The following is a 57,248-nucleotide window of genomic DNA, read 5'->3' as shown; positions in this document are numbered from 1 at the left end:
CGACACCTATTCTTATTTGTTAACCTAGACGAAGTACATCAACATACTTTACTACAGTCAGTACCTTAGGCTTATCTTTGGTTATCAACAACCACTCGCCGCTTAATACGGCGTTATCTGTATCACTGGAGTAAATTTATGAACTGTCATCTTGTCATGTTTTGTAGTTCAATTAATGTTTAATTGTCCTATATCAATACTTTGAAGGTGAGATGGATGATATTGATACTTTGGTATTCATAAAAAATGTATTAGGAATGAAATGAGTGAATTTGAAAAGATGTGCTTAGGTATTGAATATGATGCTGATAGTCCAGAGTTTGATCTGTTGAGAAATACTGCGTTTGATTTACTGCAAAAAATTAATCAACGCCAGTTTAAAGCGGCTAAACCCTATGTTGCTGAGTTACTGAATCATATAGGTGAGAATAGTGTTGTATGTTCTCCTTTCTTATGTGAATACGGAAAAACCATTTCAATAGGTAATGATACGTTTATCAATATGGGCGTTACTATGCTAGATAATGCCCCTATAACAATAGGTAATAACGTATTAATTGGCCCAAGCACACAGTTTTATACCCCAACACACCCACTTGATTACCAGCGACGCAGAAAATGGGAAGTGCAGTGCTTACCAATTGTTGTACAAGATGATGTTTGGATTGGCGGCAATGTTGTTATTTGTCAGGGGGTTACTATTGGCGCTCGTTCCATTATTGCTGCGGGTTCAGTGGTTACTAAAGATGTAGCACCTGATACTCTTGTTGGTGGTATGCCAGCTAAATTGATTAAAATGCTCAACACGACGGAGAGCAGTTAACGAATCTATAGCAATAACTCAACAGGGATGTTGGTTTATCTTAAGTCTATTGTGATCAAATAAAGATGAACCGGAAATGTTTATACCGGTTAATCTTCACCCGCACCTCGCTAAAAAACCGCCGCAAATACAGACTGCATCAATAATAAACTAAGTTTCCTGCAGTTAAACAGCCATTGGCCGTAATGAGCGTTATAATCACCGCTTAACGATTATCCCTAAGCGGGTTAAACACAGAGCGGGTAGCAAAGTTGAAAATTGAAGAGAACCAGTGGCACATTTGTTCAAATTGTCAGGGACGTGGAAAAGTCAGTAAGCGTCTGCGCAAGAAAGTAAGACTCAGCTATCAGCGTGAGTTGGAACAATTTGAAAAGAATAACAGCGAAGGTATTGCGCCTGTTCGCCCTAAGCCACACCTTGACGCATGTTCTAACTGCAAAGGTTCTGGTCTGATCCGTTCTGCTATTCAACCTGTTACTGAAAACGGCCCTGATACAAAAAATTATCCACACGTTGCCATCATTGGTGGTGGTATCGGTGGTGTAGCGCTGGCAGTTGCTTGTTTACACCGTGGTATTCCTTTTACCCTGTATGAACGTGATAGCGGCTTTGAAGCCCGATCTCAAGGTTATGGACTGACATTACAACAAGCGAGCCGAGCGATTGAAGGCTTGGGTGTTGTCTCGTTAGAAGATGGCATCGTTTCAACCCGACATGTGGTGCATACCACCGACGGTAAAGTGATTGGCGAATGGGGTATTCGAAAATGGGTACCGTCAGACGAAAGAAAGTTACCAAAACGTACCAACGTGCACATCGCCAGACAGTCTTTACGTTCAGCGCTACTCGAGCAATTAGGTGGACATGACGGTGTGCAATGGGGACATCAGCTGGTCGATTTTAAACAATCTGCGGCTGAAGGTGTTGATTTAAGTTTTCAAGTTGATGGTGAGATAAAGCACGCCCATGCTGATCTTATCGTTGGTGCGGATGGTATTCGTAGTTCGGTGCGAAAATTGTTGATAGGTGATGAAGCTTCGCCACTCAATTATTTAGGCTGTATCGCTATTCTAGGCATTTGTCCTTTGTCGGCGATCCAAAGCTTAGTGGGTGACGAGGCGCTTGATCGTACTCTTGATCGCAGTCTGCTCGATTCCGCAACAGTATTCCAAACGGCTAACGGCCATGAACGTATCTATATCATGCCTTATGACGCGGACTCGGTCATGTGGCAGCTTAGTTTCCCAATGCCAGAAGACGACGCTAAGGCGTTAAGTGCGCTAGGTCCTAAAGCATTGAAAGAAGATGCGATCCGTCGTTGTCAGTGGCATGCTCCTATTCCAGAGATATTAACAGCGACACCGGAATCATTGGTTTCTGGTTATCCAGTGTATGACCGCGCACTGCTTAAATCAGAATTGTTGGCGAAAGGCACTAACGTGACACTGATAGGCGATGCTGCTCACCCGATGAGTCCATTCAAAGGCCAGGGCGCGAATCAAGCCTTGTTGGATGCGCTGTCGCTAGCGAGAGAAATTACCAAAGAATGCAGACCCTTATCGAAATGGCGAGAAGCAGGCGTGCGGGTAAGTGTGTTAAATACCTTTGAAGCTGAAATGTTAGAACGTAGCGCTAAAAAAGTGAAAGAATCAGCGGATGCTGCTGAATTTTTGCATACCGATATCGTGCTGCATGAAGGCAATGAACCAAGAGGACGCTGTCTAGAGCGAAAAGCGACAACTGAAGACGAATAATAAATAGGAAATGAAAAGTAATATACCAGACGTTTACTCAATTGATTTCGTATACTGAAGTAGATGTCAAACAGTCGGCATCTATTTCGAGTATTCCGCTTAAGCGAGTGTGATGACTAAAAGGGATGTTTATGTCTGCATATATAATCTACAACTACGAGATCACTGATAGACCTAGAATTGAAGAACTATCACGACGTTCTAAACTCAGTGACGCTAATTCTAACTACAATCCGAAATTGGTCGCAGCAACCTGTGTTGAAACCGTTGAGGGTAAGACTTTGCCGTACCTTGTTATGTACGAGTTTGAAAATCTCGATATTGCTACCAAGTGGTATTACGATGATGATAACAGTGACATCGCAGTGCTGCGAAAGGACATTACCAACGGCTGGGTGTCGATAATCCCAGGCTATACTGCGGAGTCGTAGCCATGAATCAATTAACAGAAACATCGATAGGATGCCCTTACTGTGGTGAGGCAATTGACGTGCTTATTGATCCTGCAGATTTGGGACAACAGTATATTGAAGATTGCCAAGTATGTTGTAAGCCCATTAACTTCTTCGTTTCAGAAAGTGCTGGTGGCGAACTTACCGTGGCTGTTTACAGTGATGATGAAGCGTTTTAACTAGATCTGTGGAGAGAGGATTGTGAATAGTGAATTGTGGCTCGTAAATCGTAAATCGTAAATAGAAAAGGTGCCTTGTGACAGACACCCATTTCTTAATGCTTGTATCTAAAGGTATTACTGTCATCCAAAATTTCTATTCTGACCGGAACCACGCCTTTACTGGTATTGCCGATTTGCTCAAATGCTTTTTGAGAAAGGTCGATTATTCTGCCGCTCACAAACGGCCCTCTATCGTTAATCTTCACATCGACAGACTTATTGTTAGCCGTATTAACAACCCTCACGACGGTACCAAATGGTAAGGTTTTATGCGCGGCTGTATATGCTCTCATATTGTATGTTTCACCACTGGCGGTTAGCTTGCCGTGGAATCTTTTACCGTACCAAGAAGCTTGTCCCACAAGATCATGAGATTTTGAATACGCAATTGTTTTAGGTGATCCCGTTGCGAGTGTAGATGAACAACCTGTCAGCATGGCAAGGACGCAAATGGTGAATATAAGACTTAATTTCTTCATGTTATTTTAATACCGCTTTTAAATAATGTTTCATAGGGTTTATGTGTCTCTTAATCTATTTAAGAATTCATCGCGGGTGAGACAGCAATATTTTAGTTTTGTTCGTGGTTAAATCATAAAGCAGCGTGTCTTTCATATCGCTAGTGAGAGGGAATTCGTTATATTTGGTTTAATTACTTGCTGTAATTTTGTGTAAAGGCATAATACTTATCAAGTAACGCAGAGCATCAATTAATATTAGGAAGTGCACGTGATTAACAAGACTCCCCAGGTTAATAGCCAGCAAGATAATAATAATGATCGTTTAGAGCTTGTTATTAATGCTACTGGTGCGAGCATATGGGATTGGCAGGTTATAACCGGGGAATTAACATTAGATAAACGTTGGGCTGAAATCGTTGGGTATACCGTTGATGAACTGCAACCGACCCAATTTAGCACTTGGTCTAATAACCTTCACCCTGATGACTTTAAAAAAGCTGAATCTCTACTAGCACAACATTTTAATGGTGAACTCGATTTTTATGAAGTTGAAACTCGGATAAGGCATAAATTGGGACACTATGTGTGGTTGTTGGCTTCTGGGACATTAGTCGAAAGGGATGCTAAAGGTAAGCCAAAGCGTATGATCGGTACCCACTTAGACATTACTGAACGAAAAAATAATGAAGAGCGGATGCTTGTGACTACTCAGTTGTTAAACGAATCACAGCAAGTGGGGCACTTAGGCGGATGGGAATTAGATTTAAAAACAGGTGATTTGTTTTGGACTGATGAAACCTACCGCATACATGATACTTCACCAGAAGAATTTAATCCTTCGGTAGATGCTGGCGTTAATTATTTTTTACCGGAATCTAAAGAAATTATTTCAATGGCTTTGGATGAGGCTATCAATAATGGCACAGGTTATGACCTAGAGTTAGAAACATATACGACCAAGGGCAGGCAAATAGACATAAGAACAACATGTACAGTGACACAAGAAGACGGTATATCAGTTCGCCTCGCGGGTATTTTTCAAGATATTAGTGTTAATAAAGCTGATAAGAGAAAGCTTGAAAAAAGTAATGCTGATTTAGCCAAAGCGAACTCGGCTTTGAAACTATCAGCGCATTACGACTCATTAACCGGATTACCTAATCGGATTCTATTGGCTGACAGAATTGAAAAGGCCGTTGCAAGGAGCTTAAGTAATAATAAACTTGTGGCTATCGCGTTAATTGATCTCGATGGATTTAAAGCCGTTAATGATAGTTATGGACACAATGTTGGTGATGAATTATTAAAAAAAGTTTCAAGCCAATTAACGCATGTACTGCGAAAGGGAGATACCTTATCCCGTATTGGCGGCGATGAATTTGTAGCGGTGATTCGCGATTTTTCTGACCCTTGTGAAAGCGATGCTATTGTATCCCGCATGCTTGAATCGGTTTCTACTACACTTATGGTTGAAGGCAAATTATTGAAGGTTTCAGCCAGTATAGGTGTTACATTTTATCCGCTAGATAGTGCCAGCCCAGATCAGTTACTAAGGCATGCGGATCAGGCTATGTATATCGCCAAGCAAAAAGGTAAAAATCGCCGCCATATTTTTGATATTGAAGAAGATGTGGCACTTAAACATCATAATGAGAAGTTGGATCGAGTCGCTAATGCGTTGCACAATGATGAGTTTTTACTTTATTATCAGCCTAAAGTAGACCTTTTAACTCATGAACTACTTGGTGTTGAAGCACTTATTCGTTGGAATCATCCTGAAAAGGGTGTGCTTGCTCCGGCTCTGTTTTTACCGGCTGTAGAGCATGATATATTAGCTATTGAAATAGGAAAATGGGTCATTAATACGGCTTTGCAACAATTACAACATTGGTTGTCTTTGGGCTATGACATTCCAATCAGTGTCAATATCAGTCCGTTACAATTAGAGCATGCTGAGTTTGTTAATGATTTGAAAGATATACTTGCTCAGTATCCGAGTCTTAAACCGGGTCGTCTTGAGTTTGAAATTTTAGAAAACAGTGCACTTAAAGATATAAAGTCTGTTTCAAAAGTGATGAAAGACTGCAATCAATTAGGTATACATTTTTCAATTGATGATTTTGGGACTGGTTATTCATCATTAACGTATTTAAAACGTTTACCGGCTGAGTTTTTAAAAATAGATCAATCATTCGTTAGAGACATGCTAATTGATTCGGATGATAAAGCGATTATTCAAGGTATCATTGAGTTAGCAAAAGTGTTTGATCTTAAAGTGATAGCAGAAGGAGTTGAAACGCCTCAACATGGAGAATTATTATTATCGTTGGGTTGTTATATCGCACAAGGATATGGCATTGCAAAGCCTAAACCTGCACAAGATATATTAACTTGGCTAGTAGAATGGAAACAAACCCCCTGCTTAGTTGATGGCAGTGTTTAAGTTCGCTATTTTATCTCTATAATAACCAGCCGACGTGTCACTGAACGTAACACGCCGAATAGAAAACTGAAAACCACTACGATCAGATTTTAAGCGCATCCTTGGCTAGGCTACTGTGGACAATACTGATCCACACTTTTTCATTCAAGAAGCCTTTACCCCAAACTTTCCATTGTTCATTCAAGCCTTTTTCCTGCATAGCTTCAAGGCTCATGTCTTGCTTCATCATCATTTCAACTTCGTTGCTGGTACCGACTAACATGTCTCTAAACGCGATCAACTCTTCTTTGTTCGATATAGCACCATGGCCTGGTACGACTATGGTATCGTCAGCAATTTGATCTAAAATATCATGAATGTTTTTCACCACACCACTCACACTGCCGTTGGTACCCACATCAACAAAAGGGAACATGCCGCTGAAGTAATGGTCGCCCATATGGACGATATTGGCTTTCTCAAAAAAGATAACGCTGTCGCCGTCGGTATGGCCGTTCGGTAGATGTAGCGCTTTAATGGTTTCATCGTTGAAGCGTAATGTGAGTGAATGATCAAAGGTAATATCGGGTAATGCATCGGCAGGATAAGGCTTCGACACCATGTTGAACAGTTTCACTTCTTGATGGCTGTTGAGACGTTGGTAGACATTGTCATGGGCAATGATATCTGCGTTTTTCCCTAACGCTTTATTACCTTGGGTGTGGTCGCCATGCCAATGGGTATTAAGCACATACTTTAATTCACTTTTATAGCCCGTTAAGGTTGCTTGCAACGCCGGTGTCATTTCACTGTAATCACTGTCGACAATTAGCAGACCGTCCTTACCCGTAGACAATAGGATATTACCGCCTTTACCTTGCAGAAATTGAAATCCAGGCTTGAGCTCGGTGACTTTAAAGCTTTTCTTGTCTGGGTGATGATTATCGGTTTCATGATCGTCGGCAGCAAACACGAGATTAGTGAGGCAATACAATGTAGCCATGACAAATATGGAAAATAGTTTGTTCATAATCGAATTCCTTCCTAGAGTCTGAGAGTAAACAGGTGTTTATACGGTACTCAATGAGTCTAGCAGAGTTCTGTTTATTCGAATTTTATCAGCATAGTGAGGGTGTTGTGACAAGGGGAATAGGATAGTATTCATTAATAGCTATACTAATATGGAACTGGATAAATCCAAGGGTGTTTGGATCTCCAAGTCATAACAAGGAGTTTGGGTTGAATCTATCGAAGAAAAATCTCGAGGACGCGGTCAAAGAAAATATTTTATCACGGGAGCAGTCTGAGCAGTTAATCGCCTTCATCAATAACCAGCCGAATACTGGGCCCAAATTTGATTTCACGCATGTCCTTTATTATGTGGGTGGTTTGATTGCCATCGGTGCGATGACGCTTTTTATGAATTTAGGCTGGGAATCATTTGGTGGCGTCGGTATTGTTTTCATCTCGCTATTTTATGCAGTGATTGGACTCAAACTCACGAATACATTTCAAGCTAAAGGCTATGCGATACCCGCTGGGATCTGTGGCACGTTTGTTATTGCGTTGACTCCATTGGCCGTTTATGGACTACAACATGCATTAGGGATTTGGCCCGATGACACTGTATATCGAGATTATCATCGCTATATCAAATGGCATTGGTTGTACATGGAACTGGGTACCTTAGCCGTTGGTGCAATTTTGGTGTGGAAATATAAGTATCCATTTTTAATGATGCCAATTGCCGTGACGCTCTGGTATTTAACCATGGATCTGACGTCGATGATCTCTGGCGGTGATTTTGATTGGACGCTTAGAAAACTGGTGTCTATGTACAGTGGACTACTCATGATCGCGTTAGCGTTTTGGATTGATATTCGCTCGCGAAACAAAGCGGATTATGCATTTTGGATATATTTATTTGGTGTCATCGCCTTTTGGGGTGGCATGTCGTTGCAACATTCTGATAGCGAGTTATCTAAATTTATCTACTTTACTATTAATCTATTCATGATCGCGGTTGGGGTATTACTGGTACGCCGAGTGTTTGTTATTTTCGGTGCGCTAGGCTGCACGGGTTATATTGGCTATCTGGCGGCAGATATATTTAAAGACAGTTGGTTATTTCCAATCACGTTAACCGTGCTAGGGTTATTGATTATTTATCTCGGTATCCTTTGGCAAAAACATGAACAAAATATTACCATTAAAGCGCGAAACATATTACCAACACCACTCCGTGAGCTATTAGACTCTAAATAACTGATAAGCAACTGATAAATAATTATAAGTAAGTTATAAATAATCTCGACGTAAGTTGAAAGATACACGGAGTAAGCTGAAAATAGCATCGGAGTAAGGTCAAAAGCAGCGGGAAATCAAAGCGCGCAGCTATTACAAATGTTAACATACGCGCTAAATTTACAGGTATTGCCATCTTCGAATGAAGTTGAGATAGAGAGCTATAATGGATTCGGAATACGAACAAATAAAATTATTATTACAAAACAATAATAAACAAGATCTCGCTCGCCTGCGTAAACAGATCCCGACATTTGAATGTACGCCGGGTTGCCACGATTGCTGTGGACCGGTAACGACATCTGCAGAAGAAATGTCGCGCCTGCCATATAAGACAGATGCTGAGCATGAAGCTGCATTAGATGAATACAACTGCGTACATCTTGGCCCTAAAGGTTGTACTGTCTACGAAGAACGACCGTTGATCTGTCGACTGTTTGGCACCACACCGAAAATGCCTTGTCCAAACGATCGCCGACCAGATGTAATGATCGACGTTAAAGTAGAAGGCCAGATCCATCACTACATCAAGAACACACGACAAGTGTTGGTGTAGGTAATACTTATCTTGTTTTTACGCCAGAGATCTTGCTAGGGTTTTATTGAAGTAGATCAAAGCTCTCAACTGACGTTGGCTTTATGATTGCGCGATATAATTTATGCAAAATCGTCTGTGCATAAAATCAAGGAAGAATTAATGTCCAATTCAGCGTACGCAGAAAACGATGATCGACGTGAGCAGATCAATAAATCACAAACACTGCTTAATTCAAGCAAGTTATTTTGTGCCAAACACAGCATCATTGAAGACGTCGTTTCAACAAGTCATCATTCCAATGACTTTATTCAAACACGTAACCAATATATCGTTGAGCGCCTTAAGTTAGTCTGCTTATTTTTTGCTATCAGCGTACCCATATCATCTGTACTCGATTTTATTGTCTTTGAAAGTGCGCAAGCTAAATTATTACTCATTAATCGATTAATACTTTCAGGTGCTCTCACTGCGCTCTACCAATTAATACGTCGCTCTCATACCGTGAATATGGTGCGCTTGGTGTTAACACTGTCCTTTTTATCCCCAATGTTATTTTATGTGGTTATGGAATTGTCGTTGACGCAAACTATGGCCTACAGAGACATACCATTGTCTTTTGCCCTGATGCCGTATTTAGCGATTGTTATGCTCGGTCTGTTCCCGTTAACTATTTTGGGTGGTGTTACGATTTTAACAGTCATTTCATTGCCATTAGCCGTACTTGAGTATATTCAATATGCAGGTGACTATATCGTTGTCATCGACAAAATATGGTTGCTAGTGTTGTTTGGGGGGGTCTGTTTATGGTTGCAATCAGGACAGATGGTGATGCTGATGAAGTTGTATCGCGAATCTACCATCGATACGCTAACAGGGTTGATGAATCGCCGTGTATTAATGCGCCAAGTAAAACGAATAGCAAAAAATAGCAAGTATACACAAGGTTCATTTAGCGTAATGATGTTTGATTTAGACCATTTTAAACGTGTGAATGATACTTACGGCCACATGGTTGGCGATAAGGTCTTGGTCACAGTATCTTCATTGCTAAAGCGAGAATTGAGAAACTCTGACGTAATCGCCCGTTTTGGTGGCGAAGAGTTTTTGGTGGTAATGCCGCATCTCGCATTAGCACCTGCCACTCAAGTTGCGATACGTGTTGCCGAGGCTATTCGTAAAGCATCGGTGATGACAGATGAACAACAAAAAATCACATTTACCACCAGTATTGGGGTAACACAATTCATTGTTGATGAACCGATATCGCAATTATTTAAACGTGTAGATGATTTGCTTTATTATGCGAAAGAGCAGGGCAGAGATAGAATTGAGAATGGTCTTAACGTTGGTTAATAGCTTTCTTTTTTGCGCAGGGTTAAGCTGCTTACAAGCGTTTACCTTATTGTGTTTCGCTGGTAAAATAGGGCGCATTAAAACGTTATTTACAGGGAGATAAAATGGAATTTATTCTTGAAGACATAACGCACAACAAACTCGACTTAATCCACATATCTTTTCAGGTAATTAACAAGGAATGGGGAGTCGGGTGCTGATAATGAAATAGAGGTAATGGGTGTTGAAGTTAGAACAAAGAAGTCAGTTAAATAGCGAATATGATGAGCAAGGTTATTTTGTCATTAGAAATTATTTTAGTGCCGCTGAGATCTCAGCACTAAGAGAAGTGGTATTGAAATTTCATGAAGCGTGGAAAGAAGACAACATACAATTCTATCGTTCAGAAGCGTTTAATTCTTCGGTCATTACCGGTATCGACTACTTAGAGTGCGACGACCGACTGACGCTATTTAATTTTATCAGTTCAAAGAAAATGATGGATGCTGTCGAATCAGTTATTCCGGCTAATGCTGCATTTATGAATACCCAATTATTTTTCAATCCTGTTAATCCTAAACAAAAAGATTTTTGGCATCGTGATTGCCAATACGATTATGAAGTGGAACAGCAGAAAATAGCCGTTCAAGAGACGCAAGTGGTCCATCTTCGCGTGCCATTGTTTGATGAACGTGGCATGGAACTCGTCCCTGGTACGCATAAGCGCTGGGATAACGAAGAAGAATTTTATGTGCGACAAGAAATAAACGGCAAAGAGAGTAGTGATAGCCTTTCAGCTGGTAAAATCATCAACTTAGCTGCTGGCGACTTACTGGTTTTTTCAGCGGATATGATCCACCGTGGCCTCTATGGCATGGACCGATTAGCGTTAGATATTTTAGTGTTTGATCCAGATGGTGACTTTGCCGACTATGTCGATGACGAGTGTTTACCCAGTATTGAAATGTTAGATAAAATTGCAGATCCAAGATTATTTAAGAGCACGCTCGACTTAAAGGCCCAGTGTTGCGTTTGAACTGGTAAAATAGAGAAGAACTATAGCGCAGTATAATAGGAAAAATAACAGGGAGAAGAAATGGAATTTATTCTTGAAAAAGCGACGCGTGAAGATCTAGATGCGATCCTTGAATTAGGGACATCAGTCAACGAAGAACACGTTGTGCCACTCCTTAATGCCGAAGGTCAGCAAGCCATTAGAATTGCGTTTAAATCTGATATCGATAAGGTCAAAGATCCCGATATTTACTCCGTGATTAAAGCGAGTGTTGGTCAAGACATAGTCGGGTACATAGGTTGGCGTGAAGAAAACTACCTTGGTCATCTTTATGTCAAAACTGACTATCATGGCTTTGGTGTCGCGAAACAACTCGTTGAAGCAATGACAAAGATGAGTGGCGCAAAGTTGATTCGAGTCAAAGCATCGATTTATGCACTTGGCTTTTATCAGAAAGTCGGGTTTAAGGCTACGTCGGAAGAGCTGAGTATAAATAGTATTCGTTATGTGCCCATGGAGCTCAAGGTAGAACACGCGCCTTACAAAAAGACCATTGGCCTTACAAGAACTAACTGATTAATAGCCGCTTAATAGGTTGTTCTGATCTTTAAGTGGCGACAAGCTGTCATCTTCATACAATTTACATTCTATCATCCACAGATAAACTTACATTTTAATACTAACCTTCAATCATAATTCATTTATAATCATTTTTTATAAGGGGTTAGACCCCGTCAAACATCAATAAACGACCGATTTCAAAGGAATGTCATGTTTAGCCCGACTTTTTTAAAACATAAAAACAAGCTTAAAAGCCCGATTAAAGTCACTTTAGGCGCTATTTTGTGTAGCAGTATGATGGTGAGTAACGCCATTGCCTGGTCTGAGCACAGCCTTATTTCATATCCAATATTAAATACCATGCCAGAAGTGGCAGAACAAGCACCGATTAAGGTCGAGACCTTAGCTGAATTCGTCACTGCAGAAGCACAAGGGTTAGCAACATTATTAGCTACTAATGAAGACTGGTTACGTCAAAACTTCCCGCATTATAAACCGCGTCCGGATGCAATCGCGTTTGACGCTGCCGATAAAGACCTACAAACAAGTTTCATTCATGCCATTCGTATCAATCCGAATGCGCGCGTTAACCCGTACATTCAGTTATTACCTGGGCAAGACAAGCAAGGTCGTCGTCAGCTCGATTCGTCTGAAGTCGCCGTCTTTACCAACTTAGATCATTACAACACCATGACCTTTGTCGAAGTGAAAAGTGGCGAACTGGTCACGCCAATCGAAGTGTTAGTATCTGCCAATGACGATCCCGATAACGGCCTTGATATTGGTCTGTTTACAGACAGTAATACCGAAGTGGGTAAGCTCTATGGGTTTGGCAAACAAGCCTTTGGTAATCCCGCGTTGGAATACGGCTCGCAAGCCCCGTTTCATATGGGCTTTTATCATGAGTCGAGTATCTTATTCACATTAGCGCCGTTTTTGCGTGAGACTTTCCCCGATTATCGTGTGCATATGTACAAAGCCTTGTCTGAATATGCCTTTAGTACTGGCCATGATTATTGGGGCTGGCGCTTTATGGGGTGGGGCATGCATTATATCGGTGACATAGCGCAATCATATCACTCAACTTTGCAACCTGGTGTGAGTACTGTATCGAGTATCTGGACCAATGCCAAAGATATGATGGGTTACCCACAAGCTAAGATTGATGCCATTCAATTGCTTTCTAACCGTCACTTAGTATTGGAAGAATTCCAAGAAATTATTACTAAAAAAGCCTATGAAGATAACGACTTTAGCAGTGCTTTGTTTACAGCGTTAACGCAAGAGACTGCTGTTGTTGAATATAGCGATAATACTTTTGTTGAAGTGTTTGCAAAAAATTCATATGACAAATCAGACAAGCTTGCTGATTATCTAGAACGTTGGGTACCACAGCAGCTAGTCAGCGATCCAAGCTTTGAAGTCGATGGCAGCAAAGAAATAAAAATGATTGTGCAGTTGATTCGTGAGCAGCATGGTGAAGAGGGCATTACTAAGATGAGCAACTTACTGGCCGAGTTTATGTTAGATCACAACGCGAATACGCGCAGTTATGTGCGCGCAATTTTAAGTCATAAACCGTAATTTAATTCACTTATATTATTGATTTAAAGTGAATGATGGTCTCTATTTAGTAGGTAGTTGACTAATTTTAATCGGAGTATTTGATGCTAAGATGCATACAACATCCTAAGCTGTTGTTCTCACTGGCGTTAATGTGGATTGTACTTACGTTGCCCGCATGTAGTTTGCAGGAGATAAGTAGGCAGTCAGACGCATTGGCTTCCACAGGGAGTATTACTGGTGAAGTGGTTGTACAAGGTGAGGCCAATGCCCCTATTTACGTGCAATTATATCGACGTGAAAACGGTGTCACAAAACTGATTGATAAGAATACTGTACAACCTAACGGACAATACTTATTTGCTGTACAGCCTGGGACTTACAGTGTTGCGACTTTTATTGATGGTGGCGATAACGATATTGGTGGTGCTATTTCCGATAATAGCTCTGTTAAAAACGATGGTGAATATGTCGCCGGTGACTGGGCCACTTACTACGGCGAAGGTCAAGGTGAACCTGCCTTAGTCGTCATTGCTGCAGATGAAAACGTTGAAGTGCCACGATTGGTGATTAAAGGACCGATAACTTTACGGCCTAACATTGATGTGATGAAACAGTTAGGCAAAAACATCGAAAATATAGGCCGAGTTGTGTCCCTAGACGATGCCATGTTTAGTCGTGATTTCGCATCTATGGGATTATGGCGACCATTTGACTTTGTTGAACAAGTCGGCGGTGGTTTATTGATGTTGCAAGAGTATGACAAGGATAAAATACCATTGTTGTTCGTTCATGGTATGGGCGGGACGAGTGCTGAGTTTGCCGAGATCGTCAGCAACATAGACCAACAAAAATACCAGCCTTGGGTACTTTATTACCCCAGTGGTGTAAATTTAGATTTAGTCAGTGATTATATGTTAGAAGCGCTGCAGCAGTTGTCACACCAATACCAGTTTAAACAATTGGGTATCATAGCCCATAGTATGGGTGGTTTGATGATTCGCTCTTATGTGATGAAGCAGCAATCTGCTACGCCGTACGATTTGCAATTTGTAGTCACGATTAATAGCCCGTTATATGGCATGGAAAGTGCTGCGAACGGGGTCAAAAATTCACCCGTTGTGATCCAATCTTGGATCGATGTTGCCCGAGGTAGTGCGTACATAAAACGTGTTCATCGTTGGGCTTGGCCAGATTCAATACCGTACCATTTGATGTTCTCTTACTTGCCTGGTGAAGATGGTGATGGGGTCGTGCCACTGAATAGCCAGTTGTCTGCGTCACTACAACGGGAAGCAACGCAAATACATGGTTTTGAAGCACAGCACGCTGGTATTCTTAAAGAAGCGGTTTTTCTCGACAAGCTTAATGAAATTCTTAACGCCTTTTAGCTGGTGGGCTATCATGACCGCGGCTATTTAGCGACAAGTACATAGCATTGGCAGTAAGTACATAGGCATTGGCAGTAAGTACAAACACATGAACAGCAAGCACAAAAGCATTAACAGCCGTGCTTGCTGTTGTTTTGGTTAAATTGTTGCTGGTGTTAGTAGCTCACGTTTAAGTACTTTGCCTACTGGACTTTTCGGCAGGTCGTCACGAAACTCAATATCACGTGGCACTTTGTACGCGGTTAGATAACGGCGGCAGTGAGTTTGTACCTCTTTACTGGTCAGCGCTTTATTGCTGCTACAGATGAAGGCTTTAACTTGTTCGCCTGTTACGGGATGTGGCAGACCCACTACCGCTGCTTCTTCAATATCGGGATGTAATCGCAGTACTTCTTCAATTTCGACCGAGTAAACATTAAAGCCAGACACTAAAATCATGTCTTTTTTACGGTCGACAATAAAGAAGCAACCATCTTGGTCCATACGGGCCATATCACCGGTCGAGAACCAACCATCGGCATCAATCGATTCCGCAGTAGCTTGTGCTTGTTTCCAATAGCCAGACATCACTTGTGGACCGCGTACTTGTAATTCGCCAACAACGTTTACGCCTAATGCTTGGTGGTCATCATTAACAACACGCATTTCTGTTGATGGTAACGGCACGCCAATACCCGCAGTATATTCTTGTTGTGTGTGAATGCCACTGCAAACCACCGGTGAACATTCTGTTAATCCATAACCTTCAACCACTGGCATGCCGGTGACCGCTTGCCATTCTTTGGCGACATCTTCTTGGGTGGACATACCGCCAGCGATTGTGAAGCGGGCATTACTGAAATCTAATGCACGGAATTTTTCATTCTTTAACATACCGCTGAACAAGGTGTTTAAGCCGAAGAAAATAGTGAAAGGGTAGCCCTTCAACTCTTTAATAAAGCCGTCCATATCTCTTGGATTGGTAATTAATAAATTACGACCACCGATCATCATAATAAACATCAAGCTTACTGAGTTAGCAAAGATATGATAAAGCGGTAACGGGGTAACAACATGGTCTTTGGATAACAGTGTGCGTGGTGAGAACTGGCCGTACACTTGCAATACGTTCGCGACAATATTGCGATGGGTTAACATGGCGCCTTTGGCGATACCTGTTGTGCCACCCGTATATTGTAGGTACGCAATGTCTTCCGGTTTACAGGCTGGGCGGTTATAAACTAACTTACGTCCGGCAGATAATACCTTGCGCATTGAAATTGCATTTTCAATGTGAAAAGCAGGGATCATTTTTTTCACGTATTTGACTGCAAAGTTAACCATGGTGCGTTTAGGCTGCTGTAGTTGATCGCCTATGTTGGTCATGATGACGTGTTCAATACTGGTTTGTGGTAATACTTTTTCGAGGTTGGCACCAAAGTTACTAATGGCGACAATCATCTTAGCGCCGGAATCGGTCAGTTGATGCTGTAATTCGCGTTGGGTATAAAGCGGGTTAACATTAACGGCAATCAGCCCAGCGCGGAGTATGCCAAATAGCGCAATAGGATACTGTAATAAATTGGGCATCATGATAGCGCAACGATCACCTGGCTGCATGTTCAGTTCGTGTTGTAAATAGGCCGCAAAATCCCGACTTTGTTGTTCAAGTTGGCGAAAGGTAAGTGTGGCACCCATGTTTAAAAAGGCGATTGAGTCAGCGTGTTTTTCGCAGCTTTGTTCGACGATATCTAAAATGCTGTCATATTGTGATAAATCAATGAACTCTGGTACATCGCTAGGGTAGTTTTTTAACCAGGTTTTTTCCATGTTAATATTCTCTGTAGGGTGTTATGTAGTATATTATCTTATAACTGGTGGATTAAATAGTTGATAATAATCATGGTGTCGCACTTTATTGCCTGTCTATTTTTGTATACACTTGCCGTAATTAAACAGCAATAATGTTGTTTATGCTTATTATTACGTAGTCACACGGATCGGACGTTACTAGGTACTTCTCATTTGATTCAAGATCGTGCTAGCCAAATGGCCCTTTTTCATACTTTAGTGCAAACTGGTAGCTTTACCGCTGCAGCGCATACCCTCAGTGTGTCGGTTTCTCATGTAAGTAAACAACTCAAATGCTTAGAAGCTGATTTAAACGTCAAGCTGGTACAGCGTTCTACTCGCAGTTTTACCTTAACCGATGCTGGCCAACAGTTTGCTCTTTATTGCGCCGAAGTCGTGAGCAGTGTGCAAGATGCCGATGTGATGATGGCTAATCTGCAAGACGACGTGGCCGGTATACTGCGCTTAGGTGTATCGCAGTCATTTGGCACCATCCATATTATTCCCGCTATCGAACAGTTTCGTAAACTGCACCCCGACCTACATGTTGAAGTGAGTTTGTTCGATTATAAAGCCAACATGATTGATGATGGGTTAGATCTGTGGCTTACCAACATTGAAGATATTCCCGAAGGTTATGTGGCGCAGCATTTGGCAGATACCCGTTTTGTGGTTGCCGCATCACCAGATTATTTGATGCATCACACCGCGCCTTTGCATCCCAACGAGCTTGAAAACCATAATTGCCTTATCTATCGCAGCCGTGAACGTAATTATGGCTTGTGGTCGTTTAAGCAAGGTACTGAATCGTTATACATTAACGTTGATGGAAATTACCGTGTCGATTTAGCTGAAGCGATCCGCGACGCTGCGATATCAGGGTGGGGCATTGCTTACTTAGCGACATATTTGTTAACCGATGAGTTTAGAACCGGAAAATTGATTCAGTTATTGCCCCAATGGCAGGCGAGTCAGGTGATGCGGTTTTATGCTGTCTATCCCAGCCGTAAGCATTTACCGAAAAAAATTAGCGCTGCGATTGCCTTTTTTAAAGAATATATTGGTCAACCTTCATACTGGGATCAGCAATTAAAGTCGCAAATTAAAATCTAATTACAACAACTTATGTCCTGATGCGGAAATATCTTTTCCATATGGAAATAATACGCTAAAGATCATTATGGAATCGTTATAAAACAATAAACTAGCTATCGCTACACCACTGTTGAATTTAATTGTAACAAGCAGGTAACTTACTGGACTTGCTGTAAAAATGGCGCGGACTACAATACGCGTCTTCATAATTTTAATCATTAAACAGGTTTGTTCCATGATATCTATTTTAGGCATAATAGTGATCCTATTAACGGCGTATTTCTGCTCTAACGATCGCCGTAATATCCCCCTCAGAACTGTCTCACTGGCGTTTGCATTACAGATTACTTTTGCTTTCATCGTATTATATTTTCCAGCAGGCAAAGACGCGTTAAATGCTTTTAGTGCGGGTGTCTCAAATGTGATTGATTATGGCCAGGAAGGTATCTCGTTCTTATTTGGCAGCTTAGTGGAAGGCACCTTTGTATTTGCTATTAATGTATTAGGTATTATTGTGTTCTTCTCGGCGTTAATTTCAGCGCTGTATCATATTGGCTTCATGCCGAAAGTGATTAATATTGTTGGTGGTGGCTTACAGAAATTACTCGGCACTGGTCGTGCAGAATCATTAGCGGCAACGGCAAACATCTTCGTGGGTATGGTTGAAGCGCCGTTAGTGGTTAAGCCGTATTTGAAAGGCATGAGCGATTCACAGTTCTTCGCTGTGATGACGTGTGGTCTTGCTTCTGTTGCTGGTGGCACATTAGTCGGCTACGCCATGATTGGTGTCGAGATTAAGTTTTTAGTGGCTGCGTCATTTATGTCTGCGCCTGCTGGTTTGTTAATGGCGAAGTTCTTGTTCCCACCATCAAAAAATGAAAATCACGCAGACGAAATCACTAAAGTAGAATTACCGCGTGCAACTAACGTGGTTGAAGCCCTTGCTGACGGTGCGATGGCCGGTTTAAGCATGGCGACTGCAATTGGTGCAACCTTGCTGGCCTTTGTTGGTGTTATCGCGTTACTCAATGGTATGTTAGGCGGTATCGGTAATTGGTTTGATGTGACGTTAAGCTTTGAAATCATTTTAGGCTATGTGTTTGCCCCTGTTGCTTGGTTGATTGGTGTGCCGTGGGATGAAGCGATTGTTGCGGGTTCGTTGATTGGTAATAAGATCGTGGTTAATGAGTTTGTGGCGTTTATTCAGTTGATGGAAGTAAAAGATCAGTTAAGTGAACATTCTCAAGCCATCATTACCTTTGCGTTATGTGGTTTTGCTAATATAAGCACCATGGCTATCTTGATTGGTGGTTTAGGCAGCATGATCCCTGAACGTCGTCAATTCATCGCTAAGCATGGTTTCCGCGCTATTTTTGCTGGTGTACTGGCTAACTTGATGAGCGCTGCAATTGCCGGTGTAATTTTAAGCTTATAACAGACAGTACAACGCTCATTTTTGTTGGTGAGCGTTATTATTGAAAGTTAATTGTTAATGCATTAAATATCGATACAATTATTAACTGCAGTAACAGATGCAAAAAAAGCTAACAAGATTACTTGTTAGCTTTTTTTTACTTTTTACTTAGTGCGATTAATGTGCTGCAGTTATTACATCGATTGTCGTTACAATACTATTGCAGTTATTAATACGATGTTGATATTAATCGAAAGTCACTTCAATTTTTTTCGCCACTTCTTTGGCTTTATCAATTGCATCAATGGTATTAATACCACGCGCTAGCGCCACACCTAAACGACGTTGTCCTGCGATCTCAGGCTTACCGAATAAACGTATTTGGCTGCCCGGGACACAAGCCAATGCCGGTGCTAATTGGTTAAAGCCAATATTAGTCGAATGGCCTTCAGCCAAGATAACCGCTGAAGCAGACGGACCATACTGTTGGATTTGAGTGATAGGTAGACCTAATACAGCGCGTACATGTAAAGCAAATTCAGACAGGTCTTGCGAGATTAATGTCACCATGCCCGTATCATGTGGGCGCGGTGAGACTTCACTAAAGAACACCTCATTACCACGAATGAAGAGTTCGACGCCAAATAGACCATAACCGCCTAATTCCGTCACAACTTTTGCCGATATCTCTTTGGCTTTAGCAAGTACGTCATCGCACATTACTTGTGGCTGCCATGATTCACGGTAGTCGCCATCTTGCTGGCGGTGCCCAATAGGGTCACAGAAATGAATGCCGTCAACGGCGCTGATTGTCAGTAGAGTGATTTCAAAATCGAACTTAACAAAACCTTCAATAATGATGCGACCTGCGCCAGCGCGGCCACCTTCTTGTGCATAAGCCCAAGCTTGGTCTATATCGTCTTCATCACGAATAATGCTTTGACCTTTACCAGATGAACTCATTACAGGTTTGATCACGCACGGAATACCAATCTGTTCTACAGCTGCAAGGTATTCAATTTTATTATCGGTAAAAATATAAGGCGAGGTAGGTAACTGCAGTGTTTCGGCCGCTAGAAGGCGAATACCTTCACGATCCATGGTTAGTTTGGTTGCGCGTGCTGTTGGTACAATGTTGACACCTTCTTGCTCTAGTTCAAGCAGGGTATCTGTTGCGATAGCTTCGATTTCTGGAATAACATAATCTGGTTTTTCAAGCTCAATAAGATGTCTTAGTGCATCACCATCTAGCATGTTAATGGTGTGGCTACGATGGGCAACTTGCATGGCTGGCGCGTTGTCATAACGATCAACTGCAATGACTTCGACACCTAAACGTTGAAACTCAATAGCGACTTCTTTCCCGAGTTCACCTGAGCCTAATAGTAATACACGTGTTGCATTTTTGCTGTTGGCAGTACCTAACATAACAATTCCCTATTAATTGATTATAAATTTGGTGGTCAAACAAATGATAATTCACTAACTTGTTGTATTTTAAGTACTATAGTTTTCTCACTACGTAATATAGCAGCATGATATAGCGATTTTGGTAGAAATGGAAGGTCTAACTGATAATTAGGCTGTGACAATCAAAAGTCTGATTTTTATATTTACGTTATCATGTCACTCATAACAAAAATTGAAGTGTATAAAGCAAGCAAGAGAACGATCGAAATGACACAGCGACGGCGGTGGGTGAGCCCCTCGTAGGTGAGTAAACTCGGTCGAAATAAAAAGTTAATTGGGTTGAATAAGGTTTGATAACAAAACAATGAGATACCTTCTTTTCTGCCATGCGCTACTAATTGATAGAAGTAATAACAAAAACGTACGATTAACAGTGGAAAGGAAATGTAAATAACCGCTATAAATGCCAGATTAATCGCTATAAGTTGTACGTTAAGATCAAATATAACTCGCCAATCACGAGTAAAGCCAAACAACAGTATGGCACTCATAAATACGGAAATAAAAACAAATAAAAGACTGTATCGGAATAATTTAGGCCATTCAATGATCGTGTTTCTCATTCTATACCTCTTCGCTGTTACTGAATCGCATGCAGGGTTTTGTGCTTTATAACATCCTTGAAGTGAAATTTAATACCCATTAATGATTAAGGACAATCTATAATCACTTTATATGATGCATAATATCCTTACATCATAACTACTTACTTTTTTATTCATTAAGGCTTTATTATGACTACATTGATTGAACGTTTTTTACGTTATGTAAGTTTTGATACCCAGTCCGATCATACCCTTGCTACTTGCCCTAGTACCCCTGGTCAAACTGTATTCGCTAAACAACTACAGCAAGAGTTAATTTTACTGAATTTAGATGACGTAAAACTCGATAGCAATGGTTACTTAACTGCACGCCTATCGAGTAATATTAGCACAAGAGTGCCAACTGTCGGTTTTATTGCCCATATGGACACCGCGCCAGATGCATCTGGTCAGCATGTTAAACCACAAATTGTTGAGAATTATCAAGGTGGTGACATTCGTTTAAGCGACACTGAAAAACTGTCACCGGCAATGTATCCAGAACTAAATCAATTACAGGGTCAGACCCTTATCACTACCGATGGGTCGACATTACTTGGTGGCGATAACAAAGCCGGGATTGCTGAAATTATAACGGCTATCGCGTATTTACAAGCTAATCCTGAAATTGAACACGGCGACATTTGTATTGGTTTTACCCCAGACGAAGAGATTGGCCGTGGCGCAGATTTGTTTGATGTAAAAGGCTTTAACGCGCAGTGGGCTTATACCATTGATGGTGGCCCTGTTGGTGAATTAGAGTATGAAAATTTTAATGCCAGCTCTGCTGATGTGATTTGTCACGGTGTGAATGTACATCCTGGTTCAGCCAAAAATAAGATGGTCAATAGCATGGGCCTCGCGGCTAAGTTCCAAGCGATGATGCCTGCCGATGAAACACCAGAATACACGGAGGGTTACCAAGGTTTTTATCACTTAAATGCGATGCAAACCAGTGTTGCTAAAACCACACTGCATTATATTATTCGTGATTTTGACGAAACTGGATTAACACATCGTAAAGCCTTTATGCAGCAGCAAGTCGCAGCACTAAATAACGAGCTTGGTTGTGAGCGCATAGAAGTTAAAATAAGCGACAGTTATAAAAATATGCGTGAAATGGTAGAGCCTCATGCACATATCATTGAACTGGCGACGCAGGCGATGATTGAGTGTGATATACAACCTGACATTAAACCTATTCGAGGCGGTACTGACGGGGCGCGATTATCCTTTATGGGATTACCTTGTCCCAATATCTTTACTGGCGGTTATAATTTTCATGGTATCCATGAATTTATCACGGTAGAAGGAATGGAAAAATCGGTGCAAGTGATTGTCCGCTTGGCTGCGTTAACAGCGAAAAAATACCAGTAAATAACGTCCAGTAAATAACTAATTCGGCCTGATGCCAATACAGTCGTCAGGCATATCTACCTGCCCTTGTAAAAACAACATGCAATGATCTAGTTTACGATTCAGAGCTTTATCATGTAATAACGCCACTTCACTTTGAATTTGCAGCTCAAAGACTAAATACCAAAAAACTTGTTCTTTCGAGCTGGCAATTTTATTGTCAACGATGTTTAAACGTTGCCAGTCTTGTAATATTTCCCAACTGTAATCGGTCAGTATGTTGTAACTGAGTTTGTTGTTCATAAATTGATGAATGTGTCTTATTAACAATTCAGATTTTACCGTGATGAAATTGCCTTCAAGCATAAATCGACCTCCAATTACCTAGACTGAAGACGTATTCATCAGTAAATGGTAAACAGCTTGGCATTCAAATTAGCTTTACTTAATTCATGCATAGTGCAGGCATAGTGCAGGCGTAGTACAGGTTTAGTGCGAGCATAGCTTGGTTATGGTTTGAACATGGTTTTAATATAGTGTAAGCATAAGACATGAACGGTGATTTGTATATCTATCGGCGGTAAGCTTGATGGGGAGCTGCGGGGGATGTTACCGACCTCATTGATTTTAATAGCACAAATCAATGAGGTCTATTTTTTAGTTATTTTCGACTTATTGTGTGACTTATTTGACTACCATTGTCAGCGTTGTTTCAGTACTTGTTGAAGGTACGTTGCTTTGATGACTTAATACAAAGACACGTCCAGCATCAACTTTGCTGACATCACGTAAATGCGACTTGATCATATTTGCCCGTGATTTTGCTAACCTTCTTAATTGCTTGTCTGTCACAACTTGCAGCTTACTGGTCTCAGCATATAAACTACGCAGCCAAACTTGTTCTAATTCTGCATCAGCGAGTGTCGGTTGTTGGGTTGCAATTGCAGTGCGTAATGCATCCGCTTTACCTTTGGTTTCTGATTCATATACGTTAACCAGTGCAGTTGTCATACTGGCAGACACAGGTAGCTCATCTACGTTGCTACCTTGCTTAATAACGGTGCCAGTTGATTGACTCAGCTTATTATTTAACGCGTTATTCTGTAGTGCTTGTTTATCCAAGTTAGCATCATAGCTGCCTTTGATATTTAGCTTTATTTCAGGGCGTTGTGCTAATGCTTTGGCTAAGGTATCTAGTTTACCTTGCTCTGTTAGCGCGAGCGTTGTCGAACCATTGGCAAAACTGACCTTGTCTAAATCATCAGTGGTATCAACAAGGCTAGCTAATAATGTAAATGGCGATGTTACTGCTTTAAGAATAATATTACTGAGCGATTTCAGTACAATCTCACCGACATTAAAGCTTGGATCATCAACATTACCTGATACGTTAACGCCCAAGTCAATTGCACCACTGCTGTCTTTGAGCAATGGAATAGCAAGGGTGATAGGGAGTATGCTACCAGCGTCACTGTCTTTGGTATCATTCATATCTAATTGGTCAATTAAAATATGGTTGCTACCCTCTAAGTGATTATTTTCTAATTTGTATTTAAGCGCAAGAGACAACTGGCCTTCATCAATATCTAAACCTGCATAGGTACCAGAGTAGGGTGTCATTGAGGGTAACTCAAAGTTATTAAACACAAACTCAACATCAACAAAAGGTTCTGGAATTAATGGGTTTAGTACCCCTTTTAAAGTCATCGGCGCGTATTTATTGACGATAGCCTTGATATCAATTTCTGCATTTTTGGTCGTTGTCGATGATAGTTTACCAACATGACCTTCTATATTTTCGATGACGGCTTCAAAACTTGGTTTAAGCACATTATCGGTGTAGTCAACTTTACCCGCGACGAGTGTGAACTTGTTTAATTCAATCAGCATGGCATCTTCAGGTGTTGCTGTTACCGTTGCTGGTTTCGCTTTTTCCTTGTCTGTGGCAGGTGTTACTTCAGAGGTTTCATCTGCTGATTTCTGCCCTATTACTAAGTCAGATAGGTTTGAGCTTTTATCTGCTGCCACGATAACTTGTGCATAAGGTTGGGTTAATTTGATGTGATCGATGAGTAAGCTATTAGCCTGTTGATCGAGGGCAATACTGTTAATGGTAAAATCTTGCCATTTAAGCAGCGGCTTATTGAGTTTTTTGTCATTAATCGCTAGTTTTGCAACTTGCACTTCACCGTTGAAACGTGCTGTACCTTTGCTATCGGCGTAAATGTCACCTTTGGTGGTGAAGAAACCACTGTTCAGGCTGATATTCAAGTAAGGGGTGATGTAAGGCTGAAATTGAGTTAGATTCAGTTGTTCTAGACTGATGTGCGCATCAAGTGATTGTTGTTTAATGTCGATACTACCCTGTGAAGCAAAACTACCGTTATCATTAATACTCAGTGCTAGTTCATAGTCGATAGGGGCATCATAGCTGCTCGATATTGCTTTGGTGCTGAAGTTCAGTGGTGCGATGCGCCATTTTGTGGCTTTCGTGATCCATGAGTCAACGATGTTAATATCATAATTGGTTAAATTAAATTCTCCAATATTAAGTACCCACACCCTTGCGTCGGATCTGGCTTCAATTGCTGCTACTTGTTCAACGACGGTTTCGACCTCTATTTCTGATACGGTCTCGATGACATCAACGACTGTACCTACTACTGAGTCATTTTCTGGCTTAGCGTTTTCTGTTACTGGGGGAGCGGTTACCGGTGGCGCGGTGACAACGACACGCGGTGATGCTGTTTCAGTTAATGATGTTGGCGTTAACAATGCGGCTAAATCAACTTCACCTTTGTTAAGGCTAGCATGGAGTTGCAAGCCATCAGTGCTGACATTATCGATGCCGACTAGTTGCTCTTGTAAATCGAGCGCGATGCCAGCAGCCGTAAATAAGGGCAGGTTGATGAGTTCGTGATCTGCAGAGGTAAATATCAGTGAACGTAATGCAAATTCGCCGGTGTCGATAATAAATTGTGGTGTTGGCGTAGCTGCTGTCGGGCTATTTGTCGCAGAACTATTTGTTTCAGGGCTATCAGTTTCAGGGCTATCAGTACCAGAATCAGCTGTTGGCGTATCTGTTGCTACAGTGGTATCGCTGATAAAGCGGAAGTTGGTGGCTAAATCAATGGTACCAGATTTTAACTCTGCACGAATTTGTTTGGCAATAAATGGCCAGAATGTGGTGAGTTTAATGTGCTTAAGTGCGAGTTCACCTTGCGCTTCCAACGGTGTTAACTGGAATCGACCTGCCGTTGTGACCGCACTTTCATCGCTACCTTCAATACTCAGAGCGAAACTGTTGTAAGTGGGTGCCGGGGCTTTGCTCTGCTGTTTATTTTCTAACATGGCAATACTATTGAACTGAGTCAGTGAAACATTGATTGCAGGGTAATCGAGTTCAGCGCCTGTTGGACGGTCTTTAAAATTAAATGCGGTATTAGTGATACTGATATTCGCAATTTGCATATGCGGTAAGTCAGTGCCTTGATCCGTTTCTTCTACGATTGCGTCTACGGTAACAAAACGCTTAGCCTGCTCTTCCATGTATTCTGGGATATCGGAGAAACTGAATCTGGTTTCATCTAGTCTTTCTATATTGACAGCTGCTTGATCGATTTCGACTGTTTCAAGGTTAATGCTGCCATTGAACAAACTCTTCCAAAGGTTAGCTTGTAATGTGATACGACCAAGATTGATGAATTCTTGTTGGTCCGGCGTTTGGATCTCAAAACCGGTAATTTCAAATTTGAGTGTAAAAGGATTAATGGATACATCTTCTAGCAACACGGGGCGGTTAACTAAGGCGCTGGCTTTGTCAGGCGCGATGCTTTTTACCATATAAGGCACAAGTAAGCCTAATAACATGGCATAGACTAAATAGGCAACGAGCGTATAAGTGAGCAGGCGTTGATAGCGCGGTACACTTGAGAAGCGTTGACGAAAGTTGGGAGTGGAAGTTGCCATTGGAAATGTAAATCCTTTTAAATACAATCAATAGTCTTAATTATAGAATATCAATGGCAAGCATAACAGTTATTATTCCAACCATTGTTGATGTAATTGGTCACTATCACCTAAATAATCTAATAACCATGTAACGGCTGGGCTCATGCGTTTGGTATTCCAGGCTAAGCAACAATCGCTAACGGGTAGGGCTGTAATGACTTCTTTCTCTATTAGTTCACCTGTTAGGATTAATTTTTTGGCCATATGTGCTGGCATAATAGCAATGCCTAAACCGCCCTTGAGTAGCTGTGTTGCACTGTGCCAGTTCGGGACGACAAGACGGCGTTGATTATCAAGTAACCATGTTGTGCGTTTGGGAAGCTTGCGGGCGGTGTCTTCTAAACAAATTACCGGGTATTGCGCGAGCGCTTCGTTACTGATCGGTTGTGGTACCTGTGCGAGCGGGTGATTAGGACTGATCACGAACGTCCACTTTAATTCCCCCATTCCGCGGTAATCAAAGCCGCCACTAACGGGAATCGTTGCTGTCGCACCAATTGCGATGTCTGCACGCGAATCAACCAGTGCATCCCAAACACCGTTATATACTTCCATGGTTAATAACAGTTCCACATCTGGAAACGCAGTGTAAAAGTCACCCACCATGGTATTGATACGGCCTTCATGTACGACGTTATCTAATGCGAGGGACACGCTTTCGTTCCAACCATGTGCCACTCGTTGTGTTTGAAATTTCATGTGCGCCATTTGCTTGAGCAATTTACGCGATTCAACGACAAAGTATTCGCCCGCAGGCGTTAGCTCGACTTTACGGTGCAAACGAATGAATAAAGCCACGGCTAACCGCTCTTCAATATTACGTACAGTGTAGCTAATGGCACTGGGTACTTTACATAACTCATCTGCTGCCGCGGTGAAACTTCCACGTCGGGCAACAGCGTCGATAACCTGCAGATCTTGTTGAGAAAACATTCACATCAAATTTTTTGAAAGCAATAGTGAAATATTAGCGTTTCTCAAACCGGAACGCCAGTACTAAACTATCAATATCATCATTAGTCTATGTAGTTATGCAATGAACAATATTAAAAGCAACAGCACACTCAATCCTAAAAGTAACAGTACAATCAACCCTAAAAAGAACGCTTCAATGAGCACTATGATCTGGTTTTCTGGATTAAGTATGTTGGGTTTTCTCGCTACCGATATGTATTTACCTGCATTCGAAACCATTCGTTCTGAATTTGGTACCACGCAAACATTAATTAGCTTGTCACTGAGTATATTCTTATTAGGGATGGCACTCGGTCAATTAGTCTATGGTCCTTTATCAGACCGTATCGGCCGCAAGAAAATGTTGTTTGTGGGTATGACTATTTTTGTTATATCGACAGCTGTGATCTCTGTGTCTAGCAGTATAGAGCTGTTTCTACTCGCTCGATTTGGCCAAGCGTTAGGTGCGTGTTGTGGTACTGTTATTTGGCAGGCGGTTGTGATTGACCGTTATCAAGGTAAAGCGTCGGAACGTATTTTTGCGACTATCATGCCACTTGTTGCATTGTCTCCGGCATTAGCACCCTTGTTGGGTGCAGGACTTGAAGCATATTTTGGCTGGCGCAGTATTTTTATCGTCCTAGTGGTGATTGGTCTTGGGCTAATGTTCGCGACAACAGGCCAAGAAGAAAGTGCACCTCTGGATAAAAAACAAGAAAAAATCACCACGCAACTGGCGCGTGATTATAAGCAGATTTTAAAATCAAAAATATTCATGGGTAACATGTTGATATTTGCGGCATGCTCCGCTGCTTTCTTCGCCTATTTAACCGGTTCACCCTTCATTATGACTGCTATGGGATATTCAGGCGCTGACATTGGTCTGAGTTACTTACCACAGACAGTGGCTTTTCTTGTTGGTGGTTATGGTTGTCGTAGCTTGTTAACTCGCTTTAGCGCAAAACAATTATTACCTTGGTTAATCACCTTATTTATCGCGACGGTCGTGACTATGTTTGTGATTACATTTGTAACGGCACCAACGACTATTTGGCCTATATTAATCCCATTCTGCTTCTTAGCTGTAGCTAACGGCGCGATTTATCCATTAGTGATTAATGCTGCATTGGCTGATTTTAAAAATTGCAGTGCAACAGCGGCAGGCTTACTTAACTTTTTACAAACGATGTTTTGTTTCTTAGCAAGTAGTGTCGTTTCTACGTTTTCAGACCAAGGTCTTTACGCGGTAACTGCGGTGATGTTGTTCCAAGGCTTGTTGATTGTCGTTGGTTATACGTTAGCGAAGCATAAACACGTTGAAGAGACTGCAACTGATGCGGTAGTGGCTTAAGTTAATTAAAGCATAATAATTGCAGATAAAAAAAGGGAAAGACAGTGATTGTCTTTCCCTTTTTTGTTTGTTGGTTTTAACAATAATGTTTAACGCAACACGCAGCTAATCTAAATCTAAATCTAAATTAGTCTAACTAGGCCTAATCTAACTCTAACCAAAGTCTACTCTAAATTAGTGAGTCAATTCACCGCGTACATTTTGCTGCATCAGTACTTTGATTTCTTCGCTTGGTAGATTCTTGCTGATTAGATAATGTAGTTTGGTTAATGCCGCTTCAGTGGTCATATCAAAGCCTGAGATAACGCCTACTTGTGCCAACGCATCGCCTGTCGCATAACCACCCATGTTTACTTTGCCTTTAATACACTGAGTGAGGTTCACAACAACGATACCGCGTTGGTTCGCTGCTTCCAGTGCATTTAAGATATCTTCGCTTTGTGGTGCATTACCGACACCATAGCTAAGTAAGATTAGAGCTTTCACTGGTTGTAATAGAATGTTACTAATGACTTCCGTGGAGATACCAGGGTAAAGCGTGACGATCGCAATTGGTTGCGGGGTAATGTTGCTCACTGTCAGGGTTTTTTCTACGATAGGTTTTACGTCACCTAGCAGCACTTCGATATTAATACCGACTTTTAACAGGGTTTCGCAGTTTGGCGTTGCAAAAGCGCTGAAACCATCGGCATGTACTTTAGTGGTTCTGTTACCACGTAATAACTGATTATTAAAGAATAAGCATACTTCGTGAACGGGGTAGTTTGCGGCAAGGTAAAGTGAGTTAAGCAAGTTACTTTGTCCGTCAGAACGAATTTCGGCCAGTGGAATTTGTGAACCTGTCACGATAACCGGTTTGCCAAGGTCTTCTAACATGAATGCTAATGCTGATGCTGTATACGCCATGGTATCTGTACCATGTAAAATCACAAAACCATCGTATTTATCATAGTTGGTTTGGATATCTTCAGCAATTTTTTGCCAATCAGACGGTGCCATATTAGAAGAGTCGATTAACGGCGAATACTCATGAAGTGTGAAATCAGGCATTTCTTCGCGGTGGAATTCAGGTAGACGCGCTAAGCAATCTGTCATGAATCCTTCCATCGGTACATAACCGTGCTCTGAATGTTGCATACCGATCGTGCCACCAGTATATGCAATGTAGATTGATTTCTTAGCCATTAATAAATTCCCTGTGCGTTTTTAAAGGGGATTATAGTGCTGAAATCAATTAATGGAATAGCTTGCTGCTAAATTACTGAATAAAACTGCAATTAAATAGGGTAATTAAGGGTGGGGCTGGAATTGTGCGGTAAATCGGCAAATTTACCGCACGTTAGTACTACATAGTTATCACTATATAAATAGTTAATCACTTATTAATAGTGATTAACTATTTAATGTCGCACACTAAACATTGCACATACAGACCTTGTGGGTCCGAATAGTTGTTAAGCTGGGCTGCTTGTTGGCTGATCGTTGCTAGCCAGGTTGCCACGTGTCCATCGGCGCTGATGTTCAGTTGTGTTAACACCTCAGTTACGAGTGATTGCGTAAACATTGACAGTAAGCGTTCGCGTTCACTGCGCGGTGTTTGTATTAAGATTAATGAGTCACTTGCTACATCGGCTTTTTTGGCCGCGGCAGCAATGGCATCGTCAAGACTACCTAGGTTATCAACTAAGCCTAAACGCAATGCATCACTGCCAGTCCAAACTCGGCCTTGGGCAATCTCATTAACTTGTTCAGTGGTCATATCTCGTCCTTCAGCAACCACAGCTAAGAAGTTACTGTAGCCATTTTCAACGGTCATCTGAATGATTTGAGCCATATGCTCTGGTAATTTTCGATTGACAGAAAGGCCGGTGTAATCAGTTGTGCCCACACCATCACTGTATATACCGAGTTTAGCCAGTAACTTTTCCGTCGTTGCAAACATACCAAAAATACCAATTGAACCGGTAATTGTGGTCGGTTTTGCCCAAATTTCATCAGCGGCAGAGGCTATCCAATAACCACCCGATGCAGCGACGCTACCCATAGAAACAACAACCGGTTTACCAGCCTGTTTAACTTCTAATAACGCCGTGCGGATCTGTTCAGAAGCAAATGCGCTGCCACCAGGGCTGTCTATACGCAGTACTAATGCTTTAATCTGTTCATCATCTTTCGCTTCTAGTAGCAGCTTGCTTAGCGATTTACCACCAATTGCACCAGCAGGCTGATTACCATCTAAGATTTGGCCGCTTGCGAAAATGATACCGACACCGGGTTTGTTAGCAAAACCTTGTTGTTGAAACTGCGTTGGTTGCTGGGCAAGGTAATCTAAGAATTCAACGTGGTCATATTCTTCTGACTCGCTGTTAAGCTTTTTAGCCAGATAACGCGACATTTCTTCACGTGTTAATAATTGGTCCACTAGCTTTTGCTGTAAAGCATATTCGGCGATATTGCCATTGACCGATTGCAGGCGAGCAATAAATACATCAGCTTTAGGGGCGACATCTTCCGCAATAATTGCACGGTTAGTGGCTACAATGCCGGTATAGGTATTCCAAAGTTGATTTAACCAGTTTAACTTGGCTTCTTTGCTCGCTGCCGACATATCGCTGCGGGTAAAGGGTTCAACAAATGACTTATAAGTACCAACACGAAACACATGTGATGACAGGTTTAACTTGTCGATGGCATCTTTGAAATACAGACTATAGCTGCCATAACCTTGTAATAATACGCCGCCAGCGGGGTTAAGTAAGATCTCATCAGCGAATGATGCAAGGAAGTATTGCTCTTGGCTAAAGTAATCACCATAAGCATAAACTGGCTTATTACTCTTTTTAAATTCAACCAGTGCATCAGAAATATCCGTGAGCTTAGTTAAACTTGCTGGTCTCAGCAGGGCGAGATCTAATATCAGCGCGTTAATTGTATTGTCAGTTTTAGCATTCTTAATGACGGTAACAACATCTGAAATGGCTATTTCATTAACGATATTTGAAGAGTCAACAAACTCACCAATAACTTGATCGAAGGGATCAACTAATTTTGGTTGATCAACCAAGATACCGTTTAAGTTAAGTACTAACGCGGCGTTATCAGCGAAGGCGACAGGTACTTCTTTTGTTTGTTGCAATGCAATAATAATGATTGCTATAAAAGCAATAAAAAACAGGTTCAAGATTAAATTACGAGTGAACGTAATTGAACTGCCTATTTTTGAAAGGATGAATCCGAGTATTGAGAATAATTTTCTCATATATATTCCTAGTAAATCCAATGGGATTAGATCGTTATGGATGTTGTTTTGTGTATTAAGCCATAAATTTAGTTTAGATTAAAGCGCTTAGAGCGCAGCACTATGACAGTGTGTAGTGGATCTAGTTCTCATTAATCATAAATAATATACAATTTAGCTTAGTTTAAACATGCCAAAATGTATTGTTAATGATTGAAATTCAACGAAATCATTAATTTATGCCTACACTTGTGCGCTATATAGATTAAAATAGCGTTTGAAATGAACGATTAAATTAATTACTCTAAATTATAAATAGATAACAACTACGTATCAAATAAATAGCAATTGTGTAACCACTGGGAGTGGAGTTATGTCTGCAAGCAATTATCCGAATATGTTGGCGCCATTAGATTTAGGTTTTACAACATTGAAAAACCGAGTCTTAATGGGCTCGATGCATACTGGCTTAGAAGAAGAAAAAAATGGATTTGAAAAATTGGCTGCATTTTATGCCGAGCGTGCCAAGGGTGGTGTTGGTTTAATTGTTACCGGTGGTATTTCGCCAAATTTACGTGGCCGTTTGATGCCACATGGCATGCAGTTGTCTTATAAGTGGCAGGCGAAGAAACACCAAGTTGTTACACAAGCTGTACATGATAATGGCAGTAAAATCGCACTACAGATTTTACATGCGGGGCGTTATGCCTACCATCCATTTAGCGTGAGTGCGAGTAAGAAAAAGTCGCCTATTAACCCATTTACGCCAAGAGCAATGTCAAAGCGTTCAATTCGCTGCACGATTACTGACTTTGCTAAAACCGCTGAACTTGCTCAGTTTGCTGGTTATGACGGTGTTGAAGTGATGGGTTCTGAAGGTTACTTGATTAACCAATTTATTTGTCGCCGCAGTAATAAGCGTACCGATGACTGGGGTGGTAGCTATCAAAACCGCATGCGTTTTCCGATTGAGATTGTAAAAGCGATCCGTCAGCGTGTCGGTAATGATTTTATTATTATCTTCCGCCTATCTATGTTAGACCTTGTTGAAGACGGTAGTACGTTTGAAGAAGCAGTTGAATTAGCGCAAGCACTTGAAAAAGCAGGCGTGACGATTATCAATACTGGTATCGGCTGGCATGAAGCGCGTATACCAACGATTGTAACCAGTGTTCCTCGTGCTGCGTTTAGCTGGGTAACCGAAAAAATGAAGGCGCATGTTAATGTGCCTTTAATCACCACTAACCGTATTAATACCCCTGAAGTGGCTGAAGAGATTCTATCTTCAGGGCAAGCGGACATGGTATCGATGGCGCGTCCTATGTTAGCTGACCCGTACTTTGTTACCAAAGCGACAGCGGGTAAAGCAGACGAGATAAATACGTGTATTGCTTGTAATCAAGCCTGTTTAGACCATGTGTTTAAAGCCAAACGCGCCTCTTGTCTGGTTAATCCACAAGCGTGTTTTGAAACTGAATTAAAATTTGAAACGGCAACCAAATCAAAACGTATTGCCGTTGTCGGCGCAGGTCCAGCTGGTTTAGCCTTTGCTTGTTATGCCGCCGGACGTGGCCATCAAATTGATATTTTTGATAGTCGTTCGGAGATCGGTGGTCAGTTTAACTATGCAAAACAAATACCAGGCAAAGAAGAGTTTTACGAAACGCTGCGTTATTATGCAAGACAAATTGAAGTACTTGGCATTAACTTATATTTAAATCAGTTAGTGACAGTGAATACTTTGGAAGGCAAGGGTTATGATGATGTTGTTATCGCAACAGGTATCACGCCAAGAACACCGCCTATTCCAGGTGTAGAACATGAAAAAGTACTGAGCTATATTGAAGTATTACGTGATCATAAACCTGTGGGCAAACGTGTTGCCGTGATTGGCGCCGGCGGTATTGGTTTTGATGTATCCGAGTTCTTGGTTGAAGAAGAAGGTGCTTCTCCCTCGGTCAACACTAAACAATGGTTGAGCGAGTGGGGCGTGACAGACGACTGCCAAACGGTGGGTGGTCTTGTTGCTGCCAAGAACACTGCACCGGCGCGTGAGGTATTCTTGTTACAACGTAAAGATACCAAAGTTGGTGCTGGCTTAGGTAAAACCAGTGGCTGGGTACACAGAGCAACATTGCAGAAAAAAAATGTAGATATGATTAAAGGTGCTTCTTATGACCTGATTGATGATAAAGGATTACACATTACTGTTGATGGCGTGCAAAAAGTCCTTGAAGTTGATAATGTGATCTTATGTGCTGGACAAGAACCATTTAGAGAGTTGTTTGAACAGTTACAATCACAGAAAGTGAAAACACACTTGATTGGTGGTGCATTTGAAGCCGGTGAGTTGGACGCAAAACGCGCGATACGCCAAGGCGCAGAATTGGCCGCGACGATTTAATACTAATCTAATGCAATAACATTGCGCGTTATTGCTACAGTGTCGACTATTCTTGTCGTGGCTGGCATTGATTGATGATTACGTGCACTTGTTACTATAAACAATTGTAATAGATAGCCCATATTATGTATGGGCTTTTTTGATCTTAATAAATTTATCACTTGATATTTTATGGGCTACATTTAATACTTTAGCTATCACTCATTGTTCAAAGTAGTAAGTAATGAACGCAATTGACCTATTAATAAATCGCCATTCTTGTAATCAGCTTTCAGCCCCAGCCCCGAGTGGTGTGGCATTGGATAATATTATTCATGCTGGATTACGTGCACCTGATCACGGCGGCTTAACCCCTTGGCGTTTTATTATTACCGAAGGTGAAGGTTTAAATACCTTATCGCGCTATTTCAAAGATGCTGCGTTTAACCTTGGCAAAGCAGAAAAAGATGTATTAAAGGCGGCGAATGCCCCGTTTCGAGCACCACAAATTATTACTGTTATTGCAAGAATAGAAGCGCACCCGAAGATTCCTGAATCAGAACAATTGATGTCAGCGGGTTGTGTGGTCATGGCCATGCAAATGGCGGCACAAGCTCAAGGATTTAATGGTATTTGGCGAACGGGTTGGTTTGCTTACAATGATCATGTAAAACAAAAGCTTGAGCTTGAAGATAAAGATGAAATTGTGGGCTTTTTATATTTAGGTACACCGGATGTATCTTGCAAGAAAATTCGTCAGCTAGACACCGAAAATTTTGTAACGCGCATGGATAGCTAACGCTTTGCACGCGAATAGAGAGTAAGAATTATGATGGCAACACAATATCCCAAAGGACATTTACTCAGTGTACAATTTCCACTTTACCATCATGTTGGTATCTCGGATGGGTGTGGCCATGTTTTTGAGAACTCGAGAGCCCGTGCTGGTCGTGGTTTAGTGAGTTTACAAGATTTCTCTGATGACAAAGACATTATTGACCATGGTTTTTTACCCGGTAGTTTACCTGCCGAGGATATCATCGAAAATGCAGCGCAACTCGTCGCAGACAAAAAACGTTATCACTTGTTGAAAAATAACTGTGAGCATTTTGTCCATGAAGTATGCGGCGTCAAAGTAACCAGCCCGCAGTTACGACGCGCGTTAATTCTAATTTCAGCGATATTAGTCAATCACTATACCAGTGGGCGGTTTCGTGCTGCTTTACTGTGGGGCATTGCGTCGCAATTATCACATTTAAATGCAGCGACCTTGTCTTGGTGGAAGCATGCTATTTTTACCTCCGCAGGTTTTTGGTTAGTATTTTTAAATAATACTAATCAAGATGCTGAAGATGAAAATCTGTAACTAATACCTCTTAATATCCCATTTCTCTTCTTCTATAGCGCTTCTTGGTTTAGTAAGCGCTTTCTAGTTATTTTCCCTATAATAACGGCTATTAGATTAACAACTCGCCAACGTTGTCATGAGCGAGTGGAGTGAATTATGGGTAATATTGAAATATTTCGTGATCATAGTTTGCCGCATCATCAGATTATTAGTATCGCAGATAAAGTAATGGTTGATATAGCACAAGAATATGACCTTAAATTAGAATGGCAGGGTGATAAACTTCATATTCAGCATGCTCATACTAGAGGATACTTACATGCAGACGCAGAGAGTATCAGAATCAAATTGAAATTAGGGATCCTGCTGTTTCCAGTTAGTTTTGTATTAAAGCAAAGCATTGAAGAAACGCTGGATGAACTGCTACCAAGTGCAGCATGTTCATATAGATAAAGTACGATTAAGGCTTGATATTATGGAACAATTATCACTGGTTGAAACCTCATTTTTATTAAGTGAGAGTACTGCAAGTCCGAAACATTTTTCAGGGTTGCAAATTTTTGAGCCGCCAAAGGATTATGTTGGTAATTTTGCGCGCGATCTTTTCCAAAAGTTAATCATGGATCCCGCTGTAGCGACCCCTTTTAACTTTAAATTGAAGAAAAGCTTCGGTGGTTTGTATTATTGGGTACATGACAGCCAGTTTGATTTTAACTATCATATTCGCATGTCTATGCTACCCGGGGAAGGTTCTGATGAACAGTTACGTGATTTAGTTGAACGTTTACATTCTCATTTAATCGATAGAACGCGTCCGTTATGGGAAGTGTATTTGATTGAAGGTTTATCTGAAGGGCGCTTTGCTATTTTCACTAAAATTCATTATGCGATGGCTGATGGTAAAATGGCAAACAGTTGGTTGTCAGGGTATTTACAAAGTGATCAGTCGGTTAATGATTATCGTCCATTTTGGCAGATCCCATCATTTCGTCCTGGTTATAAAGAGTCTGCGGGCGTCATTGAAAACCTATTGTCGACGTACATGAGTGGCTTAAAGCAGCTTAAATCTGTTCCTGGTCTTGTTCAATTAGGGGCCCGAATGGGGCTTAAATTCCTAAATTTACGTGATAAAGGACCAGCATTACCCTTTTGTGCTCCGAGGACCCCATTTTCGGTACCCGCAACGCGCTCCCGAATTGTTTCTTTTGGTCGTTTGCCGTTTGAAAAAATGCGTTCAATTAGCAAGATAACCGGTGTCACCCTAAATGATGTGATTTTATGCTGTGTTGATATTGGTCTTAATCGTTATCTAAAAGAGAAAGGCATCTTATTACGTAAGCCATTAGTTGCGCAGGTGCCAGTGCGTATCGGCAATGGCCGCCGCAATGCATTAACTGGGGTCGAACTCGGAAATGTTGATGCAGATCCTTTAGAGCATTTAGAAACAATTTTTAAACGTACGAGTAGCGTTAAAGAAGATTTGTTTAGTTTACCGGCTGAGTCGGTGGTTAACTTTTCATTATTGCTGCAAGCAACTGCGTCAATCTCTGAATGGTTAGGGATCTCGAAGTTCTTACCGCCACTGGGTTCTGTGATTGTATCTAACGTGCGTGGGCAGCAAGACTTTGCTTACCTTGCGGGTGCGAAGCTGACCGAAGTTTATCCTGTCTCAGTGCTCTCTGCTGGTACAGCATTAAATATTACCTTGTACAGTTATCACGAAGAAGTATTTTTCGGCTTAGTCGGCTGTAAAAATGAAATGCCTGATTTAGATATACTATCTCGTCATGTCGAGGCCGCTTGTGAAATCCTCTCCAATGACATTTTGGATAATGCGAAACAACATTCAGTACTCATCTCTTCACGTTAAACTAAAGGTGGAGGCTTAAGCTGCCGCCTTTGTCTTCTGACTATTTCATGCTAACTTTGATAGGTTACACATTTGTTACATCAAAATAGCTTGAAAATGTGAACATCAGTGTTAGTTTTATTTCTTAAGGCAAGGGCCTGATTTGTATTACTCGCATTTCTGCTATAAGTATAAATATATTTTGAGGTTATTTTGATTAGTTGGCAAGCCAAAGCGCTGAATTTATTTTTGAAACAAACAGTAAAACGCTCGATTGAGAATACCAAAGATGCAAATAAGCTGCGCTTTCAGATGCGTGCACTCGATAAATTCACATTTGGTATTAGTTCTAAAATAGAACGTACTCAATCTATGCGTGAAGGTATCTTGTGTGATGAGATAAAACTAAAATTTTCCAACAGTAAGACCAAATTACTGTACTTACATGGCGGTGCATTTGTATTTAAAACACCGGCTATGCATAACAATTTCATTGCGCGTTTAGCTGAGCCATTAGATTTACATGCTATTGTACCCGATTATCCACTCGCACCAGAAAACCCTTTTCCTGCGGCGCTTGATTGTTGTTATATTATTTATAAGTCATTACTAGACTCTGGTACTGCGCCTGAAGATATAATCGTGGCGGGTGACTCCGCGGGTGGGAATTTGGTTTTAGCGTTATTACATAGAGCGAAACGCGATGGCCTGCCTATGCCGCTATGTGGGGTATTATTATCACCTAATGCTGATATGACTCAAAGCGGTCTGTCTGCTGTTGAGAATCGTTATAGTGATGCACTGTTTAGTCTGGAAGTGATGTTACATTGCCGAAACCTGTATCTAGAAGGCGGTAATAACGATTTGCATAATGATGAGATATCGCCACTGTTTGGTGACTTTACAGGATTTCCGCCATTTATGTTCCATGCTGGTAGTACTGAGTTAATGCGCGATGATTCAACGCGGCTAGCGGAGTTTATGCAGGCCAAAGGTGTCGATGCTCATGTACAAATATGGCGTGAGATGCCGCATGTGTTTCCGTTATTTGAACAGCTTCCAGAAAGTAAAGCTGCACTGATTCAAATTGTCGACTTTATAAATAAACATCAAAACAAGTCTTAAACAGGTTTGTTTATAATACTTACTCAATTTCGATCTAATACCTACGGGTTTTTATAAATATCATAATTGAAATGACCATTTTATGGTGTTGATTATAATTAAAGTGGTGGAAATTGAAGTTAATTCATAAAGAAACATAAATAATTATATAAAATATGTCATCTTCGGAAATTTTTCTGAATATGATATATGTCTGTTTATAAAATTCTTTATTATAGTCGCATACACCAAGCGAAGCACAACACAGAGGCTATAATGAACAAAGAACAAGTATTACAAACAATTGAATTATTAAAAGAAGGTCACTCTTTAACGGACGTAACTAAGATTGCTAAAATCAATGTTATGTACGTCAGTGTGATTCGTAAATTGATGGTAATGAACTTGATTGATGTCGAAGGTTAATAGCCGAAATGTCCCGTATAGCGGGACATTTCTATCTTGTTATTTTATATCCGCAATAATTACTTCAGCATTACCCGCCACTAAAGCCCCATATAGATGTTAATTTTAATTCAGTTCTCACAGGCCAGTATCAGATAATGTACTCGCTGCAGCCGGTAGCAACACTTTATCGATCGCATGAATAATTCCATTAGATGCATCAACATCCGCGACAATCACTTTTGATGTATTGATGTAAAGATCTGGATCAGTATATGAAATAGCAAGATCTTGTGCGGCGTAAAGTGGTGTTGTGGTATTTCCCGATAACCCAATTGCAGTCATTGCGTCCACTTCTGAATCCAGAACGTGATACAGGAGGATATCCGCTAAATTAGTTAATGCTAAGATATCTGCAGCGCTATTAAACGCATCATTAGTCGCGATTAACTGTGCGAATGCATCATCTGTTGGCGCAAAAACGGTCAGATTAGGTGTTGTCGCTAACGTGTTTGCAAGTCCTGCTTCAACGACGGCGGCTACTAATGTGTTAAACCGTCCGTCTGCTTGGGCTGTTTCAACAACATTGAAGTAAGAGGGTGGTATTAACACTTTATCTATTGCATGAATGATGCCGTTATCAGCAATCACATTCGGGATGACCACTTTAGATCGATTGACGAAAAGGTCTTGTCCAACGAGCGTTACTCCAATGTTTGAGGTTTCAACTGTACGTGTGGAGTTATCCATCATACCTGCGAGTGCTATTGCGGCAGTTGCATCTACAGAGCCTTGTAGTACGTGATAAGTGAGTATGTCTGCTAAATCTGTACGGGCTAAAAATTCTGCTGGGGTTACACCAAGCGCTAAAAACAATTCATTGAATGCTGCATCTGTTGGGGCGAATACCGTAAACTCGCCGCCGCTTAGTGTTGCACCCAGTCCAGCTGCATCGACAGCTGCGTAGAGTGTATCAAAATTGCTATTACAGTCGGCAATTTCAGCTATGTTACCGCTACAACTGAGCGCGCTAATATCGTTATCATTATCGTCATTACATGCAGTGAGGAATAAGGTTGAACTGGTAAATAGCACGAGGGTAGATGCTTTTGCCCAAGATAAATAATTTGAATTTCTAGTAGACATGATTGTTACCTTCCATATTATTTAGTTTTGTTTATATGACTCATTTAGCGGTCAGTAGCCTGAAGCTAAGTAAGTCGTAATGTCAGTATCAAAACTTAATACGGCGAGCTAATCAATTAAGATCACTTTATTGATGTTATATTTTAAATATCACTCTGTTTATGGTTATTTATGCTTAAATGACGTAGTAAAGCTGACTAATATCAACGTGATGTATGTAATCGTCATTGGTAAATTGATGGTGATGAACTTGATCGATATTGACGGTTAATCGCTATTGCTGCGTTTAACTTACTGCTGCGTGGTTGATTGTCGGTGCGATAAGCGTTGAACAAGCATTACAGTAAAATAACAGTCAAAAAAAAGGCTGGTAAGATAAATAATTATCTCACCAGCCTTTTTGTTTTAAGCTACGTTTTTAAGTTAGACATAGATGCTAAATTAAAAAATAAATGCTTAAATTAGAATTCCGCTGTGCGAGGTGCACGTGGGAAAGGAATTACGTCACGGATATTTTGCATACCAGTTACATAAGACACTAAACGTTCGAAGCCTAGACCAAAACCAGAATGTGGCACTGTACCAAAACGACGTAGGTCGCGGTACCACCAGTAATCTTCTTTGTTTAGACCCATTTCTTCCATACGCTTATCAAGCATATCTAAACGTTCTTCACGTTGACTACCGCCGATGATTTCGCCGATGCCTGGTGCAAGTACGTCCATTGCTGCAACTGTTTTACCGTCTTCATTCATACGCATGTAGAATGATTTAATATCTTTCGGGTAGTTTTTAACAACAACAGGTGCTTTGAAGTGTACTTCAGCAAGGTAACGTTCGTGCTCAGAAGACATATCGATACCCCAAGAAACTGGGAATTCGAATTCTTGACCACATTCTTCTAAGATCTTAATTGCGTCAGTGTAATCAATTTGCGCAAAGTCAGATTCTACAAAGCTTTCTAAACGCGTAATCGCTTCTTTGTTGATACGTTGTGCAAAGAACTGCATGTCATCCATACGCTCTTCTAGTACTGCTTTAAAGCAATATTTAAGCATATCTTCAGCTAGTTTTGCAGCATCGTCTAAATCAGCAAACGCAATCTCAGGTTCAACCATCCAGAATTCTGCAAGGTGACGCGTTGTGTTTGAGTTTTCAGCACGGAACGTAGGGCCGAAAGTATAAACTTTACCAATCGCACAAGCATAAGTTTCAGCGTTAAGCTGACCAGATACTGTTAGGAAAGTCTCTTTACCAAAGAAATCTTCTTTGTAATCAACTTCACCTTTATCAGTTAAAGGCAGGTTATTCATATCCAGTGTACTTACACGGAACATTTCACCAGCACCTTCACAATCACTACCTGTGATAAGCGGTGTGCTTAACCAGTTATAACCATTTTCATGGTAAAAACGGTGAATAGCTTGTGATAAACAGTTACGAACACGCATAACCGCACCCATAACGTTAGTACGGCCACGTAGGTGAGCGTGTTCACGAAGGTACTCGATGCTGTGACGTTTAGCTGACATTGGGTAAGTGTCTGGGTCTTCTACTAAACCAAGTACAATTACTTCTGTTGCTTGGATCTCGAATGATTGACCTTTACCTGGTGATTCAACAACAACACCAGTAACTTCAACTGAACAACTAGCAGTCAGATTTAATACGTCTGCTTCGTAGTTCGGTAAATCTTTGCTTACAACTGCTTGGATAGGATCGAAACACGAACCATCGTAAATAGCTAAGAAAGAGATACCAGCTTTAGAATCACGACGTGTGCGGATCCAGCCTTTCGTTGTAACTGTGCTACCTACCGGGAATTTACCGGCAAAAATATCTTTAACTGACGAATGCGTCATAGATTATTGCTCTCCAGCATAAAAAGCTCTTGCTGAGCGAATGATGATTATTTAAGTAAGGTTATATTACCTTTGCAGTTGTAGGATACAAGTAAAAACAATGAAAAATCATTTTGTTTGCTTAATAATTAGTAAATTATCACTGAAATTGAATAATTATTAAGGATCCTAATGGTAATTAATTTGTTTTTTCTTTTGCTGTAGCAACTGTGTCTGATTTAACAAACTGCTGCTGGGTTTGATTGAGGTGCTATTTGAAGGGGTTGCTGTACGTTGTTTTAAACTTTGCTCTAATTTTTCAAAATAACTGGATTCACTGATGTTGTTGTCAAGCATCAGATTGTAGCGATCGGATAAACCGTGGGTATCTGTCGCATGTTCCAGCTTATTGATGATGTTATGTTCAAATTTAGCTTCCTGAATATAATCGGTAATACTGGTAAGCGGGGCAATTATTTTAATATAAATAATATACGAGATAGCCGCCAAGCTAACGGTCGTTAAAGCAAAAATCATGAAATTATTAAGCATCGATGACTCCAAAAGCTAAGGTTAAAGTAATGTAACAAGGTGGCGATGACACTTGTTACATTCATTATTATTAAGTCCCCATGTCGTAATTGTAGACGTGGATACCTTAGCTTAGCAAAGAGTCTAGCAAAGACCATTTTGATAATATTACAAGTCAAATCCAGAGAGTGCTAAATTGACTTTTTTATTAATCAAAAATAGTGTTATTAACCCCAAATAGAGTTATTCAGCCCAAATGTCGGTATCAAGTACTTGTTTGATCACATTGCATAATGTCTCGAGCTCTGTTGCCGAAATAATATAAGGAGGCATGATATACAGTAATTTACCGAAAGGTCTGATCCACACGCCTAATTCCACAAACACGACCTGCGCTTTAGCAAGATCGATAGATTGCGTCGTTTCAATGACACCAATAGTGCCCAGTACGCGAGCATCGTTGACGTTGTCATGTTCAGTCAATGGCAATAACGCTTGTTGCAATTGCTTTTCAATACCGGCGACTTGTTGTTGCCAATCACTATTCATTAATAAATCAATGCTGGCGTTGGCGACTGCGCAGGCAAGGGGATTGCCCATAAACGTGGGACCGTGCATCAATACACCACTTGGTCCATTGCTGATTGTTTCGGCTACGTGTCGAGTCGTTAGCGTGGCCGCTAGGGTCATATAACCACCGGTAATACCTTTGCCTAGGCACATTATGTCCGGGGTGATAGCGGCGTGTTCACAGGCAAATAACTTACCGGTACGGCCAAAGCCTGTGGCAATTTCATCAGCAATCAAAAGCACTTCATAACGTTCACAAAGTAATTTAGCCTGACGTAAAAATTCAGGGTGGTAGAACTTCATTCCCCCTGCACCTTGCACTATCGGTTCTAAAATAAACGCCGCAATGTGCTGGTGGTTTTCTGCTAATGTGTCGGTTAATGCTTGCATTGCAGTGTCTTGCCACTGTTCATCAAATTTGATGCTCGGCGCGTCAATAAAGTACTGCGGGGCCAAGAAACCGGTGAATAATTCGTGCATACCATTATCTGGATCACAAACTGACATCGCGCCAAAGGTATCGCCGTGATAGCCATTACGTATGGTGACAAACTTCTTCTTGGTCGGCTGTTGATGATGCCAATATTGAATCGCCATTTTCATTGCTACTTCGACACTGACTGATCCTGAATCTGACAGGAACACACATTCTAGTCCTTCAGGGGTGATATCAACCAATTTCTGGCATAGGTTTATCGCTGGTTCATGGGTGATACCACCAAACATGACATGGGACATTTTACTTGCTTGAACCTGCATTGCTTGATTTAGCGCAGGTACGTTGTAGCCATGAATGGATGCCCACCAAGAAGACATACCATCGATGAGTCGGGTACCGTCATTTAATGTTAAATAAACACCACTCGCGCTATCGACGTGATAACAAGGCAAAGGTTTAGTCATCGATGTATATGGGTGCCAGATGTGTTGCTGGTCGAACTTCATTAAATTATCGTTTGTTTTCTGAGTCATTGTAAACCTTGGTTTTAGCATTTGGTTGACCTTGCGGCTATGCTGGATAGACTAATCGAGTTTACGCACAAATTCAAATAAAGGATTTTAGATGACTAACCGTGTTCGCCATGATTGGCAAGTGGATGAGATTGAAGCGCTATTTAACCAACCGTTTAATGATTTGATGTTTCAGGCTCAAACGGTGCATCGTCAACATTTCGATCCGAACAGTGTACAAATCAGTACGCTGCTATCAATCAAAACCGGTGCTTGCCCGGAAGATTGTAAGTACTGTCCACAAAGTGCCCGTTATACCACCGGCATTGAAAAAGAACGTTTGATGCAAGTCGAAACCGTACTGACTCGTGCTGCTGAGGCAAAAGAAAATGGCGCGAGTCGTTTTTGTATGGGCGCAGCGTGGAAAAACCCACATAAACGCGATATGCCGTATTTAATTGATATGGTTAAAGGTGTTAAAGCGATGGGGCTGGAAACTTGCATGACATTGGGTATGTTAGCACCCGATCAAGCACAGTCATTGTCTGCAGCTGGTTTAGATTATTACAACCATAACTTAGATACGTCTGAAGAGTATTACGAACAGATTATTACCACGCGAACTTATCAAGATCGTTTAGATACTCTAGGACACGTGCGTGAAGCGGGTATGAAAGTGTGTTCTGGCGGCATCGTTGGTATGGGTGAGCAACAACTTGACCGTATTGGTCTGCTCAAGTCACTGGCTAACCTAGCACACCATCCAGAAAGTGTGCCGATTAATATGTTGGTTAAAGTGGCTGGCACACCACTTGAAGATACCCCAGATCTAGATGAATTAGAGTTTGTTCGTACCATCGCAACTGCGCGTATCTTAATGCCGAAATCGTATGTGCGCTTATCGGCGGGTCGTGAGGCGATGAGTGAACAAACCCAAGCACTTTGCTTCATGGCGGGGGCTAACTCTATTTTTTATGGTTGCAAGTTGCTCACCACAGACAATCCAGATGAAGACAGTGATAAGCGTTTATTTAAAAAACTAGGGCTACAGCCTGCACGTATTCGTGAAGCAAGTGATGAAGCGCAATCTGCACAGTTATTAGATGAGATCGCAGAACAAGCTTCGCCGTCATTGTTTTATGATGCAACCAGTATTGATAAAAACAGTATTGAGAAAAACACGGTAGACGTTCGCAGCGCGGCACTTTAATGGCTTTTGAATTCATTACACAAGCATTACGCCAGCAGCAAACAGATTCGTTGTTACGCACGCGGGCGGTATGTAATGAAGCTATTAATTTTTCAGCTAATGATTATTTAGGGCTATCGACACACCCCGATGTTATTGCAGCATGGCAGCGTGGCGCAAACGAACATGGTGTGGGTAGTGGCGGCTCGGCGTTAGTCACGGGTTATACTCATGCGCATGCGGCACTCGAAGACAAATTAGTTGAAATAACCGGGTTCGAATCAAGTTTGTTATTTAATTCTGGCTACAGTGCTAACCAAGCGCTAATCAAAGCCTTGTTAAATAAAAACGATTTATTGGTACAGGATAAGCTTAACCATGCGTCATTAATCGAAGCGGGGGTATATTCTCCTGCCACCATGAAGCGTTTTAAGCATAATGACAGTAACCATCTTGCTCAAATCTTGATGCAATATCGTCCTCAACACGCTAATTCACTGGTTGTTACCGAAGGTGTGTTTAGCATGGATGGTGATATGGCCGATTTACCGGCGATTAGTCAGCAATGTAAAGGACATGACGCTTGGTTGTTAGTCGACGATGCCCATGGTTTTGGGGTATTACCGCAGGGACACAATAGCCTGAAACAACAGGGTTTATTAGCCGCTGATGTTGATTTATACATGGCGACGTTTGGTAAAGCCGTTGGTGTATCGGGTGCGTTTGTAGCGGCATCTAAAGAAGTGATTGACTACCTGGTTAACTTTTCTAAACCGTATATTTATTCGACCGCAATGCCAGCTGCAATGGCAATGTGTATTGATAAAGCGTTAACGATTATGCTGACTGAAACATGGCGCGTTAGCCATTTAAATCAACTTATTTGTTATTTTAAACAACAGTGTTCTTTATGTAATATTACGCTGATGCCCTCTGATACGGCGATTCAACCTTTGCTTATTGGCGATGCCAGCAAAGCGATGAAAATAAGTCAGACCCTTGCTAATCAAGGGTTGCTTGTCAAAGCGATTAGACCGCCTACGGTACCACTGGGCACGTCTCGATTACGTATTACCTTATCAGCCAATCATCGTATTGAAGACATTGATCTATTACTGACTCGTTTGAAAGAAGCGTTAGATGAGAAATAGAAATAGAATTAGCATTAGTAATAAAAGAGAGGAGGCGCTTGATGATTGATAAGAATGCGGTTGCACGTTGTTTTGGTAAAGCTGCCGCGAGTTATGATCAACATGCGATTTTACAGCGCTTGTCGAGTGATCAATTATTACAATACCTACCTAATGGACTTAACGCTGACACTTATAATACCACTGTCGATCTGGGTTGTGGCAGTGGGGCATTATTACCGACGTTGGCCAACTGCAGTAAACAGCTAATCGCGGTTGATTTATCGTTTGGTATGCTAGCTCACGCTAAATTGCAACATTGCTTACAAGAACAGCATATACAAAAGCAGCGTCATAAAGATAAGCTGAATACAGCAACGCAGCCAATTTACTGGTTAAACGGCGATGCTGAGGCGTTGCCCTTACTGTCTAGTAGTGTCGATTTGTGTGTCTCAAATTTAGCATTGCAATGGTGCGATGATTTAGCGACACCCTTAATTGAAGTTTCACGTTGCTTAAAGCCGGGTGGTTTACTGCTATTTAGTACGTTAGTTTCTGGCAGCCTCGATGAGTTGACACAATCATGGTCGACAGTGAATGAACATCGACATGTAAATCGCTTTTTGTCTGAAGGTGACATTAAGGTGGCACTATTAAAGTCAGGTTTAAGTGTCGAAACGTTTCAGGTCGAAATCAAAACGATGTATTACTCAAGCGTTAAAGAGGTAATGTTAAGTCTGAAAGGCATTGGTGCTAATCATGTGCATGATAAAGATGGGAAACCGACAACACAAGGTGAGCTAAGAGCGTTTAAAGCGAACTATGAAACCTTACGTGATAACCAAGGTTTATTACCGCTTAGCTATAAACTCGCTTACTGTTTATTGCGTAAGTGCTAATTTTGTATAATAAGGTCCCCGATGACAACAAATTTAAAAAAAGTATTTATTACCGGTACTGATACCGATGTGGGTAAAACCGTAGTCAGTTGTGCAGTACTTGATTACGCTAACAAATTAGGGTTTAAAACAGTTGGTTTAAAACCAATATCGGCGGGCTGTGAATTAACATCAGAGGGGCTGCGCAATGAAGATGCATTGTTATTACAACAACATGCATCGCATCTATTAGCTTATGAAATCGTTAATCCAATTGCTTATCAAGCCCCGATAGCACCACATATAGCGGCGCACAAAAGCGGTGAGTTTATTGATTTGGCGTTAGTGGATGCTGCAATCACTCAGGTGCCTGATGATATTGACTTTGCCGTTATAGAAGGTGCTGGTGGTTGGCACCTGCCTATTAGTATGAACAAGAATAGCATGAACAAAAACAATTCTGATAACAGCCACTTATTTTCATCTTGGGTAGCCGAAAAGCAGTTAGATGTTATTCTTGTAGTAGGGGTTAAGTTAGGTTGTTTAAATCATGCCATATTATCAGCACAAGCTATTATCCATTCAGGCGCTAATCTTGTCGGTTGGATCGCGAATAGTCCCACAATCGATATTGCTAATTATACTGAAATGATTGAAACCTTAACAATGGCATTATCAGCACCATTAATGGGTGAAATACCTTATTTTGCATCAATTGAAGAGAAAAATGAAAATTCAGCTAACTATTTGGATTTAACTTCTTATTTGTCGTTGTAAAGGATAATATACTTAGCCATATATGCCAATGGTTCTCAAATCCTAATCGTGTATCCACAAGTAGGTATTTGTATCGTGGTGCAGGGAGTAGATGCAATAATTAAAGGACAAATACGGCGTGGCTAAGATTGTTTTAAAGCAAGAAGACAAATTATCATTTAAACTTAACCACCTTATTCCACAAGGTGACTACCGTCGCGTGGACGTATACTTTTTGTTACCTAACGAAATGGGTATTAATCCACGAACGTTAACTGAAGACGATTATTTCTACCGTGGCATTCAAGGTAAACGGGCGTATTATTCAGAGGGCTTACACCTGCCGTTAGTACAAAGCCGTTTTGCGAGTCGAATGAAGCGTTCCCCAGACGAATATCGCGTTAACTTAAACCTTTTTGCTTACCAATTTGCCAAAGCATTTGAAAAAGACATCCGCAATATTCAAGAACAAATTGAACCGCAATTGTTTTATGCTGCGTTAATTGAACTGAATGAAGTCGCCAAGTCGATTATTAAAAAGTTTCGTCGTAATGCCCCAAAAGATGAAAAATTAAAAGCTTATTTTAATAATGTGGATAATTACCTTTCATGGTTTAGTGAGCAATGTTGCTATAAAGCCTTGTCCAAACGTAAAAAGAGTAATGAGTTTCTGGATGAACGTGCGGAAATCATTGGCTTTTGTCGAGGTGAAGCTAAGTATCGCTTACAGAATGGATATAACTCCGCGAGTACGTTATTAGATCCAAACCGAATAGCCAATAAAATGCGCTTGTTACGTCGTTTGATCGAACATGGCGTTATCTTTAAAGAAGAAACCCAAGCGCTCGGGGCACATCAGAAAAAGATAGTAAAAGGCACCGCAACCTCTTTAGTGATGGTGATTGTGTTAAGTCTTATCTTTTTTGCGCAAGGTGAGTTGAAAGGACTGACGTATGCTTTGATTGCGGTATTGTCGGTTATTTATGGCTTTAGGGAGATCTTTAAAGATGAATTTAATAACACCTTATGGCGTTGGATAAGGAAAGGTCGACCAAAATGGTCAAGACACTTGATTGATACATCAAATAAGCAAGTTATCTCTAAACAACGTATATGGCTAGACTATATTAAGCAAAACAAGTTACCAAAAGTAGTCCGTGACGTTTTATATCGCCGTCGACCACAGAATAAACAAGAATCCATACTCTTACACTACCGGTTAGATACTAAGGTCAGTAATAAAGGCTTTCAACCAGGTTATGATCGTATTCAAGAACAGGTTTACTTTAGTGTTAGACCGCTTATTCGTTATTTAGAGCGGGGGACTGGTGCTGTATACACAGAAAATGAAAGTAAGATCACCAAAGAATCGATTGAAAGGCGTTATCAAGTCAATGTGGTTGTTGGTCTAAAAGATGACAGTGCCAAAGTTGTTTATCAACGCCATAAAATCACCGTTAATCGTTCTGGTATCCTTGATATTGAAGCGGCTGATATTTTTAGCGAGATTTTGTAGTCGTTAAATTACGCATATATAGGAGTTAAATCTGACTATAATCTAATACCTTTATAATAATTTAATCAAACGTTTGAATTATTATGATGCGAAGCTCCTATTTTTGTATTAATATTGTTGCCAATCTGTTGCTCATGTGAAATATTCGTAGTATGTCTTCAGGTTGAATTGAGGTTGATACCCTCTTTTAAGCCATGATGTAATGAAGCAATGAGTAAGATGAGCAAAGGAGTGCTGACAATGGATGGTCAAGGAGATGTAATTGGAGGCTGGTTAGTTGCCTTATATAAAGCACTATTATGGAAAGGAATCGAACCTTTCGAGTTGCTATCAAAATCAGAAGTTAGCATTGATGAAATAACTAACGTAGGCAGTCGTATCCCCGTTAGCCTGTGTAATAAACTCTTCGAGCAATCTGTAACACTGACTGATGATCCACTTTTACCAATTAAGGTGAGTCAATGTATTGTTGCGACTACATTTCATGCACTAGGTTGTGCACTGCAAGCCTCTTCATCATTACAAGACGCATTTACACGGTTAGTGCATTATGACAGGGTGCTGAGTAGTACCTGTCGTATTCATTTAACGGAAGACGAATCGTATTGCTACCTTGAATTAAACTTAAATGAGACAGACGACAGCATTAATCGTATTGGCGATACACTAGAGCTAACCATGTTGCTCTCTATCATCAAAATTTGTCGTGATCTGTCTAATCCTGGCTTTGCCCCCGTCAAGATATATACCACTGCTAATGCACGATGTGTCCAGCAGTTTGAAGCACATACTGGCTGTACAGTCGAGTTTAACTCAAATAAGTCTATGTTAGTGATGGACCGTAAAGTGCTATCAAAACGGTTACCCAATTTTGCGCAAGATCTTATTTCTTTTAGTGATAAAGCGGTTGATGATTATCTTGCTGGCCTTGATTGTAATAATGTTGTCAGCCAAGTGCGTTCGGAAGTTGTGTCGTTGATGGCGACTGGTGTGCCTAATATAGATTTTGTGGCTGAAAAATTGAACTTTAGCCAACGTAGTTTACAGCGAAAACTTAATGACTCTGGAACCAGCTATAAAGACCTCGTTGAAAACATTCGTCAAACAACCGCTGAACAACATTTAAATCAAAACCGTTTATCGTTGGGGGAAATAAGCTATTTGTTAGGGTTTTCTAATGTAGCTAATTTTTCTCGCGCATTTAAACGTTGGAAAGGCGTGACACCTGGGGTTTATCGAGGAGAGCATTGCCATTCATAAATAACATTGCGATTCATAAATAGAGATGCCGAGAATAGAATTACTGATGGCAAGTGATACATTGATTGCCATTGGATGAATAAATTTAGGTCTTAGTGAGAAGACCTTCGTAAACTTAAGGGATTAGGGTGATACAAATGCCAAGTATGGATAAAAAATTGCTTGCGCTGTTATGTGCATTAAGTTTACCAGTACCATTACTAGTGCATAGTGCCAGTGACGAGCAAGCGTTAAATAAAGCAACCCGTTATGTCGACAACAATGTGTTACAGGTTGCGGCAGAAATGAATAGCCTTGCCGAGAAAAGTGTCTTTTTAGAGATCGATAATTTCCAGCGACGTCAAGTTATGGTGGGAGAGTACGGTCGTATTTTAGTGCGTGATAATGCTGAGTTAACTTGGCTGCAGGCTAACGTTCCGGTGCAAACGACAATCACCGCTGTCAACTTCATTAATGACAAAGTTGCTTGGGCAGTGGGTCATCAAGGCGTGATATTAAAAACCACGGATGGCGGTCATAATTGGATTAAAATGTTCGACGGTTTGCAGTTAACCGGTTTGTTGAAAACCAGTTTGGAACAGCAAATCGTGACCTTAACGATGCAGTTTGAACGTGCCGAAGCTGACAGTTCGTTTGATGAAGACATGCTTGATGAGTTAGAGATACAACTCGATGATGCGACTTATAAACTTGAAGATTTAACGGCAAACGCGGGTATCGAAATTTCATTTTTTGATGTGCTATTCACGACACCCGATTACGGCCTTGTCATTGGTGCTTATGGCGCAATGCTAGAAACCAAGGATGGCGGTAATAATTGGCAATATATCGGCTATCAAGTACCGAACCCTGAAGGTTTCCACCTTAATGCGTTAACGACAGATGTGGATAATAATATCTATGTGGTCGGCGAAGCGGGTCTTGGCATGGCAAGTTCAGATTTAGGTGAAAACTGGCGTTCACTCGATATTAATTACATGGGTTCACTGTTTGGTATCGACGTTAATGGCACGTCACTTTACAGTTACGGACTACGTGGCAACATGTTTGCTTCAAAAGACCAAGGCGAGACTTGGCAACACCTTGATACCGGGGTAACTAACCATATATTCTCTGCTGATTGGCTGAGTAACACAGAGCTGTTACTCGTTGGCGCTGGTGGATTAAAATTAGTCTACAACGGCCATACCTTTAATAATATCTCAAAAACAAGTCAACGAATCGATATCACTTCCGTTAAAATTGTCGGTGATAATGTCATCACGACTGGATTACGTGGTTGGCAAACAAATAGTCAAAATGAACTAGGTCAGGGAGGTCTGAAGTAATATGGAAAAGCTTACTATTTGGATCGAGAAACAGTTATTTGGTTTTAAATATATCGTGTTTGCAGTGATCGTGTTACTGACTGCATTTTTAGCGTATAACGCGAGTTTAGTCAGACCGAGTGCGTCATTTGAAAAAATGATCCCGGTGCAGCATGAATATGTGCAAAACTACTTAAATTATAAACAAGAGCTAGCCAGTTTAGGCAATAGTGTACGCGTTGTTATTGAAAACGAAAATGGTGATATTTTCAACGCTGAATTTCAAGAACAGATGCGCACCTTAAATGATGAATTATTTTTTATCTCTGGCGTTGACCGTTCAGGAATGAAGTCAATTTGGACCGCTAATGTCACCTGGGCTGAAGTAACCGAAGATGGTTTTGTCGGTGGCACTGTGATCCCGAGTGATTATGATGGCAGTCAACGTACGTTGGATAGATTACGTCGCAATGTGATGTTATCGGGTCAAGTCGGTTATTTAGTCGGTGATGACTTTAAATCAGCGGTATTCTTATTGCCATTAATGAGCATCAACCCTGATACCGGTAAACCATTAGATTACAATCAATTATCTACAACGTTAGAAGAGATCCGCAGTAAGTATGAAGTGAATGGTGTGAAGGTTCACATCACAGGTTTTGCTAAAGTGGTTGGCGATTTGATTGCTGGCGCGGCAGAAGTGGTGATCTTTTTCTTAACGGCCATCGTCATTACGTTTGCATTGCTGTATCTGTATAGCCGCTGTTTAAGAAGCACGTTTGTGACGGTTACTTGTGCGCTCGTTGCGGTTATCTGGCAATTAGGTTTACTTAATTTACTGGGGCAGGGTCTGGATCCTTACTCTATGTTAGTGCCATTTTTAGTGTTTGCGATTGCTGTGAGTCATGGTGTACAACTTATTAGCGCGATTGGCCAGCATATGGCTGCGGGCAATAAAGCCGAACAAGCGGCTCGTCTTGGCTTTAGGGCGTTAGCAATCCCTGGTTTGATTGCATTGTTAAGTGACGGACTTGGTTTTATTACCTTAAACGTGATTGAAATTGAAGTTATTCAAGATCTCGCTACGGCAGCCAGTGTCGGTGTTGCGGTTATCTTGTTAACTAACTTGATACTGTTACCTATTTTGATGTCTTGGACGGGTGTGTCTCCTGCAGGTATCAAATACTTGGTCGCTGAACAATCGAAAACACCGTTAATTGTGACTGTCTTTAGTCGTTTTGCGGATGCGAAATGGGCTAAGTCGGCGTTGATATTTGGTGTGGTTTGCCTTGCGGTCGGTTTATACCAAGGCCAATCGCTTAAAATCGGTGATCTTGATGCCGGTGCACCAGAGTTACGTGCGGACAGCCGCTATAATCTCGATAATGCTTATGTGGTAAACAACTATCAAGCCAGTACTGACATCATGGTGTTGATGGTTGAAACACCTGCCGAGCAGTGTAGTAGTTACCATACATTGAATGCAGTGAATCAGTTACAGTCACATGTTGAAGGTATTGCTGGCGTACAGTCGACATTATCTGTCGCGACAATTGCCAAAAAAGCGATTGTCGGTATGAATGAAGGTAATCCTAAATGGCAAGGTTTAAGCCCCAACCAACTGGTGCTTAATGCTGCGGTAGGCCGTGCTCCTGCAGCGTTTATGAATAATACCTGCAGTATGTTACCGCTGATTATTTATCTTGATGATCATAAAGCCAATACCCTTGAAACTGTAATCGCAGATATTACCGCGTATACGACAGCGAATAAAACAGAAGGTGTTAACTTTGCACTTGCTGCTGGTAATGCCGGTATTGAAGCCGCGACTAACAGTGTCATTGAAAAAGCCCAATATCAAATGTTGATGTGGGTATACGGCGTCGTTGCGATTCTGTGTTTCCTTACATTCCGTTCGGTTAAAACACTGATCTGTATTATTTTACCGCTAGCACTGACTTCTATTCTGGGGCAAGCGTTAATGGCGACATTAGGCATAGGCGTGAAAGTGGCTACCTTACCTGTGATCGCGTTAGGCGTGGGTATTGGTGTTGATTACGGTATTTATATTTATAGCCAATTATCAGCGCGTTTAAAAATTGGTGATAACTTACAAGATGCTTATAAATATGCATTATCAAGCACAGGTAAAGCGGTTGCGTTTACCGGTATTACGTTAGCGATTGGGGTGTGTACTTGGGTACTTTCACCAATTAAATTCCAAGCCGACATGGGCTTAATGCTCACTTTCATGTTTATTTGGAATATGCTCGGTGCCTTGTGTTTCTTACCTGCACTGGCTTGGTTACTCAATATTGGCGGCAATAGACAAGTTGTAGCGCCATCTCAGCAAGCTAAAACAGAGCAAGATAGTAGTAATGCTGCATAAAACCAGTACTGCTGTGTTCTATTAATGCCAGTATGTTAGCGCTGTTATTAAAAGGGTTGGTCCATTTGGGTCAGCCCTTTTTCGTTAATATGGTTAAAAAACAGTTATTATTCGCTTGAGTGCATGGAAAGTTTGGCGTTTTCGTTAACCTAGGTTTAAAATGATCGCCTATCTCAATAACAAGACAGTTTTTATGGATCAACAGCGTACAGCTTGGCAGACGGTTAAGCGATTTTCTATTTATGTTCTCGATTTAAAAACCACCTTAGGTTTTGGTATTCTCGCGATGCTTGGTTACGGTATTGTCGATGCAACATTACTCAATATTCTACAGCCTCTTGTCGATGATGGCTTTAACGCTGAAGCGTCAGCATTCTTGAAATGGATGCCATTGTTTGTGGTTGGCATGGTAACCCTGCGTGGTTTAGCCTCGTTTGGTTCAAGTTATTGTATGGCGAAAGCCGGTAATACAGTCGTCATGCGTCTACAACGTCAGTTATTTGATCATCTTATGCATTTACCAGTGAGTTTTTTTGATAAAACGCCATCGGGTGAATTAGTATCAAAAATTATCTATGATTCCACTCAAGTTTCAGGTGCTGCATCTAAAACCATCGTCAATGTTTTCCGTAGTGGTGCATTTATTCTTGGTTTACTTATTTGGATGTTCTATCAGAGCTGGCAGTTATCACTGGTATTACTCTTTATTGCACCACTGGTCGGTATCATTATCGGTACTGTGAGCGGTCGTTTCCGGGTAATCAGTCGTCGCTTACAGAAAGCAATGGGTAATGTGTCATCAACGGCGCAGCAAATGTTACATGGTCATAAAGACGTATTAATGTCTGCAGGGCATGAAACAGAGCGCGAGCGTTTTGGTACTGTAAGTAATCATATCCGTCAGCAACAAATGAAAATGGCAACAACCAGTGCTGCGAGTAATGCGTTAGTACAAATTGTGGCATCATTCGCACTTGGTGTCGTGTTATATCTGGCCTCGTTTGACTCTATTCGAGCGGAACTTACCCCGGGTAAATTCGTGGCGATTGTTGGTTCGATGATGGCGTTATTACGCCCATTACGTGACATTACTAACGTCAACTCTGAAATCCAAAAAGCAATTGCAGCGTGTAATAGCTTATTTGATATTCTAGATCTAGAAGCTGAAAAAAATACTGGTACCTATATACCAGAACGTGTTGCTGGTAAAATTACCTTCTCGAATGTTGATTTTACTTATCCAACGGCGAGTGCTCGTTTGATTGAGAATATGAATTTTACCGCGCAGCCGGGTGAGATGATTGCGCTTGTTGGCCGTTCTGGTAGTGGTAAATCAACATTGGCTAGTTTACTCACACGTTTTTATGAAATAGAGAAAGGTCAGATCAGTATTGATGATCGACCTCTGCATGACTATGAGTTGAAATCGTTACGTAACCAGATTGCCTTAGTATCGCAAAATGTGCATTTATTTAATGACTCGGTAGCTGCGAATATAGCCTATGGCCGTATTAACGAAGTGACGCGCGAAGAGATTATTGAAGCCGCAACAAAAGCCAATGCATTAGAATTTATCGAAGGCTTTGAACATGGCTTTGATACTATGGTAGGTGAAAATGGCGCTATGCTATCGGGTGGTCAACGTCAACGTATCGCTATTGCGCGTGCGTTGTTACAAGATGCTCCTATCTTGATTCTTGATGAAGCAACGTCGGCACTGGATGCAGAATCTGAGAAAAAGGTTCAGCAAGCGCTTGAGACATTACAAAAAGACAGAACCTCGTTAGTGATTGCCCATCGTTTAACCACGATTGAAGCTGCAGACCGCATTCTGGTTATCGAAGCTGGTTCTATTATTGAGAGTGGTTCGCACACCGAACTCCTTGCTAAAGGTGAGCATTACGCACAATTACACCGTTTACAACTTGGTGGCTAAACGTGTATTTGGTGTTAAACATCGAACTGGTGTGAATAACAGGAGCTAGTGTGAAAATAGAAGAGGATATTTGGTATGGAAACCATTGGTTAAAGTGGTTACTGGCACCGTTAAGTCTGACGTTTGCTGCCATTACATGCAGTCGCCGTAAGCTATTTGAGCTGGGTATTAAAGCCAGTGTTAAACCTGCTGTACCGACTATTGTTGTCGGTAACATTACGGTAGGAGGCACAGGTAAAACGCCTTTGGTCGTTTACTTGTGTGAGCAGCTTACTGCTGCGGGTTACAAACCGGGGATTATCAGCCGCGGTTATGGTTCGAAAGCACCACACTATCCCTATATTGTTAATAGCGATTCGCCAGTCGCACACAGCGGCGACGAACCGTTTATGTTACACCAACGCACGCAATGCCCACTGGTTATTAGCCCTGTGCGTACTGCTGCAGCGGCGCATTTATTAGCTCAGTTTGATGTTGACGTGATCATTACTGATGACGGTCTCCAGCATTATGCAATGCAAAGAGACATTGAACTCATTGTTATAGATGGTAAACGTCGCCTTGGCAATGGTCACTTATTACCGATGGGCCCGTTACGAGAAGGTGCTTGGCGTTTAAA

Annotated in this window: 46 protein-coding genes (1 of these 46 only partly in view); 33 read left to right on the top strand and 13 right to left on the bottom strand. The window is 41.2% G+C overall.

Features of this window, described 5'->3' with window-relative positions; translation table 11 throughout:
* Positions 1-262: 262 nt before the first annotated feature.
* The 4 genes from A923_RS0113900 to A923_RS0113885 all read left to right on the top strand — a co-directional run bounded on the left by A923_RS0113900 (position 263) and on the right by A923_RS0113885 (position 3,208).
* Positions 263-823: a sugar O-acetyltransferase gene (locus A923_RS0113900; protein WP_017222285.1), complete on the top strand. Its 561-nt coding sequence runs from the start codon at positions 263-265 to the stop codon at positions 821-823.
* Positions 824-1,074: 251 nt separating this feature from the next.
* A complete protein-coding gene (locus A923_RS0113895; RefSeq protein ID WP_017222284.1) occupies positions 1,075-2,577 on the top strand; it encodes an FAD-dependent oxidoreductase in 1,503 nt (500 codons plus the stop codon).
* A gap of 131 nt (positions 2,578-2,708) precedes the next feature.
* Positions 2,709-3,008, top strand: coding sequence for a DUF1330 domain-containing protein (locus A923_RS0113890; protein ID WP_017222283.1), 300 nt, complete (start codon positions 2,709-2,711; stop codon positions 3,006-3,008).
* 2 nt (positions 3,009-3,010) lie between these two features.
* Positions 3,011-3,208, top strand: a complete 198-nt coding sequence (locus tag A923_RS0113885; RefSeq protein ID WP_017222282.1) for a CPXCG motif-containing cysteine-rich protein — start codon at positions 3,011-3,013, stop codon at positions 3,206-3,208.
* A gap of 95 nt (positions 3,209-3,303) precedes the next feature.
* On the opposite strand, the gene A923_RS0113880 is transcribed toward A923_RS0113885, so the two are convergent.
* The gene (locus tag A923_RS0113880; protein ID WP_017222281.1) at positions 3,304-3,729 is read right to left on the bottom strand and encodes a septal ring lytic transglycosylase RlpA family protein; all 426 of its coding nucleotides are present in this window, start codon (positions 3,727-3,729) and stop codon (positions 3,304-3,306) included.
* Positions 3,730-3,979: 250 nt separating this feature from the next.
* Between A923_RS0113880 and A923_RS0113875 the strand changes: the two genes are divergently transcribed.
* Positions 3,980-6,154 carry a sensor domain-containing protein gene (locus tag A923_RS0113875; RefSeq protein ID WP_017222280.1) on the top strand — a complete coding sequence of 725 codons (2,175 nt, stop codon included), beginning with the start codon at positions 3,980-3,982 and terminating at the stop codon, positions 6,152-6,154.
* A gap of 82 nt (positions 6,155-6,236) precedes the next feature.
* Here the strand turns inward: A923_RS0113875 and A923_RS0113870 are convergent, their stop codons facing one another.
* A complete protein-coding gene (locus A923_RS0113870) occupies positions 6,237-7,163 on the bottom strand; it encodes an MBL fold metallo-hydrolase (RefSeq protein WP_017222279.1) in 927 nt (308 codons plus the stop codon).
* A 209-nt stretch (positions 7,164-7,372) separates the two neighbouring features.
* Between A923_RS0113870 and A923_RS0113865 the strand changes: the two genes are divergently transcribed.
* From A923_RS0113865 to A923_RS0113830, 7 genes are all read left to right on the top strand, one after another.
* Complete coding sequence (locus A923_RS0113865; RefSeq protein ID WP_017222278.1) at positions 7,373-8,398, top strand: hypothetical protein; 1,026 nt, start codon at positions 7,373-7,375, stop codon at positions 8,396-8,398.
* A gap of 205 nt (positions 8,399-8,603) precedes the next feature.
* Entirely contained in the window at positions 8,604-8,993 is a 390-nt protein-coding gene (locus A923_RS0113860) for a YkgJ family cysteine cluster protein (RefSeq protein ID WP_017222277.1), read from the top strand.
* A gap of 141 nt (positions 8,994-9,134) precedes the next feature.
* Positions 9,135-10,328: a GGDEF domain-containing protein gene (locus tag A923_RS0113855; protein ID WP_017222276.1), complete on the top strand. Its 1,194-nt coding sequence runs from the start codon at positions 9,135-9,137 to the stop codon at positions 10,326-10,328.
* Between the two features lie 220 nt (positions 10,329-10,548).
* Positions 10,549-11,343 carry a phytanoyl-CoA dioxygenase family protein gene (locus tag A923_RS0113845; RefSeq protein WP_017222274.1) on the top strand — a complete coding sequence of 265 codons (795 nt, stop codon included), beginning with the start codon at positions 10,549-10,551 and terminating at the stop codon, positions 11,341-11,343.
* Positions 11,344-11,403: 60 nt separating this feature from the next.
* Positions 11,404-11,898, top strand: a complete 495-nt coding sequence (locus A923_RS0113840; protein ID WP_017222273.1) for a GNAT family N-acetyltransferase — start codon at positions 11,404-11,406, stop codon at positions 11,896-11,898.
* Between the two features lie 195 nt (positions 11,899-12,093).
* Positions 12,094-13,467, top strand: coding sequence for a hypothetical protein (locus A923_RS0113835; protein WP_017222272.1), 1,374 nt, complete (start codon positions 12,094-12,096; stop codon positions 13,465-13,467).
* A gap of 83 nt (positions 13,468-13,550) precedes the next feature.
* Complete coding sequence (locus A923_RS0113830) at positions 13,551-14,837, top strand: esterase/lipase family protein (RefSeq protein ID WP_083849979.1); 1,287 nt, start codon at positions 13,551-13,553, stop codon at positions 14,835-14,837.
* Positions 14,838-14,975: 138 nt separating this feature from the next.
* Here the strand turns inward: A923_RS0113830 and A923_RS0113825 are convergent, their stop codons facing one another.
* Entirely contained in the window at positions 14,976-16,646 is a 1,671-nt protein-coding gene (locus A923_RS0113825) for a long-chain-fatty-acid--CoA ligase (RefSeq protein ID WP_017222270.1), read from the bottom strand.
* A gap of 195 nt (positions 16,647-16,841) precedes the next feature.
* On the opposite strand from A923_RS0113825, the gene A923_RS0113820 reads away from it, so the two are divergent.
* Together A923_RS0113820 and A923_RS0113810 are read left to right on the top strand one after the other, a co-directional pair.
* A complete protein-coding gene (locus A923_RS0113820; RefSeq protein ID WP_017222269.1) occupies positions 16,842-17,780 on the top strand; it encodes a LysR family transcriptional regulator in 939 nt (312 codons plus the stop codon).
* Positions 17,781-17,997: 217 nt separating this feature from the next.
* The gene (locus A923_RS0113810; protein ID WP_017222267.1) at positions 17,998-19,197 is read left to right on the top strand and encodes a NupC/NupG family nucleoside CNT transporter; all 1,200 of its coding nucleotides are present in this window, start codon (positions 17,998-18,000) and stop codon (positions 19,195-19,197) included.
* A gap of 225 nt (positions 19,198-19,422) precedes the next feature.
* Here the strand turns inward: A923_RS0113810 and purT are convergent, their stop codons facing one another.
* Complete coding sequence (gene purT, locus A923_RS0113805) at positions 19,423-20,604, bottom strand: formate-dependent phosphoribosylglycinamide formyltransferase (RefSeq protein ID WP_017222266.1); 1,182 nt, start codon at positions 20,602-20,604, stop codon at positions 19,423-19,425.
* A 776-nt stretch (positions 20,605-21,380) separates the two neighbouring features.
* On the opposite strand from purT, the gene pepT reads away from it, so the two are divergent.
* Positions 21,381-22,607: a peptidase T gene (pepT, locus tag A923_RS0113795; RefSeq protein WP_017222264.1), complete on the top strand. Its 1,227-nt coding sequence runs from the start codon at positions 21,381-21,383 to the stop codon at positions 22,605-22,607.
* A gap of 18 nt (positions 22,608-22,625) precedes the next feature.
* Here the strand turns inward: pepT and A923_RS0113790 are convergent, their stop codons facing one another.
* The 3 genes from A923_RS0113790 to punR all read right to left on the bottom strand — a co-directional run bounded on the left by A923_RS0113790 (position 22,626) and on the right by punR (position 27,530).
* On the bottom strand, positions 22,626-22,952 hold the full coding sequence (locus A923_RS0113790; RefSeq protein ID WP_017222263.1) for a hypothetical protein: 327 nt from the start codon (positions 22,950-22,952) through the stop codon (positions 22,626-22,628).
* Positions 22,953-23,270: 318 nt separating this feature from the next.
* Positions 23,271-26,555, bottom strand: a complete 3,285-nt coding sequence (locus tag A923_RS0113785; RefSeq protein WP_017222262.1) for a DUF748 domain-containing protein — start codon at positions 26,553-26,555, stop codon at positions 23,271-23,273.
* Positions 26,556-26,627: 72 nt separating this feature from the next.
* The gene (punR, locus tag A923_RS0113780) at positions 26,628-27,530 is read right to left on the bottom strand and encodes a DNA-binding transcriptional activator PunR (RefSeq protein WP_017222261.1); all 903 of its coding nucleotides are present in this window, start codon (positions 27,528-27,530) and stop codon (positions 26,628-26,630) included.
* A gap of 178 nt (positions 27,531-27,708) precedes the next feature.
* Between punR and punC the strand changes: the two genes are divergently transcribed.
* Positions 27,709-28,902 carry a purine nucleoside transporter PunC gene (punC, locus tag A923_RS0113775; RefSeq protein ID WP_017222260.1) on the top strand — a complete coding sequence of 398 codons (1,194 nt, stop codon included), beginning with the start codon at positions 27,709-27,711 and terminating at the stop codon, positions 28,900-28,902.
* A gap of 174 nt (positions 28,903-29,076) precedes the next feature.
* Here the strand turns inward: punC and ansA are convergent, their stop codons facing one another.
* Positions 29,077-30,087, bottom strand: a complete 1,011-nt coding sequence (gene ansA / locus A923_RS0113770; RefSeq protein ID WP_017222259.1) for an asparaginase — start codon at positions 30,085-30,087, stop codon at positions 29,077-29,079.
* Between the two features lie 211 nt (positions 30,088-30,298).
* Complete coding sequence (gene sppA / locus A923_RS0113765; protein ID WP_017222258.1) at positions 30,299-32,161, bottom strand: signal peptide peptidase SppA; 1,863 nt, start codon at positions 32,159-32,161, stop codon at positions 30,299-30,301.
* A 352-nt stretch (positions 32,162-32,513) separates the two neighbouring features.
* Here sppA and A923_RS0113760 point away from each other — a divergent pair, with 352 nt between their 5' ends.
* The 7 genes from A923_RS0113760 to A923_RS23110 all read left to right on the top strand — a co-directional run bounded on the left by A923_RS0113760 (position 32,514) and on the right by A923_RS23110 (position 39,250).
* Positions 32,514-34,544: an NADPH-dependent 2,4-dienoyl-CoA reductase gene (locus A923_RS0113760; protein WP_017222257.1), complete on the top strand. Its 2,031-nt coding sequence runs from the start codon at positions 32,514-32,516 to the stop codon at positions 34,542-34,544.
* A 223-nt stretch (positions 34,545-34,767) separates the two neighbouring features.
* Positions 34,768-35,322, top strand: a complete 555-nt coding sequence (locus tag A923_RS0113755; protein ID WP_017222256.1) for an NAD(P)H nitroreductase — start codon at positions 34,768-34,770, stop codon at positions 35,320-35,322.
* A 30-nt stretch (positions 35,323-35,352) separates the two neighbouring features.
* Positions 35,353-35,889: a lecithin retinol acyltransferase family protein gene (locus A923_RS0113750; protein ID WP_017222255.1), complete on the top strand. Its 537-nt coding sequence runs from the start codon at positions 35,353-35,355 to the stop codon at positions 35,887-35,889.
* A 138-nt stretch (positions 35,890-36,027) separates the two neighbouring features.
* Positions 36,028-36,324: a polyhydroxyalkanoic acid system family protein gene (locus A923_RS0113745; RefSeq protein ID WP_017222254.1), complete on the top strand. Its 297-nt coding sequence runs from the start codon at positions 36,028-36,030 to the stop codon at positions 36,322-36,324.
* A 22-nt stretch (positions 36,325-36,346) separates the two neighbouring features.
* Positions 36,347-37,741 (top strand): wax ester/triacylglycerol synthase family O-acyltransferase, encoded by a 1,395-nt coding sequence (locus A923_RS0113740; protein ID WP_017222253.1) that lies wholly within the window; start codon positions 36,347-36,349, stop codon positions 37,739-37,741.
* 192 nt (positions 37,742-37,933) lie between these two features.
* The gene (locus A923_RS0113735; protein WP_017222252.1) at positions 37,934-38,845 is read left to right on the top strand and encodes an alpha/beta hydrolase; all 912 of its coding nucleotides are present in this window, start codon (positions 37,934-37,936) and stop codon (positions 38,843-38,845) included.
* Positions 38,846-39,100: 255 nt separating this feature from the next.
* On the top strand, positions 39,101-39,250 hold the full coding sequence (locus A923_RS23110; RefSeq protein WP_017222251.1) for a hypothetical protein: 150 nt from the start codon (positions 39,101-39,103) through the stop codon (positions 39,248-39,250).
* 117 nt (positions 39,251-39,367) lie between these two features.
* On the opposite strand, the gene A923_RS0113725 is transcribed toward A923_RS23110, so the two are convergent.
* The 4 genes from A923_RS0113725 to bioA form a co-directional block, all read right to left on the bottom strand.
* Positions 39,368-40,375, bottom strand: coding sequence for a fasciclin domain-containing protein (locus tag A923_RS0113725; protein WP_017222250.1), 1,008 nt, complete (start codon positions 40,373-40,375; stop codon positions 39,368-39,370).
* A gap of 461 nt (positions 40,376-40,836) precedes the next feature.
* Positions 40,837-42,237, bottom strand: a complete 1,401-nt coding sequence (asnS, locus tag A923_RS0113715; RefSeq protein ID WP_017222248.1) for an asparagine--tRNA ligase — start codon at positions 42,235-42,237, stop codon at positions 40,837-40,839.
* A gap of 168 nt (positions 42,238-42,405) precedes the next feature.
* Positions 42,406-42,768, bottom strand: coding sequence for a hypothetical protein (locus A923_RS0113710; protein ID WP_017222247.1), 363 nt, complete (start codon positions 42,766-42,768; stop codon positions 42,406-42,408).
* A gap of 222 nt (positions 42,769-42,990) precedes the next feature.
* On the bottom strand, positions 42,991-44,289 hold the full coding sequence (gene bioA / locus A923_RS0113705) for an adenosylmethionine--8-amino-7-oxononanoate transaminase (protein WP_017222246.1): 1,299 nt from the start codon (positions 44,287-44,289) through the stop codon (positions 42,991-42,993).
* 91 nt (positions 44,290-44,380) lie between these two features.
* Between bioA and bioB the strand changes: the two genes are divergently transcribed.
* The 10 genes from bioB to lpxK form a co-directional block, all read left to right on the top strand.
* Positions 44,381-45,478 (top strand): biotin synthase BioB, encoded by a 1,098-nt coding sequence (gene bioB / locus A923_RS0113700; protein ID WP_017222245.1) that lies wholly within the window; start codon positions 44,381-44,383, stop codon positions 45,476-45,478.
* Positions 45,478-46,608 (top strand): 8-amino-7-oxononanoate synthase, encoded by a 1,131-nt coding sequence (gene bioF, locus A923_RS0113695; RefSeq protein WP_017222244.1) that lies wholly within the window; start codon positions 45,478-45,480, stop codon positions 46,606-46,608. Before bioB ends, bioF begins: the two co-directional genes overlap by 1 nt.
* 41 nt (positions 46,609-46,649) lie before the next feature.
* The gene (gene bioC / locus A923_RS0113690) at positions 46,650-47,486 is read left to right on the top strand and encodes a malonyl-ACP O-methyltransferase BioC (RefSeq protein ID WP_017222243.1); all 837 of its coding nucleotides are present in this window, start codon (positions 46,650-46,652) and stop codon (positions 47,484-47,486) included.
* 21 nt (positions 47,487-47,507) lie between these two features.
* On the top strand, positions 47,508-48,242 hold the full coding sequence (bioD, locus tag A923_RS0113685; protein ID WP_017222242.1) for a dethiobiotin synthase: 735 nt from the start codon (positions 47,508-47,510) through the stop codon (positions 48,240-48,242).
* Positions 48,243-48,360: 118 nt separating this feature from the next.
* Positions 48,361-49,737, top strand: coding sequence for a hypothetical protein (locus A923_RS0113680; protein WP_017222241.1), 1,377 nt, complete (start codon positions 48,361-48,363; stop codon positions 49,735-49,737).
* Between the two features lie 240 nt (positions 49,738-49,977).
* The gene (locus A923_RS0113675) at positions 49,978-50,997 is read left to right on the top strand and encodes an AraC family transcriptional regulator (protein ID WP_017222240.1); all 1,020 of its coding nucleotides are present in this window, start codon (positions 49,978-49,980) and stop codon (positions 50,995-50,997) included.
* A gap of 137 nt (positions 50,998-51,134) precedes the next feature.
* Positions 51,135-52,325 carry a WD40/YVTN/BNR-like repeat-containing protein gene (locus A923_RS0113670; protein WP_017222239.1) on the top strand — a complete coding sequence of 397 codons (1,191 nt, stop codon included), beginning with the start codon at positions 51,135-51,137 and terminating at the stop codon, positions 52,323-52,325.
* A gap of 1 nt (position 52,326) precedes the next feature.
* Positions 52,327-54,693 carry an efflux RND transporter permease subunit gene (locus tag A923_RS0113665; protein ID WP_017222238.1) on the top strand — a complete coding sequence of 789 codons (2,367 nt, stop codon included), beginning with the start codon at positions 52,327-52,329 and terminating at the stop codon, positions 54,691-54,693.
* Positions 54,694-54,886: 193 nt separating this feature from the next.
* Positions 54,887-56,629, top strand: coding sequence for a lipid A export permease/ATP-binding protein MsbA (gene msbA, locus A923_RS0113660; RefSeq protein WP_026006241.1), 1,743 nt, complete (start codon positions 54,887-54,889; stop codon positions 56,627-56,629).
* 50 nt (positions 56,630-56,679) lie between these two features.
* A protein-coding gene (gene lpxK, locus A923_RS0113655; RefSeq protein ID WP_017222236.1) for a tetraacyldisaccharide 4'-kinase crosses the window boundary here: on the top strand, positions 56,680-57,248 show its 5' portion. Its footprint extends 424 nt past the window's final position; 569 of the gene's 993 nt are visible here — the first part of the coding sequence; its start codon is at positions 56,680-56,682; its stop codon lies beyond the right edge, outside the window.

Origin of the sequence: Moritella dasanensis ArB 0140 (assembly GCF_000276805.1) — a bacterium.
Classification (GTDB): Bacteria; Pseudomonadota; Gammaproteobacteria; order Enterobacterales; family Moritellaceae; genus Moritella; species Moritella dasanensis.
Note: the sequence above shows the minus strand (reverse complement) of the source record. Positions and strands in the feature narration are given on the sequence as shown.

Coding starts and splice junctions, on each gene's coding strand:
- pepT (WP_017222264.1), top strand. CDS start 21,381: ATGACTACATTGATTGAACGTTTTTTACGTTATGTAAGTTTTGATACC.
- A923_RS0113810 (WP_017222267.1), top strand. CDS start 17,998: ATGATATCTATTTTAGGCATAATAGTGATCCTATTAACGGCGTATTTC.
- A923_RS0113880 (WP_017222281.1), bottom strand. CDS start 3,729: ATGAAGAAATTAAGTCTTATATTCACCATTTGCGTCCTTGCCATGCTG.
- A923_RS0113860 (WP_017222277.1), top strand. CDS start 8,604: ATGGATTCGGAATACGAACAAATAAAATTATTATTACAAAACAATAAT.
- bioD (WP_017222242.1), top strand. CDS start 47,508: ATGACAACAAATTTAAAAAAAGTATTTATTACCGGTACTGATACCGAT.
- A923_RS0113825 (WP_017222270.1), bottom strand. CDS start 16,646: ATGGAAAAAACCTGGTTAAAAAACTACCCTAGCGATGTACCAGAGTTC.
- A923_RS23110 (WP_017222251.1), top strand. CDS start 39,101: ATGAACAAAGAACAAGTATTACAAACAATTGAATTATTAAAAGAAGGT.
- asnS (WP_017222248.1), bottom strand. CDS start 42,237: ATGACGCATTCGTCAGTTAAAGATATTTTTGCCGGTAAATTCCCGGTA.
- A923_RS0113835 (WP_017222272.1), top strand. CDS start 12,094: ATGTTTAGCCCGACTTTTTTAAAACATAAAAACAAGCTTAAAAGCCCG.
- A923_RS0113740 (WP_017222253.1), top strand. CDS start 36,347: ATGGAACAATTATCACTGGTTGAAACCTCATTTTTATTAAGTGAGAGT.
- bioA (WP_017222246.1), bottom strand. CDS start 44,289: ATGACTCAGAAAACAAACGATAATTTAATGAAGTTCGACCAGCAACAC.
- A923_RS0113745 (WP_017222254.1), top strand. CDS start 36,028: ATGGGTAATATTGAAATATTTCGTGATCATAGTTTGCCGCATCATCAG.
- A923_RS0113725 (WP_017222250.1), bottom strand. CDS start 40,375: ATGTCTACTAGAAATTCAAATTATTTATCTTGGGCAAAAGCATCTACC.
- A923_RS0113760 (WP_017222257.1), top strand. CDS start 32,514: ATGTCTGCAAGCAATTATCCGAATATGTTGGCGCCATTAGATTTAGGT.
- A923_RS0113670 (WP_017222239.1), top strand. CDS start 51,135: ATGCCAAGTATGGATAAAAAATTGCTTGCGCTGTTATGTGCATTAAGT.
- A923_RS0113750 (WP_017222255.1), top strand. CDS start 35,353: ATGATGGCAACACAATATCCCAAAGGACATTTACTCAGTGTACAATTT.
- punC (WP_017222260.1), top strand. CDS start 27,709: ATGAGCACTATGATCTGGTTTTCTGGATTAAGTATGTTGGGTTTTCTC.
- bioB (WP_017222245.1), top strand. CDS start 44,381: ATGACTAACCGTGTTCGCCATGATTGGCAAGTGGATGAGATTGAAGCG.
- A923_RS0113785 (WP_017222262.1), bottom strand. CDS start 26,555: ATGGCAACTTCCACTCCCAACTTTCGTCAACGCTTCTCAAGTGTACCG.
- A923_RS0113885 (WP_017222282.1), top strand. CDS start 3,011: ATGAATCAATTAACAGAAACATCGATAGGATGCCCTTACTGTGGTGAG.
- bioC (WP_017222243.1), top strand. CDS start 46,650: ATGATTGATAAGAATGCGGTTGCACGTTGTTTTGGTAAAGCTGCCGCG.
- A923_RS0113855 (WP_017222276.1), top strand. CDS start 9,135: ATGTCCAATTCAGCGTACGCAGAAAACGATGATCGACGTGAGCAGATC.
- A923_RS0113840 (WP_017222273.1), top strand. CDS start 11,404: ATGGAATTTATTCTTGAAAAAGCGACGCGTGAAGATCTAGATGCGATC.
- msbA (WP_026006241.1), top strand. CDS start 54,887: ATGGATCAACAGCGTACAGCTTGGCAGACGGTTAAGCGATTTTCTATT.
- A923_RS0113870 (WP_017222279.1), bottom strand. CDS start 7,163: ATGAACAAACTATTTTCCATATTTGTCATGGCTACATTGTATTGCCTC.
- A923_RS0113830 (WP_083849979.1), top strand. CDS start 13,551: ATGCTAAGATGCATACAACATCCTAAGCTGTTGTTCTCACTGGCGTTA.
- purT (WP_017222266.1), bottom strand. CDS start 20,604: ATGTTAGGTACTGCCAACAGCAAAAATGCAACACGTGTATTACTATTA.
- ansA (WP_017222259.1), bottom strand. CDS start 30,087: ATGGCTAAGAAATCAATCTACATTGCATATACTGGTGGCACGATCGGT.
- A923_RS0113755 (WP_017222256.1), top strand. CDS start 34,768: ATGAACGCAATTGACCTATTAATAAATCGCCATTCTTGTAATCAGCTT.
- bioF (WP_017222244.1), top strand. CDS start 45,478: ATGGCTTTTGAATTCATTACACAAGCATTACGCCAGCAGCAAACAGAT.
- A923_RS0113665 (WP_017222238.1), top strand. CDS start 52,327: ATGGAAAAGCTTACTATTTGGATCGAGAAACAGTTATTTGGTTTTAAA.
- punR (WP_017222261.1), bottom strand. CDS start 27,530: ATGTTTTCTCAACAAGATCTGCAGGTTATCGACGCTGTTGCCCGACGT.
- A923_RS0113675 (WP_017222240.1), top strand. CDS start 49,978: ATGGATGGTCAAGGAGATGTAATTGGAGGCTGGTTAGTTGCCTTATAT.
- A923_RS0113710 (WP_017222247.1), bottom strand. CDS start 42,768: ATGCTTAATAATTTCATGATTTTTGCTTTAACGACCGTTAGCTTGGCG.
- A923_RS0113900 (WP_017222285.1), top strand. CDS start 263: ATGAGTGAATTTGAAAAGATGTGCTTAGGTATTGAATATGATGCTGAT.
- A923_RS0113890 (WP_017222283.1), top strand. CDS start 2,709: ATGTCTGCATATATAATCTACAACTACGAGATCACTGATAGACCTAGA.
- sppA (WP_017222258.1), bottom strand. CDS start 32,161: ATGAGAAAATTATTCTCAATACTCGGATTCATCCTTTCAAAAATAGGC.
- A923_RS0113790 (WP_017222263.1), bottom strand. CDS start 22,952: ATGCTTGAAGGCAATTTCATCACGGTAAAATCTGAATTGTTAATAAGA.